At 64.2% G+C, this 55,895-nt stretch carries 54 protein-coding genes (1 of these 54 only partly in view); 37 read left to right on the top strand and 17 right to left on the bottom strand.

Annotated features, from left to right (window positions below; translation table 11 throughout):
- Window positions 1-569 carry the 5' portion of an FAD-dependent monooxygenase gene (locus GA0004734_RS12290; RefSeq protein WP_092934064.1) on the bottom strand. Its footprint begins 601 nt before the window's first position, so the window shows 569 of its 1,170 coding nt (coding positions 1-569); its start codon is at window positions 567-569; the stop codon falls past the left edge of the window.
- A gap of 75 nt (window positions 570-644) precedes the next feature.
- On the bottom strand, window positions 645-890 hold the full coding sequence (locus GA0004734_RS12285) for a zinc-finger domain-containing protein (RefSeq protein WP_062473826.1): 246 nt from the start codon (window positions 888-890) through the stop codon (window positions 645-647).
- Between the two features lie 213 nt (window positions 891-1,103).
- On the opposite strand from GA0004734_RS12285, the gene GA0004734_RS12280 reads away from it, so the two are divergent.
- The 6 genes from GA0004734_RS12280 (at window position 1,104) to clpA (ending at window position 6,982) form a co-directional block, all read left to right on the top strand.
- On the top strand, window positions 1,104-1,892 hold the full coding sequence (locus tag GA0004734_RS12280; RefSeq protein WP_092934062.1) for an alpha/beta fold hydrolase: 789 nt from the start codon (window positions 1,104-1,106) through the stop codon (window positions 1,890-1,892).
- Between the two features lie 172 nt (window positions 1,893-2,064).
- Window positions 2,065-2,904, top strand: coding sequence for a serine O-acetyltransferase (cysE, locus tag GA0004734_RS12275; RefSeq protein ID WP_092934060.1), 840 nt, complete (start codon window positions 2,065-2,067; stop codon window positions 2,902-2,904).
- A 139-nt stretch (window positions 2,905-3,043) separates the two neighbouring features.
- Window positions 3,044-3,247 carry a DUF3126 family protein gene (locus tag GA0004734_RS12270; protein ID WP_062473820.1) on the top strand — a complete coding sequence of 68 codons (204 nt, stop codon included), beginning with the start codon at window positions 3,044-3,046 and terminating at the stop codon, window positions 3,245-3,247.
- Between the two features lie 186 nt (window positions 3,248-3,433).
- Complete coding sequence (locus GA0004734_RS12265; RefSeq protein WP_092934058.1) at window positions 3,434-3,817, top strand: phasin family protein; 384 nt, start codon at window positions 3,434-3,436, stop codon at window positions 3,815-3,817.
- A gap of 291 nt (window positions 3,818-4,108) precedes the next feature.
- Window positions 4,109-4,459, top strand: coding sequence for an ATP-dependent Clp protease adapter ClpS (clpS, locus tag GA0004734_RS12260; protein WP_092934056.1), 351 nt, complete (start codon window positions 4,109-4,111; stop codon window positions 4,457-4,459).
- A gap of 9 nt (window positions 4,460-4,468) precedes the next feature.
- The gene (clpA, locus tag GA0004734_RS12255; protein WP_092934055.1) at window positions 4,469-6,982 is read left to right on the top strand and encodes an ATP-dependent Clp protease ATP-binding subunit ClpA; all 2,514 of its coding nucleotides are present in this window, start codon (window positions 4,469-4,471) and stop codon (window positions 6,980-6,982) included.
- A gap of 269 nt (window positions 6,983-7,251) precedes the next feature.
- Here the strand turns inward: clpA and GA0004734_RS12250 are convergent, their stop codons facing one another.
- On the bottom strand, window positions 7,252-8,457 hold the full coding sequence (locus tag GA0004734_RS12250; protein ID WP_092934053.1) for an MFS transporter: 1,206 nt from the start codon (window positions 8,455-8,457) through the stop codon (window positions 7,252-7,254).
- A 323-nt stretch (window positions 8,458-8,780) separates the two neighbouring features.
- Here GA0004734_RS12250 and GA0004734_RS12245 point away from each other — a divergent pair, with 323 nt between their 5' ends.
- The 3 genes from GA0004734_RS12245 to GA0004734_RS12235 are packed head-to-tail and all read left to right on the top strand — an operon-like array spanning window position 8,781 to window position 10,956.
- Window positions 8,781-9,527 (top strand): AzlC family ABC transporter permease, encoded by a 747-nt coding sequence (locus tag GA0004734_RS12245; protein ID WP_245292405.1) that lies wholly within the window; start codon window positions 8,781-8,783, stop codon window positions 9,525-9,527.
- A 43-nt stretch (window positions 9,528-9,570) separates the two neighbouring features.
- Window positions 9,571-9,915 (top strand): AzlD domain-containing protein, encoded by a 345-nt coding sequence (locus tag GA0004734_RS12240; RefSeq protein WP_092934049.1) that lies wholly within the window; start codon window positions 9,571-9,573, stop codon window positions 9,913-9,915.
- 36 nt (window positions 9,916-9,951) lie between these two features.
- Window positions 9,952-10,956 carry a hypothetical protein gene (locus GA0004734_RS12235; protein WP_092934048.1) on the top strand — a complete coding sequence of 335 codons (1,005 nt, stop codon included), beginning with the start codon at window positions 9,952-9,954 and terminating at the stop codon, window positions 10,954-10,956.
- 157 nt (window positions 10,957-11,113) lie between these two features.
- Here the strand turns inward: GA0004734_RS12235 and GA0004734_RS12230 are convergent, their stop codons facing one another.
- The 4 genes from GA0004734_RS12230 to GA0004734_RS12215 are packed head-to-tail and all read right to left on the bottom strand — an operon-like array spanning window position 11,114 to window position 13,990.
- Entirely contained in the window at window positions 11,114-11,536 is a 423-nt protein-coding gene (locus GA0004734_RS12230; RefSeq protein WP_092934046.1) for an HIT family protein, read from the bottom strand.
- Window positions 11,537-11,567: 31 nt separating this feature from the next.
- Complete coding sequence (locus tag GA0004734_RS12225) at window positions 11,568-12,776, bottom strand: GNAT family N-acetyltransferase (RefSeq protein WP_092934044.1); 1,209 nt, start codon at window positions 12,774-12,776, stop codon at window positions 11,568-11,570.
- 3 nt (window positions 12,777-12,779) lie between these two features.
- Entirely contained in the window at window positions 12,780-13,517 is a 738-nt protein-coding gene (locus tag GA0004734_RS12220) for a glycerophosphodiester phosphodiesterase (RefSeq protein WP_092936258.1), read from the bottom strand.
- Between the two features lie 5 nt (window positions 13,518-13,522).
- Window positions 13,523-13,990 carry a RidA family protein gene (locus GA0004734_RS12215; protein WP_092934042.1) on the bottom strand — a complete coding sequence of 156 codons (468 nt, stop codon included), beginning with the start codon at window positions 13,988-13,990 and terminating at the stop codon, window positions 13,523-13,525.
- 142 nt (window positions 13,991-14,132) lie between these two features.
- On the opposite strand from GA0004734_RS12215, the gene GA0004734_RS12210 reads away from it, so the two are divergent.
- From GA0004734_RS12210 to lpxB, 14 genes are all read left to right on the top strand, one after another.
- Complete coding sequence (locus tag GA0004734_RS12210; RefSeq protein ID WP_175386333.1) at window positions 14,133-14,975, top strand: cell envelope integrity EipB family protein; 843 nt, start codon at window positions 14,133-14,135, stop codon at window positions 14,973-14,975.
- 203 nt (window positions 14,976-15,178) lie between these two features.
- A complete protein-coding gene (gene rpsB, locus GA0004734_RS12205) occupies window positions 15,179-15,952 on the top strand; it encodes a 30S ribosomal protein S2 (protein WP_092934040.1) in 774 nt (257 codons plus the stop codon).
- Between the two features lie 249 nt (window positions 15,953-16,201).
- A complete protein-coding gene (gene tsf, locus GA0004734_RS12200; protein ID WP_092934038.1) occupies window positions 16,202-17,128 on the top strand; it encodes a translation elongation factor Ts in 927 nt (308 codons plus the stop codon).
- Between the two features lie 193 nt (window positions 17,129-17,321).
- The gene (gene pyrH, locus GA0004734_RS12195) at window positions 17,322-18,044 is read left to right on the top strand and encodes a UMP kinase (protein ID WP_092934037.1); all 723 of its coding nucleotides are present in this window, start codon (window positions 17,322-17,324) and stop codon (window positions 18,042-18,044) included.
- Between the two features lie 57 nt (window positions 18,045-18,101).
- Window positions 18,102-18,662, top strand: coding sequence for a ribosome recycling factor (gene frr, locus GA0004734_RS12190; protein ID WP_092934035.1), 561 nt, complete (start codon window positions 18,102-18,104; stop codon window positions 18,660-18,662).
- Between the two features lie 44 nt (window positions 18,663-18,706).
- Entirely contained in the window at window positions 18,707-19,474 is a 768-nt protein-coding gene (locus GA0004734_RS12185; RefSeq protein WP_092934033.1) for an isoprenyl transferase, read from the top strand.
- Window positions 19,474-20,313, top strand: coding sequence for a phosphatidate cytidylyltransferase (locus GA0004734_RS12180; protein ID WP_092934031.1), 840 nt, complete (start codon window positions 19,474-19,476; stop codon window positions 20,311-20,313). The genes GA0004734_RS12185 and GA0004734_RS12180 overlap by 1 nt, the downstream gene beginning before the upstream one ends.
- A 202-nt stretch (window positions 20,314-20,515) precedes the next feature.
- Window positions 20,516-21,670 carry an RIP metalloprotease RseP gene (gene rseP, locus GA0004734_RS12175; protein ID WP_092934029.1) on the top strand — a complete coding sequence of 385 codons (1,155 nt, stop codon included), beginning with the start codon at window positions 20,516-20,518 and terminating at the stop codon, window positions 21,668-21,670.
- 233 nt (window positions 21,671-21,903) lie between these two features.
- Window positions 21,904-24,246: an outer membrane protein assembly factor BamA gene (gene bamA, locus GA0004734_RS12170; RefSeq protein ID WP_092934027.1), complete on the top strand. Its 2,343-nt coding sequence runs from the start codon at window positions 21,904-21,906 to the stop codon at window positions 24,244-24,246.
- 47 nt (window positions 24,247-24,293) lie between these two features.
- Window positions 24,294-25,364 (top strand): UDP-3-O-(3-hydroxymyristoyl)glucosamine N-acyltransferase, encoded by a 1,071-nt coding sequence (gene lpxD / locus GA0004734_RS12165; protein WP_092934025.1) that lies wholly within the window; start codon window positions 24,294-24,296, stop codon window positions 25,362-25,364.
- A gap of 41 nt (window positions 25,365-25,405) precedes the next feature.
- Window positions 25,406-25,873 carry a 3-hydroxyacyl-ACP dehydratase FabZ gene (gene fabZ / locus GA0004734_RS12160; protein ID WP_092934023.1) on the top strand — a complete coding sequence of 156 codons (468 nt, stop codon included), beginning with the start codon at window positions 25,406-25,408 and terminating at the stop codon, window positions 25,871-25,873.
- Between the two features lies 1 nt (window position 25,874).
- Window positions 25,875-26,687, top strand: coding sequence for an acyl-ACP--UDP-N-acetylglucosamine O-acyltransferase (lpxA, locus tag GA0004734_RS12155; RefSeq protein ID WP_092934021.1), 813 nt, complete (start codon window positions 25,875-25,877; stop codon window positions 26,685-26,687).
- Window positions 26,688-26,692: 5 nt separating this feature from the next.
- Window positions 26,693-27,583 (top strand): LpxI family protein, encoded by an 891-nt coding sequence (locus tag GA0004734_RS12150; RefSeq protein ID WP_092934019.1) that lies wholly within the window; start codon window positions 26,693-26,695, stop codon window positions 27,581-27,583.
- Between the two features lie 93 nt (window positions 27,584-27,676).
- On the top strand, window positions 27,677-28,921 hold the full coding sequence (lpxB, locus tag GA0004734_RS12145; RefSeq protein WP_092934017.1) for a lipid-A-disaccharide synthase: 1,245 nt from the start codon (window positions 27,677-27,679) through the stop codon (window positions 28,919-28,921).
- A gap of 87 nt (window positions 28,922-29,008) precedes the next feature.
- Here the strand turns inward: lpxB and GA0004734_RS12140 are convergent, their stop codons facing one another.
- Window positions 29,009-29,722 (bottom strand): HAD family hydrolase, encoded by a 714-nt coding sequence (locus GA0004734_RS12140; protein ID WP_092934015.1) that lies wholly within the window; start codon window positions 29,720-29,722, stop codon window positions 29,009-29,011.
- A gap of 232 nt (window positions 29,723-29,954) precedes the next feature.
- On the opposite strand from GA0004734_RS12140, the gene rpiA reads away from it, so the two are divergent.
- The 3 genes from rpiA (at window position 29,955) to gor (ending at window position 32,891) form a co-directional block, all read left to right on the top strand.
- Entirely contained in the window at window positions 29,955-30,659 is a 705-nt protein-coding gene (gene rpiA / locus GA0004734_RS12135) for a ribose-5-phosphate isomerase RpiA (RefSeq protein ID WP_092936254.1), read from the top strand.
- A gap of 67 nt (window positions 30,660-30,726) precedes the next feature.
- Window positions 30,727-31,287: a DUF2059 domain-containing protein gene (locus tag GA0004734_RS12130; protein WP_092936252.1), complete on the top strand. Its 561-nt coding sequence runs from the start codon at window positions 30,727-30,729 to the stop codon at window positions 31,285-31,287.
- Between the two features lie 215 nt (window positions 31,288-31,502).
- On the top strand, window positions 31,503-32,891 hold the full coding sequence (gor, locus tag GA0004734_RS12125; RefSeq protein ID WP_092934013.1) for a glutathione-disulfide reductase: 1,389 nt from the start codon (window positions 31,503-31,505) through the stop codon (window positions 32,889-32,891).
- Here gor and GA0004734_RS12120 read toward each other — a convergent pair.
- Window positions 32,861-33,088 carry a hypothetical protein gene (locus GA0004734_RS12120; protein WP_092934011.1) on the bottom strand — a complete coding sequence of 76 codons (228 nt, stop codon included), beginning with the start codon at window positions 33,086-33,088 and terminating at the stop codon, window positions 32,861-32,863. The genes gor and GA0004734_RS12120 overlap by 31 nt on opposite strands.
- 182 nt (window positions 33,089-33,270) lie before the next feature.
- Between GA0004734_RS12120 and GA0004734_RS12115 the strand changes: the two genes are divergently transcribed.
- Both GA0004734_RS12115 and GA0004734_RS12110 read left to right on the top strand, forming a co-directional pair.
- Window positions 33,271-34,131: a LysR family transcriptional regulator gene (locus GA0004734_RS12115; RefSeq protein WP_092934009.1), complete on the top strand. Its 861-nt coding sequence runs from the start codon at window positions 33,271-33,273 to the stop codon at window positions 34,129-34,131.
- Between the two features lie 132 nt (window positions 34,132-34,263).
- A complete protein-coding gene (locus tag GA0004734_RS12110; protein ID WP_092934007.1) occupies window positions 34,264-35,643 on the top strand; it encodes a class II 3-deoxy-7-phosphoheptulonate synthase in 1,380 nt (459 codons plus the stop codon).
- 200 nt (window positions 35,644-35,843) lie between these two features.
- Here the strand turns inward: GA0004734_RS12110 and GA0004734_RS12105 are convergent, their stop codons facing one another.
- On the bottom strand, window positions 35,844-36,389 hold the full coding sequence (locus GA0004734_RS12105) for a DUF1003 domain-containing protein (protein WP_092934005.1): 546 nt from the start codon (window positions 36,387-36,389) through the stop codon (window positions 35,844-35,846).
- 251 nt (window positions 36,390-36,640) lie between these two features.
- Here GA0004734_RS12105 and GA0004734_RS12100 point away from each other — a divergent pair, with 251 nt between their 5' ends.
- Window positions 36,641-38,539 (top strand): methyl-accepting chemotaxis protein, encoded by a 1,899-nt coding sequence (locus GA0004734_RS12100; protein WP_092936250.1) that lies wholly within the window; start codon window positions 36,641-36,643, stop codon window positions 38,537-38,539.
- A gap of 285 nt (window positions 38,540-38,824) precedes the next feature.
- Here the strand turns inward: GA0004734_RS12100 and GA0004734_RS12095 are convergent, their stop codons facing one another.
- Entirely contained in the window at window positions 38,825-40,756 is a 1,932-nt protein-coding gene (locus GA0004734_RS12095; protein ID WP_092934003.1) for an LTA synthase family protein, read from the bottom strand.
- 142 nt (window positions 40,757-40,898) lie between these two features.
- On the opposite strand from GA0004734_RS12095, the gene GA0004734_RS12090 reads away from it, so the two are divergent.
- Entirely contained in the window at window positions 40,899-41,726 is an 828-nt protein-coding gene (locus tag GA0004734_RS12090) for a TolB family protein (protein WP_092934001.1), read from the top strand.
- Window positions 41,727-41,735: 9 nt separating this feature from the next.
- On the opposite strand, the gene GA0004734_RS12085 is transcribed toward GA0004734_RS12090, so the two are convergent.
- Together GA0004734_RS12085 and GA0004734_RS12080 are read right to left on the bottom strand one after the other, a co-directional pair.
- Window positions 41,736-42,956, bottom strand: coding sequence for a DUF2865 domain-containing protein (locus tag GA0004734_RS12085; protein ID WP_092933998.1), 1,221 nt, complete (start codon window positions 42,954-42,956; stop codon window positions 41,736-41,738).
- 166 nt (window positions 42,957-43,122) lie between these two features.
- Window positions 43,123-45,435, bottom strand: a complete 2,313-nt coding sequence (locus tag GA0004734_RS12080) for an NADP-dependent malic enzyme (protein ID WP_092933996.1) — start codon at window positions 45,433-45,435, stop codon at window positions 43,123-43,125.
- Between the two features lie 171 nt (window positions 45,436-45,606).
- Between GA0004734_RS12080 and GA0004734_RS12075 the strand changes: the two genes are divergently transcribed.
- A complete protein-coding gene (locus GA0004734_RS12075) occupies window positions 45,607-46,446 on the top strand; it encodes a UDP-2,3-diacylglucosamine diphosphatase (RefSeq protein WP_092933994.1) in 840 nt (279 codons plus the stop codon).
- 119 nt (window positions 46,447-46,565) lie between these two features.
- Complete coding sequence (locus tag GA0004734_RS12070) at window positions 46,566-47,789, top strand: MFS transporter (protein WP_092933992.1); 1,224 nt, start codon at window positions 46,566-46,568, stop codon at window positions 47,787-47,789.
- On the opposite strand, the gene dgcA is transcribed toward GA0004734_RS12070, so the two are convergent.
- Window positions 47,741-48,721 carry an N-acetyl-D-Glu racemase DgcA gene (gene dgcA / locus GA0004734_RS12065; RefSeq protein WP_092933990.1) on the bottom strand — a complete coding sequence of 327 codons (981 nt, stop codon included), beginning with the start codon at window positions 48,719-48,721 and terminating at the stop codon, window positions 47,741-47,743. The genes GA0004734_RS12070 and dgcA overlap by 49 nt on opposite strands.
- Before the next feature lie 301 nt (window positions 48,722-49,022).
- Here dgcA and GA0004734_RS12060 point away from each other — a divergent pair, with 301 nt between their 5' ends.
- The 4 genes from GA0004734_RS12060 to GA0004734_RS12045 all read left to right on the top strand — a co-directional run bounded on the left by GA0004734_RS12060 (window position 49,023) and on the right by GA0004734_RS12045 (window position 53,267).
- Entirely contained in the window at window positions 49,023-50,069 is a 1,047-nt protein-coding gene (locus tag GA0004734_RS12060; protein ID WP_245292512.1) for an MlaE family ABC transporter permease, read from the top strand.
- Window positions 50,070-50,083: 14 nt separating this feature from the next.
- Window positions 50,084-50,992 (top strand): ABC transporter ATP-binding protein, encoded by a 909-nt coding sequence (locus GA0004734_RS12055; RefSeq protein WP_092936246.1) that lies wholly within the window; start codon window positions 50,084-50,086, stop codon window positions 50,990-50,992.
- A 63-nt stretch (window positions 50,993-51,055) separates the two neighbouring features.
- On the top strand, window positions 51,056-52,426 hold the full coding sequence (locus GA0004734_RS12050) for an MlaD family protein (protein WP_092933988.1): 1,371 nt from the start codon (window positions 51,056-51,058) through the stop codon (window positions 52,424-52,426).
- A 229-nt stretch (window positions 52,427-52,655) separates the two neighbouring features.
- Entirely contained in the window at window positions 52,656-53,267 is a 612-nt protein-coding gene (locus tag GA0004734_RS12045; protein WP_092933986.1) for an ABC-type transport auxiliary lipoprotein family protein, read from the top strand.
- Window positions 53,268-53,467: 200 nt separating this feature from the next.
- Here the strand turns inward: GA0004734_RS12045 and GA0004734_RS12040 are convergent, their stop codons facing one another.
- Together GA0004734_RS12040 and hemF are read right to left on the bottom strand one after the other, a co-directional pair.
- Complete coding sequence (locus GA0004734_RS12040; protein ID WP_092933984.1) at window positions 53,468-53,743, bottom strand: BON domain-containing protein; 276 nt, start codon at window positions 53,741-53,743, stop codon at window positions 53,468-53,470.
- A 97-nt stretch (window positions 53,744-53,840) separates the two neighbouring features.
- The gene (gene hemF / locus GA0004734_RS12035; RefSeq protein WP_092933982.1) at window positions 53,841-54,752 is read right to left on the bottom strand and encodes an oxygen-dependent coproporphyrinogen oxidase; all 912 of its coding nucleotides are present in this window, start codon (window positions 54,750-54,752) and stop codon (window positions 53,841-53,843) included.
- Window positions 54,753-54,983: 231 nt separating this feature from the next.
- Between hemF and GA0004734_RS12030 the strand changes: the two genes are divergently transcribed.
- Window positions 54,984-55,244, top strand: coding sequence for a hypothetical protein (locus tag GA0004734_RS12030; protein ID WP_092933980.1), 261 nt, complete (start codon window positions 54,984-54,986; stop codon window positions 55,242-55,244).
- On the opposite strand, the gene GA0004734_RS12025 is transcribed toward GA0004734_RS12030, so the two are convergent.
- On the bottom strand, window positions 55,241-55,699 hold the full coding sequence (locus tag GA0004734_RS12025) for a tRNA (cytidine(34)-2'-O)-methyltransferase (RefSeq protein WP_092933978.1): 459 nt from the start codon (window positions 55,697-55,699) through the stop codon (window positions 55,241-55,243). The two genes, GA0004734_RS12030 and GA0004734_RS12025, sit on opposite strands and share 4 nt — an antisense overlap.
- Window positions 55,700-55,895: the final 196 nt, after the last annotated feature.

The following is a 55,895-nucleotide window of genomic DNA, read 5'->3' as shown; positions in this document are numbered from 1 at the left end:
GCGGCGTGGCGGGGCAGGGTGAGCCGCCAGGCGATGTTGCCGGAAAGGCGGGCCTTTCCGTGGCCTGCAATGGCGAGGCGGACTTTGGAGCCGATGCCGTCGGCGCCGACGACGAGGCCCGGCATGCGCCGCGTGATGGCGGAGAGAGACGCCGGCGTTGCATCGCAAATGGCCGTGTCCAGATACAGGCGGCAGCGCGGGTGGGCGCGCACCGCATCTGCCAATGCGCCCTGGAGAGCGGAACGCGCAATGACGGCGTATGGCGCCTGCCAGCGTGTGCGGGCGAAGGCGCCGGCCGGAACCTTCGCGATCGGCCGGAGGCTGCGGCCATCGACGAGGCGGATCTCCGATGGCTCCACCCAATGGAGCTGCAGCTTTGCGGTCAGGCCGAGAGCTTCGAGAATGCGCGTCGCGTTTGGCGAAAGCTGCAAGCCGGCGCCGACCTCCTCAAGGTTTGCCGCCCGCTCGACGATATCGACCTCGAAGCCCTTGGCTGCGAGCGACAGGGCTGCGGTGAGGCCGGCAATACCGGCTCCGACCACGGTGATGGGTGTGCGCGTGTCAGGCAAACGCTTTTCCGGCAGGTCCGCGATGGTGAGGCTAACGTCGGATCCGGGTGCCGGATTCGCCACGGTGCGAGGCCGTCAGGCCGCCTTGGTCTGGAACAGGCAGCCGGTCGGCCGTGTCTCATCCATCTTCAGCGCGCCGTTGAAGCGGAAGAGGGTCGAGCAGTAGGAACAGACCTTCTCGTTGTCGTCGCCCATGTCGAGATAGATATGCGGATGATCGTAGGGCACGGAAGCGCCGGTGCACATGAATTCCTTGACGCCGACCTCGATCACCGCGTGACCGCCATCGTTCTGGAAATGAGGAATACCGTGCCCGGCCATGTCGTTCTCCACTGTCTCGTCTGAATGTCGCGTCTGTCTGGCGCGCTGGCCCCGGAAAACCGGTCCGGGCGCTTTCGGAGCGGACATTAGGCCGGTTCGGTGGAAAAAGGTAGACGATTGCCGGCGCGCAACCGCGTTTTTTGCACCGCACGGGGTTTTTCCGCGCGGCGGCGGGCAGTAAAGGAGACGGATGACATCAGGGGACCCGCTGAGATGGATCTGTCGCCGCCACCATTTTCGAGCTTCCGCCATGAGGGGCTCGATATCGCTTTCTTCGATGCGGGAGATCCGGCCGGCGTGCCGGTGCTGCTGATCCATGGCTTCGCCTCGTCGGCAAGCGTCAACTGGGTGTTTCCCGGCTGGCTGAAGACGCTGGGCGACGCCGGCTACCGGGTGATCGCGCTCGACAATCGCGGCCACGGCGCCAGCAGCAAGCCGACCGATCCCGCCCTCTACCATCCCGACGCCATGGCGGGCGATGCGGTCGCGCTGTTGACCCATCTCGGGCTCGGCTCCGCACATGTGATGGGCTATTCGATGGGTGCGCGGGTGTCGGCGTTTCTAGCATTGTCCCATCCCGACCGGGTGCGCACACTGGTGCTGGGCGGCCTCGGGATCGGCATGGTGACGGGGGTAGGCGACTGGGACCCGATCGCGGACGCGCTGCTGGCGCCGTCGCTCGACGATGTCACCCATGAGCGCGGGCGGATGTTCCGCATGTTCGCCGACCAGACGAAGAGCGACAGGAAAGCCCTTGCCGCCTGCATCGCGACGTCGCGCGAGCTTCTGACAGAGGCCGAGATGGGCCGGATCGACGTGCCGACGCTGATCGGCGTGGGGACGAAGGACGACATTGCCGGCTCGGGGCAGGCGCTGGCCGCGCTGATGCCGCGCGCCACCGCGATCGATATTCCCAACCGCGACCATATGCTCGCCGTCGGCGACCGGGTGTTCAAGGCGGCGGTTCTGGTGTTTCTGGCGGAGAACGAGCCGCACGACTAGGACGGGGGATCATGGCTGGACCGAAGAAGGCCCGCGCCCCCCATTTAAAATCGCGCGGAACTGCCCTATTGTGAAGATGGCCTGTCTGGAAAACCGGAGAGGTCGTTCCGGTTTCCAAACGGACCCTGAGAACCCCATCCGCAGGCAATATGCGGCCGCGAAGGAGTGCGACATGGTCGCCAGGACTGACATGATCACGGACATGCGTGCGAACGATACCGTCAAGACGATGGACCCGATCTGGGACAGCCTGCAGGACGAGGCGCGGCATGCCGCGCTTCAAGAGCCGATGCTCGCTGCATTCTTCTATTCCACGATCATCAACCAGCGCTCGCTGGAGGAAAGCGTCATTCACCGGATCGGGCAGCGGCTCGACCATGCGGATCTCGATGCGAGCCTGATTCGGCAGGCCTTTCTGGACATGGCGGAAGACTGGCCGGACTGGGCGGGTATCCTGCGCGTCGATATCCAGGCCGTCTACGACCGCGACCCCGCCTGCACCCGCTTCATGGAGGTCATCCTCTACTTCAAGGGTTTCCACGCCATCCAGACCCATCGGCTGGCCCATTGGCTGCTCCTGCGCGGACGGCGCGATCTGGCGCTCTACCTGCAAAGCCGCTCGTCCTCGGTCTTCCAGACCGACATCAACCCCGGCGCGCGGATCGGCAAGGGGATCTTCCTCGATCATGCCACCGGCCTCGTCGTCGGTGAAACCGCCGTGATTGGCGACAATGTCTCGATCCTGCACGGGGTGACGTTGGGCGGCACCGGCAAGGAGGGCAGCGACCGGCATCCGAAGATCGGCAATGGCGTGCTGATCGGCGCGGGCGCAAAGATCCTCGGCAATATCCATGTCGGCCAGTGTTCGCGTGTCGCGGCAGGTTCCGTGGTATTGAAGCCGGTTCCGCCGAAGGTAACCGTTGCCGGCGTTCCCGCGCGGGTCGTGGGAGAGGCGGGCTGCTCGGAGCCGTCGCGCTCGATGGACCAGGTGCTGCAAAGCTTCGAGATCTGAAGCCTGACGCTTTTCTAGGGAACCTGCGCTCCCTGCACCACTTATGTGTAGCGGCTGCAATCGCTGTTGATGCAGGGTTTACACCCGCTGCGGCTTCATGAGAGAAGCGCCGCACTCGAAAACTGCTAGGAGACACGACTTGAAGCCTGAAGACATCAAGAAACTCGAAGCCTACTTCAAGCGCATTTTCAACCCGCAGATCGTCGTCAAGGCCCGTCCCAAGAAGGACGAGTCGGCCGAGGTCTATCTCGGAGACGAGTTCCTGGGTGTGGTGTTTCGCGACGAGGAAGACGGAGAACTGTCGTTCAGCTTCTCCATGGCGATCCTCGATATAGATCTCTGAGGTTCTCGCCTCAACCGACGGATGCGAATGACATTTCAGCCCGGCGGGCCGATGCCCGCCGGGCTTTTTCGTGCCCGCCCAACGAGGTTCTGTGAATCACGAAATGGTGCGATGCAGTGCCAAAACTTGACTTTATTGTGCACTGCACCTAAACTTTAGGGACCAAAGACATCAGGAGGAATGCGCATGTTCAACTTCTCGAATGCCGGTTTTGCCGGCAAAGACGCCATGGAAACCATGACCAACAGCTATGCGACGATCACCAATGGTTTCCAGGCGATTGCCATGGAAGCGGCGGAATATTCCAAGAAGAGCTTCGAGGACAGTGTGGCGCATATGCAGAAGCTGACCGGCGTGCGCAGCATCGAGGCCGCCGTCGAGTTGCAGACCTCCTTCCTGAAATCGTCCTACGAGGGATACGTCTCCGAAGCCACCAAGCTCGGCGGCATGTATACGGATCTCGCCAAGGACAGCTACAAGCCTTACGAAGCGCCGATGGCGCAGGCCGCGAATGCCATGCAGACGGCGACGAAAGCTGCTGCTTCGGCCGCAAAGTCCGCCGCCGTCTGATCGGCGCCACACAGGGCTCGTACCCCTTCGAGATGACGAAAGCCGGCTGCGGGGTGCCGCGGCCGGCTTTTTTGTGTCCGGATCGTCCCCATATGTGCCTGGACCCGCTTTTGCCGTTCTGCTTTCTCGCGGACGACGACAAAAGCGATCAAACTTAAAGGCGCGGTTCGAATATCGTTGCAGTGGAACGGAACGGGCTTAAAATCGCTGCGAGACACACTATCTGGATGTGTCATGGAATGGTCGCAATGGGCTCCCAAGCTTTGTGACCCCACGAGGGAATGAAGACGAATGATCGCTCTGCCGATCCGGATGGCCAAGAGTGGCGATGGGAATGGTGATTCCAATCGCGGCACCTCGGTCATCACCCGGACGAAGACACAGACCAAGAAGCCGAGCCTGTACCGCGTCCTGCTTCTGAACGACGACTATACGCCGATGGAGTTCGTGATCCACGTGCTGGAGCGTTTCTTCCAGAAGGATACCGAGGCGGCGACACTGATCATGCTGAGTGTCCACAATCACGGCGTCGGGGAATGCGGCGTCTTTACCTACGAAGTCGCCGAAACCAAAGTGACGCAGGTGATGGATTTCGCCCGCCAGCATCAGCACCCGCTGCAATGCGTCATGGAAAAGAAATGAGGATCCGACGTGCCAACATTTTCAACAAGCCTTGAAAAGGCGCTGCACCAGGCTCTCACGCTGGCCAACGAGCGCCACCACGAATATGCGACACTCGAACACCTGCTGCTGGCGCTGATCGACGACGGCGATGCGGCTGCCGTGATGGGCGCCTGCAACGTCAATCTCGACGCCCTGCGCAAGACGGTGTCCGACTATGTCGACAACGAACTCGGCAACCTGATCACCGGGTATGACGAGGATAGCAAGCCGACGGCCGGCTTCCAGCGCGTCATCCAGCGCGCGGTCATCCACGTGCAGTCTTCCGGCCGCGAGGAAGTGACGGGCGCGAACGTGCTCGTTGCCATTTTCGCCGAGCGAGAAAGCCATGCGGCCTATTTCCTGCAGGAGCAGGAAATGACGCGCTACGATGCGGTCAACTTCATCAGCCACGGCATCGGCAAGCGGCCGGGCGCTTCGGAAGCGCGCACGCCGCGCGGCGTCGAGGATACCGACGAGGCGCCGAAGTCTGCGCGGGACCAGGAAGAGGGCGGGCAGAAGAAGCCGCAGGACGCGCTGACCGCCTACTGCGTCAACCTCAACGAGAAGGCGAAGGTCGGCAAGATCGACCCGCTGATCGGCCGTCATACCGAGGTCAACCGCACGATTCAGGTCCTGTGCCGCCGCTCCAAGAACAACCCGCTCTATGTGGGCGATCCGGGCGTCGGCAAGACGGCGATCGCCGAGGGCCTCGCCAAGCGCATTGTCGAGAAGAAGGTGCCGGAAGCGTTGCAGGACGCGACGATCTTCTCGCTCGACATGGGTACGCTGCTGGCCGGCACCCGCTATCGCGGCGATTTCGAAGAGCGTCTGAAGCAGGTCGTCAAGGAGCTTGAGCAGTATCCGGGCGCCGTGCTGTTCATCGACGAAATCCATACCGTCATCGGTGCGGGTGCGACGTCGGGTGGCGCCATGGATGCGTCGAACCTCCTGAAGCCGGCTCTGTCCTCCGGGGCGATCCGCTGCATCGGCTCGACCACGTACAAGGAGTACCGCCAGTTCTTCGAGAAGGACCGGGCGCTGGTGCGCCGCTTCCAGAAGATCGACGTGGTGGAGCCGACCATCGACGACACGATCGAGATCATGAAGGGCCTGAAGCCCTACTTCGAGGACTATCACAAGCTGAAATACTCGAACGAGGCCATCAAGTCCGCCGTCGAGCTTTCGGCCCGCTACATCAACGACCGCAAGCTGCCGGACAAGGCGATCGACGTGATCGACGAGACCGGTGCGGCCCAGATGCTGCTGCCGCTGAACAAGCGCCGCAAGCTGATCACCGAGAAGGAAATCGAGGCCACCATCGCGACGATGGCCCGCATTCCGCCCAAGACCGTTTCGAAGGACGACGAGACCGTTCTCGCCAACCTCGAAAAGGAACTGCGCTCGGTCGTCTACGGTCAGGACCTCGCCATCGAGGCGCTGTCGTCGGCCATCAAGCTGGCGCGGGCGGGTCTTCGCGAGCCGAACAAGCCGATCGGTTCCTACGTCTTCTCCGGGCCGACGGGCGTGGGCAAGACGGAGGTGGCGAAGCAGCTCGCGGCCTCGCTCGGCGTGGAACTGCTGCGCTTCGACATGTCGGAATATATGGAACGCCACACGGTTTCTCGACTGCTCGGCGCACCTCCCGGCTATGTCGGCTTCGACCAGGGCGGCCTCCTGACGGATGGCATCGACCAGCATCCGCATTCGGTTCTGCTGCTCGATGAAATCGAGAAGGCGCATCCGGACCTGTTCAACATCCTGTTGCAGGTCATGGATCATGGCCAGCTGACGGACCATAACGGCAAGAAGATCGACTTCCGCAACGTCATCCTGATCATGACGACCAATGCGGGCGCGTCCGACATGGCCAAGGCCGCTTTCGGCTTCGGCTCGTCCAAGCGCGAGGGCGAGGATGTGGAGGCGCTGAACCGCCTGTTCACGCCCGAGTTCCGCAACCGTCTGGATGCGGTGATCCCGTTCGGCTCGCTGCCGACGCCGGTCATCCATCAGGTCGTGCAGAAGTTCGTCATGCAGCTGGAAACCCAGCTGTCGGAACGCAACGTCACGTTCGACCTGCACGAGGACGCGATCGCCTGGCTGTCCGACAAGGGCTACGACGAGAAGATGGGCGCCCGTCCGCTGTCTCGCGTGATCCAGGAGCACATCAAGAAGCCGCTCGCCGAGGAGATCCTGTTCGGCAAGCTTAAGAAGGGTGGCGTCGTCAAGGTTACCGTCGGTCTGAAGCCGGATGGCAAGAAGGGGCTTATCCTCGAGACGATCTCGGAGACGGCGCGCATCAAGCCGAAGGCCGAGGTGGAGCAGAAGCCCCGCAAGCCGACCAAGGCCGCCAAGGCTGCCGAAATGGAAACCGTGGGTGCCGACACCGGGCCGAAGCCGAAGAAGGCGAAGTCCGACGACGCGGACGCGACGGCGGCCAAGGACAGCGGCGCTGACGCCTCGCCCCGCAAGGGCCGGACGGTTCCGAAGGTGCCGCGGAAGTAAACGCGGGTTAGAGAACGAAAATTGCCGGGCCTTGTGCCCGGCATTTTTGTTTGTGGATGGCGTGCTGCTCGGGCTTTTTGATGGCATCTGTCACGTTCGTTGACGTCACAGATCGTCCGCACAAGATTCAGGATGACGCCTTACGGGCGGAGATGATGAGCATCATGGGGCGTTCCAGCTCGTCTGCAAGGTCCGGTGTGGCCGCGATCTGGTCTTGGGTGCGACAATGACATGCGTCGAGGCAAGAACGTCAGGCGTCAGCCGTGTCCCTACCGGACAGCCTCAATCACGGTGTCATTACCCTTTCGTGCCCACTCGGTCAGCACGAAGGCGCTGATTCCTGCTGTTGCGAAGGCTGCGGCGAGGGTGACGAGGGTTCCGTCGTAGAACCGGCCGAGGAGCGTGGCGAAGAGGGTGGAGACGAGGCTGGAGCCGGAGGCGATGAGGGAAGCGCCAAGGCCGGCCATGTTGCCGAGCGAGCGCATGGCCATGGCATTGAGATTGCCGAACAGGATGCCGATGGCAAAGAAGGCGGGGAAGGCGGACAGCAGGAAGTGGGCGAGCGGTGGCCTGCCGGACCAGAGGGTGGATGCCGCAAGCATCGCCAGTCCGGCTGCGATGAGGCCGGCATAGCCGGCGCGTGCCATGGCCTCCATGCCATAGCGTGAGACGCATCGCGCATTGACGAAGGAGGCGAGGCCGACGCCCAAAGCAAGGAGCGCGACGTAGAGCGGCAAGGTTTCGGCGATACCGTAAATGTCGAAGAAGAGATCCGCGGCGGTCGCGAGATAGAGGAGCTGCGCGCCGAAGACGAGGCCGGTCGCGAGGATGAGGAGCACCACGCGACGGGATGCGAGGATGCGTCCGGCGTTTGCGAGGAGGCTTTTCGGGCAGAGGGGAATGCGGCGGGCCGGAGGCAGGGTTTCGGGTTGGCGGCGGAAGAACCAGATGCCGAGGAGGGCCGCGATGGCGAGGTAGGCTGCGAAGATGGCGCGCCAGCCAGCCAGCATCATCAGGCCTTGCGCGAGAAGTGGCGCCAGCATGGGTACGAGGATGAAGAGCGTGAACATGAAGGACAGGATGCGGGCCATGGCATCGCCCTCGAACTGGTCGCGGATCATGGCGCGCGTGGCGACCTTCGGGCCGGCCACGCCGATGCCCTGAAGGATGCGGCCGAGCACCAGCATGGGAAGCGATGTCGACTGGAGCGCGACGAGCGTACCCATGGCGTAGAGGCCGAGACCGAGCAGCAGCGCCCTGCGTCGACCGATGGCGTCCGACAGGGGGCCGAGGAAAAGTTCGCCGATGGCCATGCCGAGGATGAACAGCGCGATGATGGACTGGGTGGAGAGCGGCGGCGCGGCAGCCATCTCGGTACCGATGTCGCGAAGAGCAGGCAGGAGGCCATCGATGCTGAGCGCGGTGAGGGATGTCAGGCAGGCGTAAAGAACGATCCGCTCGCGCAGGCTGGTCATGGGTGTCCTCTCGGGCGGGATGGCGGTTGCAGGTCGGGTGACCTGTGCGGGCTGGGTCTGACGGCTGTCAAGGTCATCCGGGATTCCGCAGGGACCTTGTCGCAATGTGCTGCATCGACTCGCGAGGGAGATGCCGTCCCGTTTTCCTGTTGGATGCAACGCTGTGTCGGTCGCGCCTTTCGGGAGTGGCTTACGTGATCATCGACCGGCGCTGCGTGACAGGAATGGCTTGACGGGGGATGGTCGTCGCGCCATCTGGTCCAGCATACAGGTTCAGGCACCGTTTGCAGCCGAGAAGGCGGAGCGGGTGCGGGAAGGGCGGCGTGGCTTACTTCAGGGACGATGGTCGCGAGGGAACGGCGGGGTTCTGGTTCCTCAAGGGCGTGAAGGGCATTTTCAGCCTGCCGGCGGCGATCCTGTTGATATCCTTCGTCGGATTCACGGCCTTCGTGCAGCAGTCGGGCGTGCCTGTCGATCAGGCGGTGTTCATGACGGGGATCGTCTGGGCGCTGCCGGCCAAGCTTATTCTTGTCGGTTCGATCCAGTCCGGTACCAATCTTTTCGCGGCCTTCGTGGCGGTGACGCTGTCGTCGATCCGGCTGATGCCGATGGTGGCGGCGCTGATCCCGGAGATCCGGGCAGAAAAGACCCGCACCTGGGTGCTGCTGATCGTCTCCCACCTGATTGCGGTGACGGCCTGGGTCATGGCGATGGAGCGCGTGCAGCATGTGCCGCGGGTGCACCGGGTTTCCTATGTGCTGGGCCTCGGCTTGACCCTCGTGCTCGCCAATATGCTTGTTGTCGGCGTGCTCTACCAGTATGTGGCGGAGTTTCCGCCGATCGTCGCCGGTTGCCTGTTCTTCCTGACGCCGGTCTATTTCCTCGCCTCCATCTGGAGTTCCGGGCGGCATCCGGTCATCCATATCGCGTTGGTCGTCGGCCTGCTGCTCGGGCCGTTTGCCACGCTGTTTGCGCCGGATTTCGATCTGCTCCTCTCCGGCATCGTCGGGGGGACGCTCGCCTGGGGGCTCGACGTGCTGCGGCGTCGGCGGCTGGAGGCACGGGTTTGAGAGGCCCGGGTTTGATGGGGCCGGGTTTGATGGGGAAATGGGCATGAACTGGCAACCGGATGCCTGGGGCTATGTCTTCATCGCGATTGCCGGGTTTCTGGCGACCGACATCTGGCGGTGGCTCGGCGTCGTCGCCGGGCGGCGGCTGCGGGAGGATTCCGAGGTTCTCAACTGGGTGCGGGCGGTGGCGACCGCGCTGGTGGCGGGCGTCGTCTCCAAGCTCATCGTGTTTCCCACCGGCGTTCTGGAAAGCTCGCCGCTCTGGCTGCGCGTCGGATCGATCGCGGTCGGCGCGCTCGCTTTCTTTCTGGGCCGGCAGGTGCCGGCCATCGGCATCGCCTCGGCCATCGCCTTTCTGGGGGCGGGGCTCTATCTTCTCGGGTTCTGACACGAAATGACCTGATACGAGACGAGCGGAGGCCCTATGGCCAGAAATACCTCAGCGATGATCGACGGGCGAATGCCGCGTCGGGATGCGGGCGATAGCAGCCTGCTTCAGCGTCGGGCGTCAGGGCCTGGGCCGGCGATGCGGTGCCTTCGCTGGCTGGCGCTGGCAGCACTCGGCGTGCTGCTCGTCGTCGTCAATCCGCTGGCGGACCGGGCGGCGCAGTATAATCGCGACGTCACCATCGGCAGCACGGCGCTCTACGGCACGTTGCGGGTGATGAACTCGGTGATGAGCGTGGCGAAGGATGCGGATGTGACCGGCGGGGTCGGGGTGGCCTCCGTCACCGCGAGCCCGGGGCAGCTGCTGCAGCCGGTGACGAACACCATCGACCGGATGGCCGACCTGCTCTTCTGGCTCGCCATCGTCTCGGGCGTGCTCTCGACGCTGTTCCTGCCGGTCGCCAAGGTCGCGGCCATCGGGCTCGCCGGCGTGTCGCTGCTGCGGGCCTGTGTCAGCCTCACGCGCCGTCGTTTGCCGCGCTCTGTGGAGCGGCTGGTGCATGCGGTGCTGACTCTCTGCCTGCTGGGTGCGGTCGTGCTGCCGCTGTCCTATGCCGTCGCCTTCCATGCCGGCGCGCGCATGACGGACGATGCCTGGCAGGGTGCGACCGTCGTGTTCGACCGGATCAATGCGGATTACGATGCGGAGGCCGTCGGGCAGATCGATGCTCTCCGGGAGACGCAGGTACCCGCCGTTCCGCAAGCCGCACCGGACACGAGTTTCCTCGGCCGGCTCGGATCGGCGGTGGATCAGTCGCAATCGGCGATCTCGGGCACGGTCTCGGCGGCATCCGGGTTGGTGACCTCGCTGACGGAGGGCGTGGCGTCGAAGACCAAGGTCATCACCGACGGCATCGCGATCTCCTCCGACCTCTTCACCGCCTCGATCGCGATCGCGGTTTCCTACCTCGTGAAGATTCTGGTCTTGCCGCTGCTAATTCTCGGCGCGGCGCTGTTTTTGATGCGGGCGGCGTTTCGGTAGGGGCGTACGCGTACACCTTGCGAGACGTCATCCCCAGGCCTTGTGTCGGGGATCTGCTGTCGTCCCCGCGAACACCATGGTCCTTCAGGTCTCGGGCAGTGCAGCAGATGCTCGGGACAGGCCAGAGCATGCCGAAAGAAAGCGTGGCGCGGCTTCCTCAGCCGAGTGCTGCGCGGAGTTTTTCGGCGTTGGCCTTGAGGATGTCGCCGTCTTCCATGGTGCCGGAATGGGCGCGCATGGGGTGGCCTTCGTGGCGGGGGATGATGTGAAAGTGGAGGTGGAAGACGGACTGGCCGGCGGGGGCTTCGTTGAACTGCATGATGGTGATGCCGTCGGCCGCGAAGGCCTGCTTGGAGGCGACGGCGAGTTTTTGGACGGCGGCGATCAGGGCGGGCAGGGTGGCGGGGTCGGCGTCGAGCAGGTTGCGCGAGGGAGATTTCGGCACGACGAGCGCGTGGCCGTCCGCCTGCGGCATGACATCCATGAAGGCGATGACGGCGTCGTCTTCGTAGACGGTGTGGGAGGGGATCTCGCCGCGCAGGATCTTTGCGAAGATGTTGTTGGTGTCGTACTGGGTCATGAGAGGTCCCTTCTGGTCTGAAATGTCGTCTTCAGGTGTCGGATTCCACATCCTGCCGCTCGCCCTTTCGGAAAGGGCTGTGCTCCGTCAGAATGTCGCCCATGGCTTCCACGTCGAGGCGTTCGCGTTCGAGATAGTCGGCGACGGCGCGTTTCAGGCCGGGATGCGTGAAATAATGGGCGGAGTGGGTGGTGACGGGGAGGTAGCCGCGGGCGAGTTTGTGTTCGCCCTGCGCGCCCGCTTCGACGCGCTTCAGGCCGCGCGAGATCGCGAAATCAATGGCCTGATGGTAGCAGACCTCGAAATGCAGAAAAGGGTGATCCTCGATCGCGCCCCAGTGGCGACCATAGAGGGCATCGCCGCCGATGAAGTTGATGGCGCCGGCGATGTAGCGGCCCTCGCGTCTGGCCATGACGAGGAGGATATCGTCGGCCATGCGCTCTGATATTAGCGAGTAGAAAGCGCGGGTGAGGTAGGGGCGGCCCCATTTGCGGCTGCCGGTGTCCATGTAGAAGCGGAAGAACTGATCCCAGATCTCTTCGGTCAAGTCCGCGCCGGTCAGCCAGTCCACGGTGATGCCGTTTTCGAGCGCCGCCCGGCGCTCCTTCTTCAGGGCCTTGCGCTTGCGGGAGGCGAGCGTCTCCAGAAAGTCGTCGTGGCTGGCATAGCCGTTATTGGTGAAGTGGAACTGCTGGTCGGTGCGATGGAGGAAGTCGGCGTCCTCGAAGGTCGGGATTTCCGCTTCGGGCACGAAGGTGACGTGGGCGGAGGAGACCTTGTGGCGCTTGGCAAGCTCCGTCAGGCCCGCCGCCAGCGCCATGTGCACGGCTTCCGGCGCGAAGGGCTCCGACGTTGCCAGCAGGCGCGGGCCGGTTGCCGGCGTGAAGGGCACGGAGCTCTGAAGCTTCGGGTAATAGCGCCCGCCTGCCCGCTCCAGCGCATCGGCCCAGCCGTGGTCGAAGACGTATTCGCCCTGGCTGTGGTTCTTCAGGTAGCAGACGAGCGCGCCGGCCAGCGCGCCGTTGCCGTCCTCCATCAGCAGATGCTGGCCGAGCCAGCCGGTCTCCGCGATCGCCGAGCCGGAATCCTCCAGCGCGGAGAGATAGGCATGGGAGACGAAAGGATTGTAAGGCACTTCGGCGGTGCTTGAGCCCTTCGATGCGCCGATGAGGCGATCCCACGCGGCCTTGTCGATGTCCCTGAACGACGTCTCGATGCGGATGCTGACTTCATCTGCCATGCGTCAGGCCACCATGTCCCCGGTCGCGCGCACGCGCGGCTCGAAGCCTTCGAAGGTCATCTGGTCGGCATGGAGGAAGGTGTGGTCCGCCGCCGCCTCGTCCCGCACCGTCCAGGTGATGATCGTCCGGCCGCGGTCGCGCTGTGCCGAAATGAAGGGGTTCGGCAAGTGGCCGTAGTGGTAGGAGATGAAATCGAGACCGAGCGCCATGGCTTCCTCGTGGAGGGCGAAGTCCTCCGGTCGCGCGCCTTCGGCGGTGAGGCCGAGAGGGAAGCGCGATTCGAGCGCCTTCAGGTCCTTCAGCAGCCAGTGGTCGAAGCTCATCAGGGCGACGGGGCCGTCGTAATGTTCGAGGATATCGACCACGGAATCGGCAAAGCCTTCATCGTCGCCCTGACGGCCCTTCAGCTCCAGCACCAGGGGGACGCGGCCCTTGACGAGACGCAGGAGCTGGGAGAGCGAGGGGATGCGGTCGGACGTGTTGCCGATGGAGAACAGGCCGAGCTCGCCGACGGTCTTCACGCGGATGTCGCCCTCGACGCCGCAGAGGCGCTGCATGTCGTCATCGTGGAAGACGACGGGCACGCCGTCGGCCGTGTATTGCAGGTCGCACTCGATGGCGTAGCCGTGCTCGATGGCGCGCTGGAAGGCGGAAATGGTGTTTTCCCAGATCGCATTGTTCATGTCGTGGTAGCCGCGATGGGCGACCGGCTGGGCTTTCAGAAAAGAAGCACGGGGCATGCCGATCACGCGATTTCGATGACGGCGTCGATCTCGACGGCGGCGTTGAAGGGAAGGCCGGCCATGCCGACGGCGGCGCGGGCGTGGACGCCGGCTTCGCCGAGGATGGTGACGATGAGGTTCGACGCGCCGTTCATGACGAGGTGCTGGTCGGTGAAGCCGGGGGCGGAGGCGATGAAGCCGTTCAGCTTGACGATGCGGCGGATGCGGCCGAGATCGCCGTCAAGCGCCGCCTTGGCCTGGGCCAGCACGTTGATGGCGCAGAGTTCGGCGGCGCGCTGCGCGGCGGTCACATCGACGTCAGCGCCGACGAGGCCGAGCACGGCGACCTTGCCGTTTTCCATCGGCAGCTGTCCGGAAATGTAGAGGTGCTGGCCGCTGATGACGAAGGGGACGTAGTTTGCGGCCGGGGCGGCAGCAACCGGCAGGGTGATGCCGAGCTGTTCGATGCGGGCTTCGATTTCTGCGGACATGGATGTCTCCGGACAATATTGTATTCTCATGGGGAATGCGTCATGCACGTGTTTGTGCGTTGCAACGGAAACAGATCCGGGGCTTCGCTTTCGACGCATGCTTCCATATAGCATCGCGCGTCGATCCAACAGGAGCAGTTGAATGTTTCGTTCAGGCATGACCCGATCCGTCGTCGTATCCGCAGCACTTCTGGGGACGACGGTGGTCGGGACGGGGAACGCCACGGCGAACATCCTGGTTCCGCATCGTGCCGTCTATGATCTGGAGCTGAAGGATTCCTCCGAGCGCTCGGGCATTTCCAGCATGTATGGCCGCATGGTCTACGAGTTCAACGGCTCGGCCTGCGATGGCTATACGGTGAGCTTCCGCTTCGTGACCAAGGTGGATACCGGCGAGGACGTGCGGCTGACGGACCAGCAGACGACGACCTTCGAGGACCTGAAGACCGGCAATTTCCGTTTCCTTACGCGATCTTTCACCGACGAAAAGCTCGACAAGGAAGTGCGCGGGCTCGCCCATGACGTGAAAGACGGCGTGACGGTGGACCTGACGGCGCCGGACAAGCGGGAGGTGGCGCTGGCCCACAGCCTGTTTCCGACCGAACACATGCTCGAAGTGATCGACCGCGCCAAGCGCGGCGACAAGATCTTCGAATCGCGGATCTTCGACGGCTCCGACAGCGGCGACAAGACGCTGGTGACGACGACGCTGGTCGGCGCGCAGCACAAGCCGAAGGCCGGCGATGAGGATGCGGATGTCGGCAAGGCCGGCGTGATGGCGCAAAAGCCGTTCTGGCCCGTGACGATCTCCTATTTCAACGACGAGGCGACCGGGGACGCGGTGCCGATCTACCGCATGGCCTTCAAGCTCTATGAAAACGGCATCACGCGCGATCTAACGATGGATTACGGAGACTTCGTGCTCAGCGGCAAGCTGGCCAATCTCGAAATGTTCAAGCAGGGCGGCGAGGGCACCTGCAAGTAGGCGGCATCGGCAGTTGAGGGCATAAAACCTCGAACTTCACGCCTTTTTCCTTGATATTCACGGCGTCCCGCTGTATGGCGGCCGCATTCCACACGTGGGGTCTGGGACGTTTCGGGAGACATCCGTTGCGTTCCGCCCGGTGGCAGGTTCATCCGAACCTGCTGTTTTCCCCACGGAGGTTCAACCGGAAAAGGATAAACGGCATGGCATTGCCCGATTTCAGCATGCGCCAGCTTCTTGAAGCTGGTGTTCACTTCGGCCACCAGACTCACCGCTGGAACCCGAAGATGAAGCCCTACATCTTCGGCGAGCGTTCCAACGTTCACATCATCGACCTTGCACAGACCGTGCCCATGCTGTCGCGCGCCCTTCAGGCCGTCAGCGACACGGTTGCCAAGGGCGGCCGCGTTCTCTTCGTCGGCACCAAGCGCCAGGCGTCGGAAATCATCGCCGACAGCGCCAAGCGTTCGGCCCAGTACTACGTCAACGCCCGCTGGCTCGGCGGCATGATGACCAACTGGAAGACGATCTCCAACTCGATCCAGCGCCTGCGCAAGCTCGACGAAATTCTCGCTTCCGACGCTTCGGGCTTCACCAAGAAGGAACGCCTGAACCTCGAGCGCGAGCGCGAAAAGCTCAACCGCGCTCTCGGCGGTATCCGCGACATGGGCGGCGTTCCCGACCTGATGTTCATCATCGACACCAACAAGGAGTCGATCGCGATCGAAGAAGCCAAGCGTCTCGGCATCCCGGTCGTCGCCGTCATCGACTCGAACTGCGACCCGGACCAGATCGACTATGCGATCCCCGGCAATGACGACGCTTCGCGCGCCATCTCGCTCTACTGCGACCTGATCGCCCGTGCCGCTCTCGACGGCATCGCCCGTCAGCAGGGTTCGTCCGGCCGCGACCTCGGCGCGTCTGCCGACCTGCCGCTCGAGCCGGCTCTGGAAGAAGTCGTCGCGACCGACGCCTGATATCAAGCACGATCACGGCAAGGCACCCGGAGCGGTGCCGGCCACGATTGACCGAACGGGGCCGTTTGCGACTGATGAAGTGGGCGGCCCCGCTTCTTTTCGAGGATACCGCCACGGCGCGGGTCCACATCGGATGAGACTGTTCATCACGATGTCATCCTGAGGGGGCACACCCTCACACACTTTCCGGCAAACGCCGCTCGACCGTATCCGAGCGCACCGGACGAGACACAGAAAGAGGCCAAGACGATGACGACCATTACTGCAGCAATGGTGAAGGAACTGCGCGAGAAGTCCGGCGCAGGCATGATGGATTGCAAGAAGGCGCTGGGCGAAACCAACGGCGACATGGAAGCCGCGATCGACTGGCTGCGCGCCAAGGGCATCGCCAAGGCCGACAAGAAGTCCGGCCGCACGGCCGCCGAAGGCCTGATCGGCATCACCAGCGCCGGCACCAAGGCGGTCGTCATCGAAGTCAACTCCGAGACCGACTTCGTCGCCCGGAACGACGCCTTCCAGGAACTGGTCCGCGGCTTCGCCAAGGTCGCCGTGGAAACGGACGGCACGGTCGATGCGATCAACGCCGCGACCTATCCCGCGACCGGCAAGTCGGTTTCCGACAGCATCAAGGACGCGATCGGCACGATCGGCGAGAACATGACGCTGCGCCGTGCAGCCCTGCTCTCCGTCGAGGACGGCGTCGTCTCGACCTACATCCACAATGCGGTTGCCGACGGTCTCGGCAAGCTCGGCGTGCTCGTGGCTCTGAAGTCCACCGGCGACAAGGAAGCCCTGAACGCCATCGGCCGCCAGGTCGCCATGCACATCGCTGCGACCAACCCGCTCGCTATCCGCTCGACGGAAGTCGATGCAGCGGTTGCCGAACGCGAACGCAACGTGTTCATCGAGCAGTCGCGCGCGTCGGGCAAGCCGGACAACATCATCGAAAAGATGGTCGATGGTCGCATGCGCAAGTTCTTCGAGGAAGTCGCTCTGCTGAGCCAGTCCTTCGTGATGAACCCCGACCTGACGGTCGAGGCTGCCATCAAGGAAGCCGAAAAGACGGTCGGCGCGCCGATCGAAGTCACGGGCATGGCCCGCCTCCTGCTCGGCGAAGGCGTCGAGAAGGAAGAGAGCGACTTCGCAGCTGAAGTGGCTGCCGTCGCCAAGGGCTGATTCTTCTTCGGCTTTGCGCAAATCGGAAGGGCATCGCGTGGACAACGCGGTGCCCTTCGTGTATCCGGCTGGACGCAATCGATGTCCATCCGGCGGCTCGGTCTTCCGTATGCGATGCAGCCTCTGCGGGTGCCGTATGCTTGACCCAAACAGCGCGCCGGATGACCGGGCGCGCGCCACGACAGGAGTGACGATGTCGGCCGAACCGCTGTATAAACGCGTACTTTTGAAAGCCTCCGGCGAAGCGCTGATGGGCGATCAGGGGTTTGGCATCGACGTTACCGTTGTCGACCGGATCGCCTCCGACATTGCCGCTGCACGCGCCATGGGCGTCGAAGTGGGCGTGGTCGTGGGGGGCGGCAACATCTTCCGCGGTGTCGCCGTGGCGTCCAAGGGTGGCGACCGCGTGACGGGCGACCATATGGGCATGCTGGCGACCGTCATCAACGCGCTGGCGCTGGCGACCTCGCTGCGCAAGCTCGATATCGACACGGTGGTCCTGTCGGCCATCGCCATGCCGGAGATCTGCGAGAGCTTCTCCCAGCGCGCGACGCTCTACCACCTGTCGCTCGGCCGCGTCGTGATCTTTGCCGGCGGCACGGGCAACCCGTTCTTCACGACCGATTCGGCTGCCGCCCTTCGCGCAGCGGAAATGGGCGCCCAGGCGATCTTCAAGGGCACGCAGGTGGACGGCATCTACTCGGCCGACCCCAAGAAGGAGCCGAACGCGACCCGCTTCGAGCGGCTCACGCATAGCGAAGTCCTCGACAAGGGTCTTGCCGTCATGGACGTCTCGGCGGTGGCGCTCGCCCGTGAAAACAGCATTCCGATTATCGTCTTCTCGATCCATGAGAAGGGCGGGTTCACAGACATCCTGACGGGCGGCGGCCGCGCCACCATCGTCACCGACAACTGAAACGGCAGGGGTCTCGCAGAAAGCGGGATCGCACGGGCCGAGCACGGAGCAGAGAACATGAGTGAAGGTATCGACCTCAACGACCTGAAGCGCCGCATGGAGGGCGCGATCGCTGCGTTCAAGAACGACATCGCCTCGCTGCGGACGGGACGGGCTTCGGCCAATGTTCTCGATCCGGTGATGGTCGAGGCCTATGGCTCGCGCGTCCCCCTGAACCAGGTCGCCAACATCACGGTGCCCGAGCCGCGCATGCTCGGCGTCTCCGTCTGGGACCGCTCCATGGTGAACGCCGTGGACCGGGCGATTCGCGAATCGAATCTTGGCCTCAACCCGATCATGGACGGCCAGACGCTGCGGATCCCGCTGCCAGAGCTCAACGAGGAGCGTCGCCGGTCGCTGGTGAAGGTGGCGCATGATTATGCCGAAAAGAGCAAGGTTGCGATCCGTCACGTGCGCCGCGACGGCATGGACAACCTGAAAAAGGCGGAAAAGGATGGCACGATCGGCCAGGACATCAGCCGCATCCAGTCGGAAAAAGTCCAGAAAATGACCGACGACATGATTTCCGACGTGGACCGCTTGCTCGTCGATAAGGAAAAGGAAATCATGCAGGTCTAGTCTGCATACTGCATTTTCTCCTCCTCTGCGAAGTCAGGCCGTCCATGTCCGATCCGTCCGCCAGAATGCTTCCCGCGCACGTTGCCATCATCATGGACGGCAATGGCCGCTGGGCCGCCCGGCGCGGCCTGCCGCGGACCATGGGACACCGCAAGGGCGTCGAGGCCGTTCGCGAGACGGTGCGCGCGGCTGGCGAACTCGGCATCCGCTATCTCACGCTCTACGCCTTCTCCTCGGAGAACTGGAGCCGGCCGGAGCCGGAGGTCAACGACCTCATGGGCCTGTTGAAGGTCTTCATCCGCCGGGATCTGGCGGAACTGCACCGCCAGAACGTGCGGGTCCGCATCATCGGTGACCGCTGGAACCTGCGCAGCGATGTGTTGCCGCTGCTGCTGGAGGCCGAGGAGACGACGCGCAACAATACGGCGATCACCGTCTGCATCGCCTTCAACTACGGTTCGCGCGACGAGATCGCCCGGGCCATGCAGTCGCTGGCCGTGGATGTCGCCGAGGGACGGCTGAGCCCCGAGCAGATCACGCCGCCGCTGATCGCCAGCCGGCTCGATACGGCCGGCATGCCGGATCCCGACCTCGTGATCCGCACCAGCGGCGAGGAGCGGCTGTCCAACTTCCTGCTCTGGCAATCGGCCTATTCGGAATTCGTCTTCATGCCGGAATACTGGCCGGACTTCGACAGGGCACTGCTGATGCGCGCCATCGACGTCTATCGTCAGCGCGAGCGGCGTTTCGGCAATGTCGCTCCGGCGTCCGCCACCCCCCAGCCTCCGGCCAGCCTTGCGGTCGGTTCCTGATGAGCCGCGAGCTCCAGCTCCGGATCGTCTCCGGCATCGTGCTTGCGGCCGTTGCGCTCGGCGACACCTGGATCGGCGGTCCCGCCTTCGCGATTCTCTCGGCCGTTATCGGGCTTGCCGTCTGGCATGAGTGGACGAGCATGACGCGGATCGCCGAAGGCGATCGTGGCGCCTATTTCGCCGGCTGGGGTGTGCAGGCGGTCGTGGCCGTTCTCATCATCGGCGGTGGCGACGAATATGCCTTGCCGGTGCTCATTCTCGCCTCCATCGCCGCCATCGTCTGGTCGCGGTTCGAGGGGCGGAACGGGGGGCGCGGCTGGTGGCTGCCGGGGGGCGTCGCCTATGCCGGGATGACGACGATCTCGCTCGCGACCATCCGCGACGACACGCAGGTCGGCTTCGTCGCCATGCTCTTCGTCTTCGCGGTGGTCTGGGCGACCGATATCCTCGCCTTCTTCTTCGGCCGGGCCATCGGCGGCCCGAAGCTTGCGCCCAGCATCTCGCCCGGCAAGACGTGGTCCGGCGCCATTGGCGGCGCGGTCTCGGGCGTCGTTGCGGGAACGGCCGTCTACGCCGCGTACTTCTCGCTCGAAGATGCACGCATCCCGCTGGTCGCGCTCGTGCTGTCGATCGCCAGCCAGTGCGGCGATCTGTTCGAATCCTATGTGAAGCGCCGCTGCGGCGTGAAGGACAGCGGCCGCATCATTCCGGGGCATGGCGGCGTGTGGGACCGGGTGGACGGGCTGGTGGTTGCCTGTTTCGCGGCTCTGATCATCGCGCTCGGGGAGGCCATGACGGGCGCCGGCGGCAAGATCGGCTCGTTGCTTCTGGGGCTCTGAGGTCATAATGACCACCAAGCGGACCGGGGCGGTGACAGGTCCGCAAAAACGTGATTTCGATGCCCATATCGCATTGCATGCGGCACCTCTATAAGACGGAGCCGCCGGGCTTGCTTCCAAGGGCGCGCGTGGCGCCAGCTTTCGACGACCTCGCTCGCTTTCATCGACCTAGCCCGCCTCCGGCGACCTGACAAGGACGACAATGACCTACCTGGCCGATCTCCTCCATCTTTTCGTGGGCTATATCGTCCCGTTTCTTCTGGTCCTGACGCTGCTCGTCTTCGTGCATGAAATGGGCCACTACCTCGTCGGTCGCTGGTCGGGTATCAAGATCGTCGCCTTCTCCATCGGCTTCGGGCCGGAGCTCGTCGGCTTCAACGACCGGCGCGGGACGCGCTGGAAGTTCTGTGCCATTCCGCTCGGCGGCTACGTCAAGTTCTATGGCGATGAGGATGCGGCGAGCACGCCGGACTACCAGGCGCTCGAGGGTCTTTCGGCCGAGGAGCGCGGGCGGACCTTTCTGGGTGCGGCGCTCTGGAAACGCGCGGCGACGGTTGCCGCCGGCCCGATCGCCAATTTCATCCTCGCCATCGTCATCTATGCGCTGCTGTTTTCGGCGTACGGCAAGCCGATCGCCGATCCCGTCGTGTCCGAGGTGAAGGCGGGCAGTGCGGCGGCCGAATCGGGCATTCGGCCGGGCGACCTGCTCGTCTCCATCGACGGCTCCACCGTCACGACCTTCGATGACGTGCGCCGCTATGTGGGCGTGCGCCCGGAAATGCCGATCGTCGTGGAAATCCGCCGCGATGGGCAGCTGCTGGAGGTGCCGATGGTGCCGAAACGCACCGAGATCACCGACCAGTTCGGCAACAAGATGGAAATGGGCATCATCGGCATCGTGACGAACCAGGAGAGCGGCAATTTCCGCCTGCAGAGTTTCGGTCCGCTGGAAGCGATCGGGCAGGGCGCCGTGGAAAGCTGGCATATCGTCACCGGCACCTTCGCCTATATCGGCAATCTCGTAACCGGCCATATGAAGGCCGACCAGCTCGGCGGGCCGATCCGCGTGGCGCAGGCGTCCGGGCAGATGGCGACGCTCGGTGTTGCCGCCGTGCTGCAGCTTGCCGCCGTTCTCTCGGTCTCCATCGGTCTTCTCAACCTGATGCCGGTGCCGGTGCTCGATGGCGGGCACCTGATGTTCTATGCGATCGAGGCCATCCGCGGCCGTCCGCTCGGCCCCTCCGCCCAGGACATCGCCTTCCGCATCGGCTTTGCCATGGTCCTGATGCTGATGGTTTTCGCCACCTGGAACGATATTTCGTCCCTTGTCGGACGAATGAGCGGCGCGGTTGGCTAAAGGTTAAGGAAGAGGCGCTAAACAGGAGCAAGGCTTCTCTTCAACGGTTTGATTAGAAACGATTTGTTTACGATAATTCTTGTCAGTAGTGGCCGTTCAGCCACGGTGGGAATTGAAGTAAACGGAAATTAACGTGCTACCTTGCTTGTATGAGAAAAGCGGGTAAAACGGCAGGCATGACCGGAGTCGGCACGAGTTCGCCGCGGGACATTGGAAGAAGGTAAGATCAGAACATGAAGGCTGGTTCAAAGTTTTTGAACGCGGTGTCGGCGGTTGCGCTGTCTGCAGGGATTGTCGCGTCTGGAACTGGCGTCGTCGTTCTTGCCAGTGCGTCTGTCGCTGAAGCTGCGACGATCCGTCGTATCGACGTTCGCGGCGCAACGCGCGTCAGCGCCGAGACGGTTCGCTCCAACATCACCATCGTTCCCGGCCGGGAGTTCACCAATAGCGACATCGACGCTTCGGTGAAGCGCCTGTATGCGACGGGTTACTTCTCCAATGTCAGCATCAACGTTTCCGGTGGTGCGCTGGTCGTGTCCGTCAGCGAGAACAACCTGATCAATCAGGTGGTCTTCAACGGCAACCGCAAGATCACCGACGAGAAGCTGGCCGCGGTCGTCAAGACCCGCTCGCTGGGCGCCTATAGCGAGGCGACCGCGCAGGCCGACATTCAGTCGATCAAGGATGCCTATGCCGGCATCGGCCGCAACGATGTGACCGTGACCGTTCAGACGGCGCCGATCGCGGAAGGGCGCATCAACGTGGCCTTCGTCGTCAACGAAGGCGACCGGACGAAGATCCGCTCGATCAACTTCGTCGGCAACAATGCTTACAGCGATGGGCGTCTGCAGGGCGTCATCTCCACCAAGAAGTCCGGCATCCTGTCCTTCCTGAACCGCAAGGACGTCTACAATGCCGACAAGCTGCGTGCCGACGAGGAGCAGCTTCGCCAGTTCTATTACAACCGTGGCTATGCCGACTTCCGTGTCGTCAGCTCCGATGCCGTTCTCGACGAGACGTCGAACGAGTACACGGTGACGATAACGATCGAAGAAGGTGAGCGCTACGATTTCGGCGCCGTCAATGTCGAATCGACGGTCGAAGGCATCAATGCCGAGGAACTGAAGGGTCTGGTCCAGAGCCGTCAGGGCACGATCTACAAGGCCAAGGACGTTCAGGAAACGATGTCGGAGATCTCCAAGCGCGTCGCCGCGCAGGGATATCCCTTCGCCCGCGTCACGCCGCGCGGCAACCGCGACTTTGCGGGCCGCACGATCGCCGTCGATTATCTCGTCGATCAGGGTGAGCGCGCCTATATCGAGCGCATCGAAATCCGCGGCAATACCCGCACGCGCGACTACGTCATCCGTCGCGAATTCGACATGAGCGAAGGCGACGCCTTCAACCAGGAAATGATCGCGACGGCCAAGCGCCGCCTCGAAGCGCTGGGCTACTTCTCGACTGTCAACATCTCGACACAGGCCGGCACCGCGTCCGACCGCGTGGTCGTCATCGTCGACGTGCAGGATCAGTCGACCGGTTCGTTCGGCATCGGCGCCGGCTACTCGGCCGGCAATGGCGGCGGCTTCCTCGTGGAAGCCTCGATCGAGGAGAAGAACTTCCTCGGCCGTGGCCAGTACATCCGCGTTGCAGCCGGTCGTGGCGAAGACAGCAAGACCTACAATGTCTCGTTCACCGAGCCCTACTTCCTCGGCTATCGCCTGGCAGCCGGCTTCGACGTTTTCAAGAACGAGAACGACTTCAACGACGACAACTACAGCTACGAGGATCAGGGCTTCAGCCTGCGCGTCACTGCGCCGATCACCGAGCGCCTGTCCTCGACGCTCCGCTACAACTACACGGAACTCGACTATCACGCATCCGATGACGAGCTGGCCGACCTGTCGTCGCCGTATCGTCGCGTCGTGAATTTCTCGCCGTGGACGCGTTCGTCGATCTCCAACTCGTTCACCTACAACTCGCTCGACGACGCCCAGTTGCCGCATGAAGGCATCCTGGCGACGGCAACGCAGGAATTTGCCGGGCTCGGCGGTACGTCCGACTTCTACAAGCTGACGGCCAAGGCCAAGTGGTACTACACGCTGAACGACGATGCCGACGTGATCGGATCGCTGTCGGCCGGTGCTGGCCATGTCGTCGGTACGGGCGGCGAGATGGAAGTGTTCGACCAGTTCCAGATCGGCAGCAACGAAATCCGCGGCTTCGAGCGGAACGGTATCGGTCCGCGCAGCCGCGAGTATGGCGATGCGATCGGCGGCACGACGTACTTCACGGCTTCGGCCGAGGCAACGTTCCCGCTGCCGGGCGTTCCGCGCGATGCGGGCTTCCGTGGCGCCGTCTTCGCAGATGCCGGCACGCTGTACGGCAACGACGTCAGCACCCGCGCCAGTGACCGCATCGTCGGTACGGATGCGTCGCTGCGTGCATCGCTCGGTGTCGGCCTGCTGTGGGCTTCGCCCTTCGGACCGCTGCGCGTCGATTACGCCGTTCCGATCGCCAAGGAAGATTACGACAAGGTGCAGAACATCAAGTTCGGTATTTCGTCGAATTTCTGATATCGGCAGTCCAGAACTGCATGCCAAACTGTTCTGGAGTCTGGCCCATGGATGCTAACTGGTTTTTCCCGCCGCATGACGGGCTCCGCCTGAGTGATCTGGCGGAGCGCGTTGGCGCTTCGCTGCAGGACGAGACGGTCGGTGACCGGATCGTTTCATCCGTCGCGCCGACCTATCGTGCGCGCCCGAACGAGATCTGCTATATGTTGCAGCGGCGATATCGTGACGAGTTCACGACATCGCAGGCAGCTGCCGTGATCTGTGACGAAAGCGTCGCGTCGATCGTGCCGCCGCATATTCCGGTGCTGCTCGCCAAATATCCCCACACCGCCTTTGCGCTTGCCGGCGCCATCTTCCATCCCGAAGCGCTGCGTCCGATCCAGAATCTCGGCGGACAAGGCGGTATCTCGCCGGCGGCCTTCGTCGATCCCACGGCGCGGCTGGAGGACGGCATCGACATCGAGGCAACGGCCGTGATCGGGGCAGGGGTCGAGATCGGCTCCGGCACGCGCATCGCCGCCGGCGTCGTCATCGGTCCGGGCGTCCGGATCGGTCGTGACTGCACGATTGCGGCCGGTGCGACGATCCTCTGCTCGCTCGTTGGCAACAACGTCATCATTCATCCGGGCGCCCGTATCGGGCAGGACGGTTTCGGCAATGCGCCGGGTCCGCGCGGCGGCATGATCAAGATCGTGCAGATTGGCCGCGTCATCCTTCAGGATCATGTCGAGATCGGCGCCAACACGACGATCGACCGGGGTGCGATGGACGACACGGTCATCGGCGAAGGCACCAAGATCGATAATCTCGTGCAGGTCGGGCATAATGTCCGCATCGGGCGCCATTGCGGCATCGCAGCGAAGGTCGGCATTGCCGGCAGCACGCGCATCGGCGACGGCGTCATGATCGGCGGCGCGGCTGCGATCAACGGGCATATCACGATTGGCGACCGCAGCCAGATCGGCGCGATGAGCGGTGTTGCCGCGGACGTGCCGGCCGGCGAGCGGTATGGCGGCATTCCCGCGCGCCCCATGCGCGACTTCCTGCGGGAAGCGGCCGAGATCGCGGCGCGGGCCAACTTGAGAAAGCGCAAGACGACGACGGGAGACAAGCAATGAACGACACCCCAATGGGCGACGCCCCCATGGTCGACACCCCAATGGGCGATAAGGGGGCAACCGTTCTCGGCACGGCCGACATCCGCGAGATCATGAAGCTCTTGCCCCATCGCTACCCGTTTCTGCTGGTCGACAAGATCATCGAGATCGACAGCGACAATTCGGCCATCGGCATCAAGAATGTGACGGCGAACGAGCCCCATTTCACGGGGCATTTTCCCGATCAGCCGATCATGCCCGGCGTTCTGCTGATCGAGGGCATGGCCCAGACGGCTGGCGCGATCTGTGCGCGCAAGACGGCCACCGGCAGCAATCTCGTCTACTTCATGACCATCGACAATGCGCGCTTCCGCAAGCCCGTCGTGCCGGGTGACCGTGTCGAGTATCACGTGGTCAAGCAGAAACAGCGCGGCAGTATCTGGAAGTTTCATTGCGACGCCAAAGTTGACGGGCATCTCGTCGCGGAAGCTGATATCGGCGCGATGATCATCAGCAAGGACGAAGCCTGACATGATTGCCGAGAGCGCCAAGGTTCATCCGTCCGCCGTTATCGAGGACGGGGCCGTCATCGGCGAGAACGTCACCATCGGCCCGTTCTGCCATGTCGGCGGCCAGGTGGCGCTTGCCGACGATGTCGTGCTGATGAGCCATGTGGTGGTCATCGGCCGCACGAGCGTCGGCCGGGGAACGCGGATCTTCCCGTCGGCCGTGATCGGCGGCGATTCGCAGAGCGTGCATCACAGCGCGGTCGATACCCGGCTCTTGATCGGCGAGAACTGCACGATCCGCGAGGGCGTGACCATGAACACAGGCACCGTGGAGCATGGCGGCCTGACGTCCGTCGGCGACAACAACCTGTTTCTCGCTTATGCGCATGTAGCGCATGACTGCCGGCTCGGCAGCAACATCATCCTGTCGAACAATGTTATGCTGGCGGGTCATGTCGTGGTCGAGGACCGTGCGATTCTCGGTGGCGGCTCGGCCGTGCACCAGTTTACGCGCGTCGGCCGTCAGGCCTTCGTCGGCGGCCTCTCGGCCGTCAGCTACGATGTCATTCCCTATGGCATGCTGAACGGCAATCCCGGTATTCTCTCCGGCCTGAACGTCGTCGGCATGTCGCGTGCCGGCCATGACAAGGCGGTCATCCATCAGGTGCGCCGCGCCTACAAGGCGATCTTCGAAGGCGAGGGCTCGGTTCGCGCCAATGCGGCGGCGATCCGCGAGGATTATCTGGACTGCGCGCCCGTGATGGAAATCCTCGACTTCATCGGCGCGGAAAGCGACCGCGCACTCTCGTCCCCCACACGGGGAAAGAAGGGCTGAGCGCCGTGCCGGGCCAGAGCCCGGAATCGGCTGGAAACCGCGAGGGTCGGGGCCGTCTGGCGATCATCGCCGGCGGCGGGCGCCTGCCGCATCACGTTGCGGATGCGGCGCGGGCGCATGGCGAAAATCCCTTTATCATCACGCTGACTGGCGAGGCCGGAGATGGGTGGGGCGGTTATGACAGCCGCACGCTGGGGATCGGAAATTTCCGCGATATCAGCGCGACATTCCGAAACGAAGGCATCGACCGCGTCGTGCTGTCCGGCGGCGTGCAGCGGCGGCCGGAATGGCGGGATATCCGGCCGACGCTCAAGACGCTGTCGCGCGTGCCGGCGGTGTTGAAGACGCTGATTTCGGGCGGCGACGACGCTGTTCTGAAAATGGCGATTGCGTTGATCGAGGCGAGCGGCGCCCGCGTCATCGGCGTCCAGGACATCGTGCCGGAGCTCCTGGCCGAGATCGGGCCGATCGGGCGGATTTCGCCGGATGACGACGATCAGCGGGATATCGCTGTGGCGACGGCTGCAGCCAATGCGCTGGGCACGCTCGATGTCGGGCAGGGTGCCATCGCGGTCGGGGGACGGGTCGTGGCGCTTGAAGGCCCCGAGGGCACCGATGCGATGATCGCGCGCGTGGCGGGCCTGCGTCGCGACGGACGGATTTCGCAGCGTCGCCGCGGCGTGCTGGTCAAGCTCTGCAAGCCGCAACAGGACCTGCGCGCCGATCTGCCCTCCATCGGACCTTCGACCGTCGAGAGCGCGCTGGCGACGGGCCTTGCGGGCATTGCCGTGGAGGCCGGCCGGGCGCTGGTTCTGGAGCGGGCGGCCACCATCGAGCTGGCTGATCGTTCGGGCCTGTTCGTGACCGGGCTCGACCGCGCTCTGCCGGTTTCGTGAACCTTCGGACGAAGAGGCCGGTTTCCCGGCGGATAGTGACACTGTGACGGAAGCGGACGCGCGGTTGTTCCGCGACATCTTCGAGGAGCACGCATGCCGAGAGAAAACGAGCACGGTCCCATCAAGGTTGCGGTCATTGCTGGTGAGGTCTCCGGGGATCTTCTGGGTGGGGATCTGATCCGGGCGCTGAAGGACCGTGTCGGGTCCGTTTCACTGGTCGGCGTGGGGGGCGAGGCGCTGGAGGAGCAGGGGCTCCTCTCGCTGTTCGATTATTCCGAGCTCTCGATCATGGGCATCTCGCAGGTACTGGTCCGTCTGCCGAAGCTCTTGCTCCGTATCCGCCAGACGGCGCAGGCCATCGTCGCCGCAAAGCCGGATGTGCTCGTCATCATCGACAGTCCCGACTTCACCCACCGCGTGGCCAAACTGGTGCGGACCTCGCTGCCCGACCTGCCGATCGTCGATTACGTCTGCCCCAGCGTCTGGGCGTGGAAGCCGGAGCGGGCGCTGCGGATGCGGCCTTACGTCGACCATGTCCTCGCCGTCCTGCCGTTCGAGCCGGAGGCGATGGAAATGCTGGGCGGGCCGCCGACGACCTATGTCGGACACCGGCTGGCCTCGGACGCGGATGTGCTCGCGGTGCGCGCGGCGCAGTGGGCGCGGGGCGAGGCGCGCAGTCAGGCGCCTGGGGGTCGTGAGGTGGAGGCTGGAGGCGAAGAGGCGCTGCGGACGTGCCTGATCCTTCCGGGTTCGCGCGGCTCCGAGATCACGCGGCTGCTGCCGGTGTTCCGGGAGGCTGTGGAGATCCTGGCGCGGCGAGCGCCCGCGTTCCGTTTCGTCTTGCCGACCGTGCCGCGGCAGGCCGAGCATGTACGGGAGATGGTGCGCGACTGGCCGGTCAACGTCGAGGTGCTGGTGGGGACGCCGGCGAAGTGGCAGGCTTTCGCGCAGGCCGATGTCGCCATGGCGGCCTCCGGCACCGTTATTCTGGAGCTCGGCCTTTGCAGCATTCCCGTCGTATCGAACTACAAGGCGGACTGGCTGATCCGGATGATGCACAAGCGCATCCGCATCTGGACGGCCAACCTGCCGAACCTGATCGCGGACTATGTGATCGTGCCGGAATACTTCAACGAATCGATCCGCCCCGGCGCGCTCGCCCGCTGGATGGAGCGGCTTGCGCTCGACACGCCGGAGCGTCGTGCGATGATCGGCGGTTTCGATACGGTATGGGACATTATGCGCACCGACGTGCCGCCGGGCGAGAGAGCGGCCGAGGTTGTGCTGGAGACGATGGAAAAGAAGGCTGTGGCTGCGAAGGCCGGTGGTCGGGCGTAGAGATCGCCAAGCTCCCCGCTTGCGGGAAGCCAACGAGACGTGCTCTTCGCGACCGATGCGGCGCCGGAGCACCGCATCGGCGCAGGCTTAGGTCCTGTCGGTCAGAAGGCGCTCGATCAGATCGGGCGTTAGCTCGTTGAAATGGGTGATGACGATGGTGGGATCGAGGGTTTCCACCGCGACGTCGGAATAGCCGAAGGGGACGGCGATAGAGGGGATGGCGGCGTTCTGGGCGACGAGGATGTCGTTGCGGCTGTCGCCGATCATCACCGCGCGCCCGGGCGTGCCGCCGGCAAGGCGGACGGTGGCGAGCAGATGCTCGGCATGGGGCTTGCGCACGTCGAACGTGTCGCCGCCTGTGATTGCGGCGAAGCGGGCGGTGAGGCCGAGGGTTTCGAGCAGCGTGCGTGCGAGCATTTCCAGCTTGTTGGTGCAGACGGCCAGCAGGTAGCCGGCGTCCGACAGCCGGTCCATCGCGTCGAGCACGCCGGGATAGGGCATGGAGGCGCCGGGCATCATGGCGTGGTAATGGGCGACGAATTCCTTCATCTGCCAGGCGAGATCGTCTTCGCTCAGCGGCTTTTCGCGCATCTTGAAGGTCCGCTCGATCATGGCCTGCGCGCCGTGACCGACGAGATGGGTGAGATCGTCATAGCCGACCGGTGCAAGGCCCGCCTGTGTGACCGCGTGATTGAGGCTGGCGACGAGATCCGGCGCGGTATCGACCAGCGTGCCGTCGAGATCGAAGACGATGGTGGCGGGAAGCAGGGAGCTGGATGAGGAGGACGATCTTGAGGGCATGGGCGCGGCCTTTGCGGGTCTGGAATCCGGGTCTGATGTTTGCCTGCCGGGGTATGCGACCGTGGGCCGAAATGCAATCTGTCTCGGTTCGACGGCGATCGGCCGGGCACGCGATGGGGCACGTTCGGCGGAGGTGTTCGCGCCGGGGGCTTTCCTCTGTCGCATGGGCCGTGTAAACCTCCGGGCGGCCGGGCATGCCCGGACCACGGGTTTCAACGGGAGACAGCGGCGCATGGATGCCCGCCAGATGAAGATCAAGGCCGCCGAGGCGGCGCTCGCGCATGTCGAGGACGGCATGCGGCTCGGGATCGGCACCGGCTCGACGGCCGAAGAGTTCATTCGCCTGCTGGCCGAGAAGGTCGCGGATGGGTTTCGCATCGAGGGCGTTCCGACATCCGAGCGTACGGCGCGGCTGTGCCTCGACCTCGGCATTCCCCTGCGCTCGCTGGACGAGCTGCCGGAACTGGATCTGACGATCGACGGCGCGGACGAGGTCGATCCTAACCTCAACCTGATCAAGGGCGGCGGCGGCGCGCTTCTGCGCGAGAAGATCGTCGCATCGTCCTCGGCACGCATGATTGTGATTGCCGACGAGAGCAAGGTCGTGAACACGCTCGGCGCCTTCAAGCTGCCAATCGAGATCAACCCTTTCGGGCAGAAGGCGACGCTGATCGCCATAGAGAAAGCAGCCGCGCGGCTGGGGCTTACGGGCGATCTCACCTTGCGCAGTTCCGGCGACGGGCTGTTCGAGACGGACGGCGGACATCTGATCGTGGATGCATCTTTTGGCCGCATTCCTGATGCAGATGCGCTGGCGCGCGAGCTGAACGGACTTCCGGGCGTGGTCGAGCACGGCCTCTTCATCGGCATGGCTTCTCTGGCGATCATCGCCGGCGAGGCGGGTGCAAGGGTGATGACGAGCGCACGATCGACCTGATCCCTATTGCATGTATCGGACGCGTCGAACCGGCGCGACGCCCAAGAACACACAGGAGCTTTTTCGCATGAACAGATTTGCAGGCCGGGTCCGCGTCTTGACCGCCTTCGTCCTTCTCGCCACCACGGCACCGGCAGCCTTTGCGCAGGACGTGACGGAAGACCACCTGAAGGCCGCACGCGCCGCCATCTCCGCCATCGGAGCCACCGACAATTTCGACAATATCCTGCCGAACCTTGCCGAGCGCCTGAAGGCCAACCTGATCCAGTCCTCGCCGAACTATCAGGACCTGATCTCCTCGACCATCGACGCCAAGGCGCTGGAACTCGCCGGCCGCCGCGCCGATCTGGAGCGGGAAGCCGCGACGATCTATGCCAAGACGTTCACCGTGGAACAGCTGAACGCCATCAGCGCCTTCTACCAATCGGAAGCCGGCAAGAAGCTGCTGAACGACGGCCCGATCGCGTCCAGGGAAATGCTCAAGGCAGCCGACATCTGGGCGGCCGGCGTTTCGCGCGACCTGAACGCGGAAGCCACCAAGGCGCTGCAGGCAACGCTCGCCCCACCGGCCGACGCCGCCGGCCAGGCTCCGGCCGCACCGGCACCCGCAGCGACGCCGGCGCCCTGAGGCGATCGCCCGATCTTCCTGACAACGTCTTTGCGCCCTCCGGACCTTCCGGGGGGCTTTTCTTTTGTCGGCCCGGCATTCTTTCATTTTGTTTGTCTTTTCGGGATAACCGGTTTCCACTTATCGCTGACAAACTCTATATCAACGTCATGCCAACGGGCAGCGCCGGACGTGACCGCGCCGCGCCCGCGTCTTCTCGGTCCCCGGAGCTTTCCATGACATCTTACGATTATGATCTCTTCGTCATCGGCGGCGGGTCCGGCGGGGTGCGCAGCGGGCGCGTTGCGGCATCGCTCGGCAAGAAGGTCGGGATCGCCGAGGAGTTCCGCTATGGCGGCACCTGCGTCATTCGCGGCTGCGTACCGAAGAAGCTCTACGTCTATGCTTCGGCGTTCTCGACAGATTTCAAGGATGCCGAAGGCTTTGGCTGGACGGTCGGAGAGACATCCTTCGACTGGCACAAACTGGTGGCGGCCAAGGAAGCCGAGATCACCCGGCTGGAAGGGCTCTACCAGAAGGGGCTCGCCAATGCCGGCGCGGAGATTTTTCACACGCGGGCGGAGCTGGTCGGGCCGAACAGCATCAAGCTGCTGTCGACCGGCCGGATCGTGACCGCAGAGCGGATCGTGATCGCCGTCGGCGGACGCCCAGCCCCGCATGAGGCGCTGCCGGGCCATGCGCTGACGATCACCTCCAACGAGGTGTTCGACCTGCCCGAACTGCCGAAATCCATCCTGATTGCCGGCGGCGGCTACATCGCCGTCGAATTCGCGAACATCCTGCACGGGCTGGGCGTCGAGACCACGCTGATCTATCGCGGCAAGGAAATTCTCTCGCGGTTCGACAAGGACATGCGGCAGGGCCTGCACAGCGCCATGGCGGAGAAAGGTATCCGCATTCTCTGCGAGGACATCATCGAAACCATATCGGACGCCGAGGGCGGCGGGCGGCTGGTGACGACGCTGAAAGGCGAGATCCTGACGGTGGATCAGGTGATGCTGGCGCTCGGCCGCGTGCCCAACACGGAAGGCCTCGGGCTGGAGGCTGCTGGCGTGAAGACCGACCACCAGGGCGCGATCGTCGTGGATGCGTTCTCGCGCACCAGCGCGCCGGGCGTCTATGCGCTGGGGGACGTGACCAACCGCGTGCAGCTGACGCCGGTCGCCATCCATGAGGCCATGTGCTTCATCGAGACGGAGTACAAGGGCAACCCGACCTCGCCCGACCATGATCTGATCGCCACCGCCGTGTTCTCCCAGCCGGAGATCGGCACCGTGGGCCTGTCGGAAGACGAGGCGGCGCGTACGCTGCCGGACGTCGAGATTTACCGGACGGAGTTCCGGCCGATGCGTGCGACGCTGTCGGGCCGCTCCGAGAAGACGATCATGAAGCTGGTCGTGAACGCAGAAAACCGCAAGGTGGTCGGCGCGCATATTCTCGGGCCGAGTGCCGGCGAGATGGCGCAGCTTCTGGGCATTTCGCTGAAGGCCGGCGTCACCAAGGACGATTTCGACCGGACGATGGCGGTGCATCCCACGGCATCCGAAGAGTTGGTGACGATGTATGCGCCGAGCTACCGCATCCGCAACGGCGAGCGGGTGTAGAGCCGGTTCCGTTTAGGTGGACGCGCCGGCTTGGTTTTCCGTGAGCTGGGCCGCGTTGACTGGAAGAGGACTGCGAGAAGCGGCACCATCCAGCGCAGGCCATCCCACGAGGGGTGGTCGAGCGGATCGGCGAGGGGGTCGGTCTTCACTCGTGCGCCACGATTCTTGAGCGTGTGGATCAGAAGCTGGTCGCGCATTACGATCTCCTTCGGGATGCATGCTGCTGACATATGCGCCTGTGTCGCGCGCTCGTAGACGCAGGAATGAAAGGGGCGTTTCATTCCTGCACGGAGGGCGGCGCCGGACGGGATGCTATAAGGGCGCGTGAGGGTATGGCGCGGGCGACGGTCCCCGAGCCGGCGAAATGGCGGGGCGGGCGATGGATGAGACGGCTTGGGACGAACTGCAACTCTTCCTGCATGTTGCCATGGCGGGTGGCCTGAGTGCGGCGGCGGCCCGCACGGGCCTCTCCGCGCCGACGATCGGGCGGCGGATTCTGGCGCTGGAAAAGTCGCTCGGCCGATCGCTGTTCGAGCGCAGCCAGCAAGGCTATCGGCTTGCGCATGACGGCGAGATCCTGCTCGACCACGTCCGCGCCATGCAGGCGGCTGCCGATGGCATTTCGGGATGGCGGTTCGAATTTCCGATCGTGACGCTGGCCGCCGACAGCTGGATGGCAGGGTTTATGGCAGACCATATCGATGTGCTGCGGGGGCCGTCGGATCGCTTCCGGCTCTGCTGCCGGGACACGACCGAGGAACTTGCCTTTCGCGGCGTGGATGTCAGCCTGCTGCCCAAGGCCCCCGCGGGAGGCAATGTCGCGGCGTTGCGATCGATCGGCATGCGATATGCCGTCTATGCCGCGCGGCAGGCGCCGGCGGAGACGCGGGGGCGATGGATCTCGATGTCCACGGATTCGGCGCGACGGGCGCCCGAGCGCTGGGTTTTCGAGAACCACGAGGCCGACATCCATACCTGGACGACAAGCTTCGACCTCCTTCACCGGCTGGTGCGCAACGGAGCCGGGCGCAGCCTGATGCCGGTTTTCGTGGGGGATGCCGATCCGGAGCTAGAGCGGATCGGCGAACCCGTCGCAGCGCTCGATCATGCGCTCCATATCGTCAGCCATGACGACGAGCGGCATCGCCCCGAGGTGCGGCTGGTGATCGAGCGTCTGGTGGCGCTGCTGAAAGCCAAGGCAGGCCTGTTTTCCGGGCAGTCCGCGATGGCGCCCGCCTGAGGCGGCAGGCATGCCGACGGGCTTTGCAAGCGGCATCTTAACGTCTATAAGCCCGCATCGAAGAGAGCGCCGGAGGAGGCGCCGGTGCGACGAGGCCCGCCGATTGAGCGGGACCGTGAAAGGCGAAACGAGATGGCACAGAACTGGACACCGACCAGCTGGAGGCAGAAGCCTGTCAGCCAGGTTCCCGATTTTCCGGATGCAGCCGCCCTGGCGGCGACCGAGGCGCAGCTTGCGACCTATCCGCCGCTGGTCTTTGCCGGTGAAGCGCGCAACCTGAAGAAGGCGCTCGCCAATGTGTCCGAGGGCCGCGGCTTCCTGTTGCAGGGCGGTGACTGCGCCGAGAGCTTCGCCGAACATGGCGCGGACACGATCCGCGACTTCTTCCGCGCGTTCCTCCAGATGGCCGTCGTGCTGACGTTCGGCGCGCAGCAGCCGGTCGTCAAGGTGGGCCGTATCGCCGGTCAGTTCGCCAAGCCCCGCTCGTCCAATATCGAGCGTCAGGGCGACACCGAGCTTGCCAGCTATCGCGGCGACATCATCAACGGAATCGACTTCACGCCCGAGTCGCGCGTCCCGAACCCGGAACGCCAGATCATGGCCTACCGCCAGTCGGCCGCGACCCTGAACCTTCTGCGCGCCTTCGCGATGGGTGGCTATGCCAATCTCGACAATGTGCACCAGTGGATGCTGGGCTTTGTCAAGGACAGCCCACAGGCCGAGCGCTACCGCAAGCTCGCCGACCGGATTTCCGAAACGATGGACTTCATGAAGGCCATCGGCATCACGCCGGAGACGAACCCGTCGCTGCGCGAGACAGATTTCTTCACCAGCCACGAGGCGCTGCTGCTCGGCTACGAACAGGCGCTGACCCGCGTCGATTCGACCTCGGGCGACTGGTATGCGACGTCGGGCCATATGATCTGGATCGGCGACCGCACACGCCAGCCGGACCATGCCCACGTCGAATATTGCCGCGGCATCAGGAACCCGATCGGCCTGAAATGCGGTCCGTCGATGACGGCCGACGGGCTGATCGAGCTGATCGATATCCTCAACCCGGCCAACGAGGCAGGCCGGTTGACGCTGATCTGCCGCTTCGGCCACGACAAGGTCGCCGAGCACCTGCCGCGCCTGATCCGAGCCGTTCAGCGCGAAGGCAAGAAGGTCGTGTGGTCCTGCGACCCGATGCATGGCAACACGATCACGCTCAACAGCTACAAGACCCGGCCGTTCGAGCGAATCCTGAGCGAAGTGGAAAGCTTCTTCCAGATCCACCGCGCCGAAGGCACGCATCCGGGCGGCATCCACATCGAGATGACCGGCAACGACGTGACGGAATGCACCGGCGGCGCTCGCGCGCTCTCCGGCGCCGACCTCGGCGACCGCTACCACACGCATTGCGACCCGCGCCTCAACGCCGATCAGGCGCTGGAACTGGCCTTCCTGCTCGCCGAGCGGATGAAGGGCGGGCGCGACGAAAAGCGGATGCTGGTCAACGGCTGGGCATAAGCTGGAGCAAGGCTCCTTTTCGTCATGCTCGGGCTTGTCTTTGGTATCTGCAACCGATTGATTTGGTTGACGTCAGCAGATCCTCGGCACAAGGCCGAGGATGGCGGTTCACTCAACAAGCTGTGTGTCAGCGTCAGGGGGCCAGAGAGCGATCTCTGGCCCTTTTGTTTGTGTTGCAGCGTCGGTTCGATGGACGAGCCTCAGTTCCGCTTGTTCTCGTAGGCTTCGAGACGGTCGTGGAGGCGGGCGATGTTGGCCTGGAGGGTGGCGATTTCCTTGAGGAGGACATCGTCGATCTTGTGGTGCAGCGAGATCAGCTCGATCTCCGACTTGAGGTTCACTTCATAGTCCTTCGAGGCATTCAGCCGGTCCTTTGCGGCCTCGCGGTTCTGCGACATCATGATGACCGGCGCCTGCAGGGCGGCGACCATGGAGAGGACGAGATTGAGGAAGATGAAGGGGTAGGGATCGAAGGCCTCGCTCTGGGTGAGGAGGAGGGTATTCACCAGCGCCCAGGCGGCGAGGAAGACGAGAAAGCTGATGATGAAGGCCCAGGAGCCGCCGACGCGGGCGATCTGGTCGGCGAGGCGGTCGCCAAAACTCTGGCTTGCGACGAAGCTAGCATTGACGTCTTCCGACAGCGTCTGGCGCGCATGCGCTCTCCCGAGCACGCGGCGCTCGACCGCGCCGAGGGCTGCCGCCGGTTTGTTGAAGAGGCGGTGCGAGATATCTTCGATGGTGGACATGCGGGCTCCGGGGTCCTGAAACGCTCTGTGAGAGCGATACCGCTCTGTTTTCGGCAAAACTGTGTCGTTTCGCGGCAGGGTGCAAACGGGGGCAAATGCGGAAGGTAAGTTAAGCCTTGGTTATTCGTTTCCGCGCTAAAAATGAAACCGCGCGATGTGCGAAACTCCCCCTTATGCGCCTTGCCGGACATCATGTCCTCCCGCTCTTCAGCTGTCCTTGCGCGGTGATGCGCTTCACCGGAGTTTTCCGCATGTCGTTTCAAAATCTTTCCATCCTGAAAAAGGTCGGGCTGGTCGTCCTCGTGATGGGACTGTCCTCCGCCGCCATCGCCGCCGTGGGCATACGGGGCATCGGCGCGCTGGAGGAGACGATGGTTTCCGTCGGTGCGCGCGAGGAGGTCGCCCGCGAGGCGATGGATCTGCGGGTCGACGTGATCTCCATCAGCCGCATGACCTATCAGCTGGCTGCGGAACCTGCCAAGGCTGCGGACGTCCGCACCGAGGCCGCGCGGCGGCAGAGCGAGATGCTGGCCCGCCTGCCGAAGATCGAGGCGGCCGCCGACGCGATGCAACAGGCCCAGATCAAGACGGTGGAAGAGAAACTCACGTCTTATTTCACCACGATCGATGCGATGGTAGACGCGGCAGCCGCACCCGGCGCCGACACCGCCTCCATGACCGGGCCGCTCGGCGTGGCGCTCGATGCGCAGAAGGCAGTGACGGCCGCGGTCAAGGCTTACAGCACCTATTCCGGCGATGCGCTGGCAACCGCCCGTGCCGAGGCCCTCCAAAGTTCGACCACGACCACGTTCGTCGCGCTGGGTGCGGCGATTGCCGCCATCGCGCTTGGCGGCTTCGTCAGTCTGCTCGTGGCACGCCGCGGCATCGTCGCCCCGGTTCGCGAGATGACCGGCGTCATGCGCGCGCTTTCCGAGGGACGGCTCGACGTCGGCACGATGGACACCGCGCGCCGCGACGAGATCGGTGAGATGGCGCGGGCGCTCGACGTCTTCCGCCGCAACGCTATCGCCATGCGGGACATGAAGGCGCAGGAGGCGGCCCTGCAGGCAAGCAGCAGCGACCTCCAGTCGAGCATCGCCTCTGTCGTTGCCGCGGCTGTCGCCGGCGACTTCACGGCGCGTATCGACCGCGATTACGGATCGCCCGACCTCAACCGTTTTGCCGCCAGCGTCAATGAACTGGTCGGCAGCGTGGACCAGGCGATCGCCGAGCTTCGCCGCGTCATCGAGGCTCTGTCGCAGGCGGACCTGACGCAGAGCATGAACGGCCGGTTCCAGGGCGCGTTCGGCGAACTGCAGGCCAATGTCAACGCGACGATGGTGACGCTGCGCTCCACCATGGAAAGCGTGCGCGGCGCGGGCTCCACGATTTCGGAAAGCTCGGCGGAACTGAGCGGTGCGGCAAACGATCTGTCGAAGCGCACCGAGCAGCAGGCTGCGGCGCTGGAAGAGACTGCGGCGGCCCTCGACGAGATCACCGCCACGGTTCGCACGGCCTCCATGCGGGCGAACGAAGCGCAGGACATGGTGCGCGAGACCAAGGCCAGCGCCGAACGGTCCGGCGCCATCGTGCGCAGCGCCGTCGATGCCATGGGACGGATCGAGGACTCCTCCAGCCGGATCGGGCAGATCATCGGCGTGATCGACGAGATCGCCTTCCAGACCAACCTGCTCGCGCTGAATGCCGGTGTGGAAGCGGCGCGCGCCGGGGAAGCCGGTCGCGGCTTTGCCGTCGTCGCGCAGGAAGTCCGCGAGCTTGCGCAGCGTTCGGCCAATGCCGCCAAGGAGATCAAGACGCTGATCAGCGCCTCGGCTTCGGAAGTCGAGGGCGGCGTGACGCTGGTGCGCTCCACCGGCACGGCGCTGCTGGAGATCGAGACGCTGGTCAACCAGGTCAATGGTCATGTGGAGAGCATCGCCACGGCCTCGCGCGAGCAGGCCACGGCGCTGGGCGAGATCAACACCTCCGTCAACCACATGGACCAGATGACGCAGAAGAACGCCGCCATGGTGGAAGAGACGACGGCCGCCAGCGAGACCCTCGCCGACCAAAGCCGCCAGTTGCAACAGCTCCTCGCCCGCTTCCGTCTGGAGCAGGGGTATGAGGCCGGAGCCCGCCGCGCGGCGTGAGGTCTGGCGAGAGCCGACGGGATGAGAGGGGTGGGGCGTGATGTCCGCACCCCTTTTGCTTTTCGGGAAGGTCCCGCCGCGCGCAGCCGGCCAACCATCTGACGGAGGGCCTATCCATCCTCCGTCATTCCGGGCTTGACCCGGAATCCAGCCAGCACACGTCTGCGGGCTGAAAAGACTCTTCCGACCTGACGGACGTCAGGTCGCTGGATCCCGGATCAAGTCCGGGATGACGGCAAGGAGGAGAGGCTTCGCGAAAACAGCGCCCGACGCCGGTCCCGCCGATCACATCACCGGCTGCGGGAACAGCTCAGCGTGGGTTTCGAAGAAGCGGTCGGTACCATAGCGTTTGCCGAACATCATGTCGTGCTGGAGGAAGCGGTAGTCGCGCAGCACGGACGGGATCTTCTTGTTGCGGGACCAGGCTTCGGTGTCCCGGCCGGCGGCGTCGACGAGCATGTAGCGGTCGACGACGTGGTAGCGGTTGAAGACATCGCCGAGGAAGGCGGTGTAGTAGGGGTGCTCGAAGCCGCCGGTCTTCAGGATCTGGTAGGAGAGGAAGGCCGGGCTGATGGTGCCGACGTTCTTGACCGGGCCGGTCTTGTTCGACCAGATGACCAGCGGCGTCTCGTGGCTCGCCGCCATCTGCTCGGCCGTGCCTTTGCGCGACGCGGTGACGTCGGGCATGTAGCCGGTGGAGGTGTAGACCGTGTTCAGCGGCGGCAGGTGGTCGCCGAAGAGCACGATGATCGTTTCGCGGTCGCGCTCCTTCGCCCAATCCATCAGCATCTTCAGGCTGTCATCGGCTTCCTTCACGCCCTGCGCATAGGTTTCCAGCACCTGCCGGTCGTTCTCCGGCAGGTTGCCTTCGACCTTGATGGTGTTGTGCGCATAGCGGTTGGCTTCGTAGGGGCCGTGGCCCTGGAGCGTCACCGTGAAGAAGAAGAAGGGATCGCGCAACTCGTCGGCCTGGCGCATGATTTCTTTGGTCAGGGATTCGTCGGAGGTGAAAATGCCACGCTTTTCCATGGGCGGCAGGTTTTCCTCCGAGCGGAACTGCTCGAAGCCGAAGGACTTGTAGACGGCGCTGCGGTTCCAGAACCAGCCCTGGAACGGGTGGACGGCGCGCGCGACATAGCCTTCGCCGCGGAAGAAGGTGGCGAGCGAGGGGATCGGGTTGCGGATGTACTGCTGATACGGAATGCTGCCATAGGGCAAAAACGCGTTCGAGAAACCGGTCAGCGCCTCGAACTCGACATTGGCTGTCATGCCGCCGAACTCGGGAGAGAAGATGTCGCCGGACTGCATTTCGCGGATCGTCGGCATGGGGTCCGGCGTGAGCTTCACGTTCGGCAGGCGTGTCGGATCCCAGAAGGACTCGCTCATGAGGACGATGACGTCGGGCTTGCCGCGATGCGAGGTGCCGGCGGGAACCGGCTCGTTCGAGATCGCGTCGATGGCGTTGGCCATATAGCCGGGAGGGGCCGCAACATTCGCCATCGGCAGGTTCAGCACGAAGGCGAGCGTGAAACCGTTGTGGCGGTAGTTCTCGGTCTGGTCCCACATGATGGGGATGATCTGTAGCCGGTCGCGCACCCAGGAAAACTGGTTGTAATCCATCAGATGATAGAAGCCGCCGAGGAGCGGCAGGGCGACCGCGAGGCGCGCAATGCGCTGGCGGCGGGTGAGGCGGGGGAACCGGCGCCAGGCGTGGCGGATGAGCCAGGTGAGGCCGGCCAGCGACAGGACGAGGCCGACGGCGATACCGCTTGCCGTTCCCGGGCGATCACGCACCAGAACGGGCATCAACTCCATGATCTGGCGGCCGAACAGGAAGTCCGTGGGATAGAGCGGATCGGAGAGGAAGATCTGCTTCTGGCGCGTGACGAGTGCCGGGACCAGCGCAAGAGGAGCGATCAGGACCAGACCGTATTCCGCGCGGCCGGCGATGGCATCGACGGCGAGAAAGAGCAGGAAGAACACGAAGGCCGTGACGAAGGCCGGGCGGGCGGGATCGAGGAAGAAGGCGGAGGCTTCGGCTGCCGAATTGCGGGCGATCCACTCGACGATGAAGATCAGCGAGACCGCGAGCAGGAACGAGACGACGATGCTGCGGATGTTGGACAGGATCTTCGACGGGCGTGCATCATCTGCCGCTGTCGGTCCATAGACGTCCGCGGAGGGTCTGACGTTCACGGCAGACTCAAAACTCGCCATGGCCGGCTCCCTTCACAAATTCTTCGCATGACTGTCATACCGATGTCATGTTGAACAGGGGATGAATGTGCTTTCCCACGCACAAGGCCCGTGATTCCATGGTTTTCGGCGGGGTGTTGCATTCCCGCGCGGAGGAGACGGCATGCGCAGTTCGGTTGAGATATTCACTGTGGAAACAGGCGAGACGCGGGTGGTCTGGCAGACGGACCGGCTGGTGGAGGCGCCGAATTTCGCGCCCGGCGGCGACGGCCTGATCGTCAACGGCGATGGCCGGCTCTGGCGTCTCGGTCTCGATGGCGGAGAGCCGGAGATGATCGATACGGGCTTTGCCAGCAGACTGAACAACGACCATGGCGTTTCGCCGGATGGATTGCTGCTTGCGATCAGCGACAAGACGGAATTCGGGAAATCGGCGATCTACACGCTGCCGATCGGTGGCGGCACGCCGACGCTCGTGACACGGAACCTGCCCTCCTACTGGCATGGCTGGTCGCCGGAGGGCAAGCGACTGACCTATTGCGGCATTCGCGACCAGGTGTTCGATATCTACACGATTGCCGTCGATGGCGGCGAGGAGACGCGCCTGACGCAGGGCGAAGGGCGCAATGACGGGCCGGACTATTCCGCCGACGGGCGCTGGATCTATTTCAACTCCAGCCGCTCGGGCCGCATGCAGATCTGGCGTGTGCCAGCGGCGGGCGGGCCGGCGGAACGCATCACCGACAGCCCCTATGGCGACTGGTTTCCGCATCCCTCGCCGGATGGCCGCAGCGTTCTCGTCATTTCCTATGACGGCGACGTGTTCGATCATCCGCGCGACCTGACGGTGCGGCTGCGGCTGATGGACCCCGATGGCGGCAACGCCCGGGAATTGTTCGAGCTCTTCGGCGGACAGGGTACGATGAACGTGCCGAACTGGTCTGCGGACGGGAGGAGCTTCGCCTTCGTCCGCTATACGCCGGTGTCGTAAGCGACCGCCTCAGTTCGTCTGCTGCTGCTGATAGCCGGGGCCTGCGGGGTGGTGCAGGTCGATGGAGGATTCTTCGGCCGGCAGGAAGGAGGGGCCGACCTGGCGGACGCGATTTGCCTTGGGGTCATAGGGCCGCTCGTTGACGGCGGGCGAGGGTGTCTCGACAGGTGCCGTGGACGGTAGGAACACTTTCGGAGCGGCAGGCTCCGGGGCCGTGGGTGCGGCCGTGGCGGATTGCGGCTTCGTGGTGATGGTGACCACGGCTTTGTCGGATGGGGTGCTCATACGGGGAGCGGGTGCATCGGCGGGCAGGGTCGAGAAGCCGGAGCCCGGATTCGTGGCGGCCGATTGCGACGGAATGCGGCAGCCGCACTGGCTGCGGGCGGCGGGGCTTCCGCTCTTGTAGGCGAACGCCGTGGGCAGATCGGTATAGGGGGTGCCGGTGCTGGCCGAGATCATGTCCTGCGTCTCGCCGGTCAGCGGATGATAGTAGAGTTCGGTCGTGGCGCCCGGGCAGCGGGCGCTGCAGGTTTGCGCATCGCGTTCGAAATCGTCCGGCGTGGCGTTGGCGGAGATCGGGAAGAACGAGCCGTCGCAGGTGCGCACGCACATGGTGCGCAGCGGGCCATCCTGCGTCAGGAGATGAAGGTTGGGGGCGGACAGGTCCGTTATCGGCGGCTCGGACACAGGGCCATCGGAAGGCCCCCTCAGGCTCGTCTCTTCGCTGCCGATCGGCGGAAGGTCGGCGATGATGTTGCGGAAGCGGCGGGGTTCGGATGCATCCGGGCCGGAGACCGAAGCGCTGACGAGATCGCTGTCGACCGCCTCGCAACGATTGGCCTGCAGGGCCACGAGCACGCGGCGGCGGGCGGCGTCATCGTCCGAGCCTGCAATCTCTTCCGCGCGGTGCGCTTTCAGCTCCGCGAGATCTTCGCTGATGGCGGCGATGCGGTTGTCGAGGTCGGCGCAGGCCTCTTCGTTGTCGCCATTGATGACGGTGACGCTGTCCGTGCTGCAGCCGAGCGCCCGCTGCTGGCTGCGCGCGCTGCGAAGCTCCAGATTCTGCCGCGTGATGGCGCCGGTGACATTGCGCTGGCGGGTGTCGTCATAGCCGGTGTCGTTCGACATCGTCTCGGGCAGGTCGGCGAGGCGCGCAAACAGCCTGTCGCAGAGCGGAGAGGCTTCGGCACCCGCGGACAGGCACAGGAGCGGCGCGAGCAATACGGCCATGGACACTTTGCGGATACTCAAACGTCGCCTGCCTCGGTGGGAATGTCCGGTTCTCGCTGGAAACCGATACGTCCGCACCCTCCGGGGCGCGGACAAGACCAGATCATAGTCGCTTTGTCGTCGGCTGCAACGCGCCGCGCGATCACATTCGCGCGGCCCACATGGTTCAGGCCGGGTGTGACGCTTCTACCACGGCCAGCGCCGCCATGTTCACGACGCCGCGCGAGGTAACCGAGGGCGACAGGATGTGGGCGGGCAGAGCGGCGCCGAGCAGGATCGGGCCGACATGCAGGCCGTCGATCATGCTCTTCACCACGCCGAAGGTGATGTTGGCGGCATCCAGATTGGGGAAAACCAGAAGATTGGCATCCTCGTGCAGCGTCGTGCTCGGCATCACGCGCTTGCGCAGCACCTGCGAGATCGCCGATTCGCCGTGCATTTCACCGTCCGCTTCCAGATCGGGCGCAAGCTCGCGCACGAACTCCATCGCCCGGCGCATCTTGCTGGCGCTTTCCGATTCGCGCGAGCCGAAATTGGAGTGCGAGACGAGGGCGGCGCGGGGCGTGATGCCGAAGCGCTTGATCTCCTCCGCCGCCATGATGGTCTTCTGCGCGATCTCTTCCGAGGTCGGGTTGAACGTCACAAAAGTGTCGGTGAAGAAGGTCGCGCCGTGCTGGGAGATCAACAGGCTCATGGCTGAGAAATCGAGTGCGCCCGGCCGTTTGCCGATGATCTGCGAGATATCGCGCAGGTGGCGGCTGTAGCGGCCTTCGAGGCCGCAGATCAGCGCATCGGCCTCGCCGCGCTTCAGCGCGATTGCGCCGATGACGGTGTAGTTGGTGCGCACGATGGTGCGGGCGGCTTCCGGGATGACGCCGAGGCGACCGACCAGCGAGAGATACTGGTCGACGTAATCCTTGAAGCGACGGTCGCTTTCCGGATTGATCACCTCGAAATCGGTTTCCGGGCGGATGCGCAGGCCGAAGCGCTTGAGGCGCGATTCGATGATCTGCGGGCGACCGATGAGGATCGGCAGAGCCGTGCCTTCCTCCAGCAGCACCTGCGCGGCGCGCAACACGCGCTCGTCCTCGCCTTCCGAGAAGATGACCCGCTTCTTCTCGGCGGCCTTCGCCAGCGTGAAGATCGGCTTCATGATAAAGCCGGAGCGGAACACGAAGCGGTTCAGCTGGTCGAGATAGGCATCGAAATCAGTGATCGGCCGCGCGGCGACGCCGCTCTCGGCCGCAGCTTTGGCGACGGCCGGGGCGATGCGCAGGATCAGGCGCTGGTCGAAGGGCGAGGGGATGAGATAGTCCGGGCCGAAGATCGGCGTTTCCTCGGAATAGGCGCGGGCGGCGACATCCGACGGTTCCTCGCGGGCGAGACCGGCGATGGCGCGGACGGCGGCCATCTTCATTTCCTCGTTGATCGTCCGCGCGCCGCAATCGAGTGCGCCACGGAAGATGTAGGGGAAGCAGAGGACGTTGTTGACCTGGTTGGGGAAATCCGACCGGCCTGTGCAGATCATCGCGTCCGGCCGCGCCGCGCGGGCGAGATCGGGCATGATCTCCGGGTTCGGGTTGGCGAGCGCCATGATGAGCGGGCGCTCGGCCATCTGCACCAGCAGGTCCGGCTTCAGCACGCCGGCCGCCGACAGGCCGAGGAAGACATCGGCATGGGCGATGCTGTCGGCCAGAACCCGGTTGTCGCTCTTCTGGGCGTAGATCGATTTCCATTCGTCCATCAGGACTTCGCGGCCCTCGTAGACGAGGCCTTCGAGATCGTGGACCCAGATGTTTTCGCGCCTTGCGCCGAGTTCGACCAAAAGATTGAGGCAGGCAAGGGCAGCGGCACCGGCGCCGGAGGTGACGATCTTCGCCTTGGCGATGTCCTTGCCGGCGAGCTCGAGACCGTTGAGAATGGCGGCGGCGACGATGATGGCGGTGCCGTGCTGGTCGTCGTGGAAGACGGGAATGTCCATCTTCGCGCGCAGCTGGCGCTCGACCTCGAAACATTCGGGCGCCTTGATGTCCTCAAGGTTGATGCCGCCGAAGGTCGGTTCCAGCGCCGAGACGACGTCGACCATGCGGGAGATTTCCGGCGCATCGATCTCGATGTCGAACACATCGATGCCGGCGAATTTCTTGAAGAGGACGGCTTTGCCCTCCATCACGGGCTTGGAAGCGAGCGGGCCGATATTGCCGAGGCCGAGCACGGCCGAGCCGTTGGAGACGACGGCGACGAGGTTGGCGCGCGCCGTGTATTCGGCAGCCATCGACGGGTCGTCGCGGATGGCGAGACAGGGTGCGGCCACGCCCGGGGAATAGGCGAGCGCGAGGTCCCGCTGGTTGCCGAGCGGCTTCGTCGCCTGGATCTCCAGCTTGCCGGGACGCGGATATCGGTGGAAGAACAGCGCCTGTTCGTCAAGGTCGCCGCCGGCCGGTGTCTTCGGTGTCTTGGTGTCTTCGCCGCTGCTCATCGCGTCAGTACCCTCTTTCAGAACGGGGTTCTTCTGGCACGAATTCGCCGGTGCGTACAGTTCGCGGCTCAGGTTTTGGCAGGCTTCTCACATTCACGTGTTGTGTTGTCATGCTCCTGAAACAGGAGTCTGTTTTCAGGAACAGCAGGATCTGAAACCCGGAGAGGACCGATGGACCAGAGAGTGAGCGAGCCCGCCGTCCGGCATTTCCGGACCCTGTTCATTTCCGACGTGCATCTGGGCTCCAAGGCCGCGAAGACGGATTACCTTCTGGATTTCCTGCGCCTGCACGATGCCGATACCATCATCCTCGTCGGCGACATCGTCGATGGCTGGCGGCTGAAGCGGTCGTGGTACTGGCCGCAATCCTGCAACGACGTGGTGCAGAAGCTGCTGCGCAAGGCGCGCAAGGGTACGCGCATCATCTATATCCCCGGCAATCACGATGAGTTCCTGCGGGCCTTCCCCGGCATGCATTTCGGCGGCATCGAGGTGGCTTCGCGCCATATCCACGAGAGCGCCGACGGGTTGCGTTATCTCGTGCTGCACGGGGACGAGTTCGACGTGGTCGTGCGCAATGCGCGTCTGCTCGCCTATCTCGGCGACTGGGCCTACGACATGGCGATCGTCATCAATATCGGCCTTGCCGCCGTGCGCCGGCGGCTCGGCATGCCCTACTGGTCGTTTTCAGCCTGGGCGAAGCAGCAGGTCAAGCACGCCGTCAACTTCATCGGCGAGTTCCAGACGGTCGTGGCCGCGGAAGCGCGCAAGGCCGAAGCCGACGGCGTCGTCTGCGGGCATATCCATCATGCTGTCATCGAGGATATCGACGGCATCCGCTACATGAATTCCGGCGACTGGGTGGAGAGCTGCACGGCGATCGCCGAGCATGCCGACGGGCGGATGGAGCTGATCACCTGGAACGTGCTGGCCGGCGCACCGCAGCCCGCAGAGGACAGCAGCGAGGCACAGGCTTTGGTCGGGTCGTTTCTGGCGCGGCAGGCTGCCTGAGACGGGGCGCTGCCGGAAACAGCCGGTGACGGTCATCTCCCCGTTTCCGGGAGAGGTTCGCACTGGCGCGGTCTACCCGGGCCATGATAACCGGCTGGATCGACATCAGGTCATCCCCAATGGATTCTCCCTCTTCGCCACGGCTCAACGAGCCGGCGCCGCCTTCGCGATTCGTGGCGCGGATCGCGCTGCTCTTCAGCGCGCCGCTGTTCATCAACGGGTTTGCGCTGCCCTTCTTCCCGGTCTGGCTGGCGTCGCTGTCCTTCGATGCCGCGCAGATTTCGGTGATTCTGGCCGTTCCCATGTTCGTGCGGGTGTTCTCAGCGCCGGTCGCGGGCATGATTGCGGATGCGCTGGGGGAACGGACGCGGCTGCTGTTCTGGTCGGCCGGCCTGTCGCTGCTGACGGCGCTCGGGCTGTTCGTGTCCCATGCGTTCTGGGCGGTGCTCGTCATCTACACGCTGCAGGGCGTGGTCTATTCGCCCTATGTGCCGATCGTCGAGGCGGTGGCGCTGACGGGCGTGCGGCGCTGGGGTTTCGATTATGCGCGGATGCGGCTCTGGGGCTCCATCGCCTTCATCTGCGCGACAATGATCGGCGGCGCGCTGATCGGCCGTTTCGGCGCGATGATGGTGCTGCCCGGGATGACGGTGGGCTTCGTCGCCATGGTGGCGGTTACGTTCCTTGCACCGCGCGTCGGCGCGCCGCGGCGTCCCTCAACGCTGACGACGCTGGCCGAGCCGCCGCCGAAGGCGCTGCGCGCGCCCGACATCCAGATGCTGCTGATGGGCGTCGGGCTGGTCAACGGCAGCCACGGCATGCTGTTTGCGTTTTCGGCGCTTTACTGGACGAGCATCGGGTTCTCGGGAACGGACGTGGGGCTTCTCTGGAGCGCCGGCGTCGCGGCTGAGATCGCGATGTTCGTGGCCGCGAAGGTCATCCTCGTGCGGGTCAGTCTCTGGGCGATGATCTTCTCGGGCGCGGGGCTTGCCATTCTGCGCTGGCTCGTCTTTCCGCTCGATCTCGGCTTCTGGGGCTATTTCGCGCTGCAATGTTCCCACGCCTTCACCTATGCGATCATGCATACGGGGCTGCAGACCATGCTAGTGCGGCGCGTGGCCGAGCGGCAGGAAACGGCGGCGCAGGGCATGTACTTCTTCTATACCGGTATTTTCACGGCGCTTTGCACCTTCGTCTCCGGCATCTTCTACGGCTGGTTTGGCGTGCACGGCTTCCTGTCCATGGCGGTCGCCGCCTTCATCGGCTTTGCGCTTCTCATCGCCGCCTGGACGCTTCAGCCCCAGAGTTCCGGCTCCAGCGGCATCAGCAGCGAGCCTTCGTAGCGCAGGCCGGGCTCGCGGTCGCGTGCAAGGAGCAGCGGGCCGTCAAGGTCGACGAAGGCGGCGCCCTGCGCGACGAGAGCCGCCGGCGCCATGGCAAGCGAGGTGCCGACCATGCAGCCGACCATGACGTCGAGGCCGAGGGCGCGCGCTTGGTTGCGCATGTCGAAGGCGTGGGTGAGGCCGCCGGTCTTGTCGAGCTTGATGTTGACGGCGTCGTACCTGCCGGCGAGGTGATCGAGATCCGCGATGGTGTGGACGCTCTCGTCCGCGCAGACGGGGACGGGGCGGGGTACACGGGCGAGGATGTCGTCATGGCCCGACGGCAGCGGCTGCTCGATGAGCGCGATGCCGGCTTCCTCGCAGACAGCGAAATGCGCCGCCAGATTGTCCTCCGTCCAGCCTTCGTTCGCATCGAGGATGATGATCGATTCGGGCGCGGACCTGCGGACCGCGCGGATGCCGGCGGCGTCGTCCGCGGTGCCCACCTTGACCTTGAGGACCGGACGGAAGGCGGCTTCCGCCGCGCGGGCCGCCATCGTCTCGGCGTCGGCGAGCGAGATCGTGTAGGCGGTGACGAGCGGCTGCGGCAGAGGCAGGCCGGCGAGCTGCCACACGGGCAGGGCGCTCCTCTTCGCCTCGAGGTCCCACAGCGCGCAATCCACCGCATTGCGGGCTGCACCCGGCGGCATGACGCGCGCGAGTTCCGTCCGGCTGATGCCGCGCTCGATCGCGTGGCGGCAGGCCTCGATGGCTGCGACGACGCTTTCGATCGTCTCGCCGTAGCGGGCATAGGGGACGCATTCGCCGATGCCGCTCGTCACGCCCTCCCGCAGTCGACAGGTGACGACGGAGGCTGCGGTCTTCGAGCCGCGCGAAATGGTAAATTGTCCGGCGATGGGAAAATGCTCGACGGTGATCTCAAGCGTGGTCATCTGCGTATAGCCTTTCCGAAACGATGCACATGAGGGAACGTGGCATCGACATCACGGTCGTCAACTGCCTGTCGTCACGATTGTCTCCGGCGTCTTTTCCGTCGGTGACATCGTTAACGCCAGTCGCTATGAGTGTTGGCTGATCGATACCGATGCAACCTTTGCCCAGAGAATTTAGAAGCGCGTGACCAAAACCCTCGTCAAGACTGAAGCGACCGTCGAGCGCGACGATTCCGGCGAGAAGGGGGATACGGTCTATCGTTTCGGCGGTAACTGGCGCGCCTCCGGCCTGCCCTCCGTGGTGAAGCGCCTGGATGAAATGGCCAAGCCCGCCGGGGGGCCGCACGGCTCGCACGTGCGCTTCGACCTTTCCGACATCATGGCGATGGACACGGCGGGCGCCTGGATCATCCGCCGCTTCATGACGAAGCTCGGCGGAGACGAGGCCGTGACGCTGGACGGCGGCAATGCCGGCTATCTCGAACTCGTAAAGGCGCTGCCGGCCGAACTGCGCGAGCCGCAGGCCGATAACGGCCCGCCGCGCACGCTCGCCGACCGCGCGTTCCAGCCGATCGGCAAGGCCGTGCTGGCCATGTGGGACGATACGGTCGCGGCCATGTACATCGTCGGCTCTGCCGTTCGCGGCGCGCAGCTGAAGGTCGGCCGTCACAGCGGGCTATCGCCGGCCGCCATTGTCAACCAGATCGACCGCATGGGTGTGCAGGCCGTGCCGATCGTCGCCCTGATGTCGTTCCTGATCGGCGCGATCATCGCGCAGCAGGGCGCCTTCCAGTTGCGGTATTTCGGCGCCGAACTCTTCGTGGTCGATCTTGTCGGCATTCTGCAGCTGCGTGAAATCGGCGTGCTCCTGACCGCCATCATGATCGCCGGCCGCTCCGGCAGCGCGATCACGGCCGAGGTCGGGTCGATGAAGATGCGCGAGGAGATCGATGCGCTGAAGGTGATGGGCTTGAGCCCCATCGGCATCCTCGTGTTCCCGCGCCTCGTCGCTCTCACCATCGCCTTGCCGCTGCTGACGATCATCGCCAATTTCGCAGCACTTTCGGGTGCTGCTCTGGTGGTCAACATCTATTCCGGCATCACGCTCGATACCTTCCTCGCCCGTTTGCAAGAGGCTGTCGATTTCTCCTCCGTGCTCGCGGGCATGATCAAGGCGCCGTTCATGGCGCTGATCATCGGCATCGTTGCCTCCGTCGAGGGCATGAAGGTCGGCGGCAGTGCAGAGTCGCTCGGCAAGCATGTGACGCAATCGGTGGTGAAATCGATCTTCGTGGTCATCCTCATCGACGCCCTCTTCGCCATTTTCTACTCGGCGATCAATTTCTGATGGAGGCGACAGAGATGCAGACCGCCGACGACATACAGGACACCACGCCCGGCGCAGCGAAGGGCGAGGGCGATCGCGAGATCATCCTGTCGGTCAAGGACCTGACGGTCGCCTTCGGCTCGAACGTCGTGCTGGATGCGCTGAACCTCGATATCTACCGGGGCGAGATCCTCGGCTTCGTGGGACCTTCCGGTACCGGCAAGTCGGTGTTGATGCGCACCGTCCTGCGGCTGCTGCCGCGCCGCTCCGGCAAGATCGAGATTCTGGGTGCCGAATACGATGCGGTGAGCGACGAGGAGCGCGTGGAACTCGACACACGCCTCGGTGTGCTGTTCCAGCATGGCGCGCTGTTCTCCTCGCTGACGGTGAAGGAGAACATCCAGGTTCCGATGCGGGAATATCTCGACCTTTCGCAGGAGATCATGGACGATCTGGCGCGGCTGAAGATCGAGCTCGTGGGCCTTGCGCCTGAAGCGGCTGACAAGTTTCCCTCGGAGCTTTCCGGCGGCATGATCAAGCGCGCGGCGCTGGCGCGGGCGCTGGCGCTCGATCCCGACCTGGTCTTCCTCGACGAGCCGACATCGGGCCTCGACCCGATCGGTGCTGCCGAGTTCGATGAATTGATCGCGCGGTTGCGGGACACTCTCGGGCTCACCGTGTATATGGTGACTCACGACCTCGACAGCCTGTTCTCCGTCTGCGATCGCATCGCCGTTCTCGGAAACAAGAAGGTCATGGTGGAAGGGACGATCGAGGACATGCTCGCCTCCGACGATGACTGGGTGCAGTCCTATTTCCGCGGCAAGCGGGCGCGCTCGATCGTGCGGGACGAGGGGCAGGACCTGCGTCATCACGATCCGAATACGCGCCGGCGCGACGAAAACGTCCGACAGGGCAACCAGCAGAGCGGGCGCGCAAGCTGACCGGTTTTAAAAATTTCAGACAGTTCTAATTAGGCCCGTGGGGCCACAGGGTAGACGCCAAAGATGGAAACCAAAGCCAATTACACGATCGTCGGGTTCTTCACCATCGCTGTGATCGTTGCCGCCTTCGGGTTCGTCTACTGGATGTCCCAGTTCGGACGCGGCGGCGAGATGGTCGAACTCGTCGTGAGCATTCCCGGCTCCGCCAATGGCCTGAGCGTCGGTTCGCCGGTGCGCTTCAACGGTATTCCCGTCGGCAGCGTCCGCAGCCTTGCGATCAACGCCAACGATCCGCGCTACTCGGTCGCCGTGACGGAAGTTTCGGCCGATGCGCCGGTGCTGACCTCGACCAAGGCCACGCTCGAAGTGCAGGGCCTGACGGGTGCGGCCTATATCGAGCTCAGCGGCGGCAACAAGGGCGAGCCGAGCATCCTGCGCAAGGCGATTGACGAGGGCACCTCGGCGCAGATCCAGGCCGACCAGTCGAGTGTGACCAGCCTGCTGGCCACTGCCGACAAGATCATGGACCGCGCCAATGACGCGATCGGCGATATCCAAGGCTTCGTCTCCGACGTTCGCGGGCCGCTGACCGGCACGATCACCAATGCCGAACGCTTCTCGAAGTCGCTTGCCGACAATTCGGAAGGTATCGACCAGTTTCTTGAAAGCGTGAGCGCGCTTTCGACCTCCATCAACAGCGCCGCCGAGAAGCTCGATTCGACGCTGACCTCTGCTGACGCGCTGGTGAAGTCGGTCAATCCGCAGGACGTGAACCGTATCGTATCCAACGTCGCGCGGATGAGCGACGAGCTGTCGGCCGCCTCGGCCGGCGTGTCCGATACGATTGCGACGATCCGCAAGACCGCCGAGACCTATGAGCGCTTCGGCGCAAATGCGACGACGACGCTCGCCAAGGTCGATTCGCTGCTGGGCGCCGTCGATTCGCAGAAGGTGGGCAACGTCATCAACGACGCCTCTGTCGCCAGTGCCGACGCCCGCCGCGCGATCTCGACCTTCGCGTCGCTGGCCGACAGCGTGCGCGAGCGCCAGCCGGAGATCGACCAGACGATTACCGACGTGACGCAGATGGCCAACAAGCTGAACGCGGCGTCCAGCCGTGTCGATGGCATCCTCGTCAAGCTCGACGGCTTTCTGGGCGATGCGGATGCGCCCGGCATCTCGCAGGATGCGCGCCAGACGCTGGCCTCGTTTCGCAGCGTGGCCGACAATATCAATGCCCAGATCGGTCCGATCGCGAACAATCTGAAGCGCTTCACCAGTTCCGGCCTGCGGGACATCGAGGCGTTGGTGGACGATACCCGACGCACCGTGCAGTCGCTCGACAGCACCATCTCGACCTTCGACAAGAACCCGCAGCGGCTTCTTTTCGGTGGCGAGACGGTGAAGCAGTATGACGGGCGCACGCGTCGCTGAGGCTCGATAAAGGCTACATGCGATTCGCATATAGGCGGGACCGGCCAGGGTTTATGGCCGATCCCACGCCCTGCGAGACATGTCTCTCAGGGGTATTGGACGAGAAACGTGACATGACTGCACAGCTTGTCGTTTTTCCGCGCTGCACGTGATGCGACGAAGGCGTTTCGCCCTTGTCTTGTTCAAGTCGCCGCTTAGATTGCTCCCCATCAATAAGGGTCATGGCTGAATGTTTCCGGACGTCAACGGTACTGGTAAATCGCGTTTCCTCCGGGCTCTGGCTCTTCTTCTCGTGGCAGCCCCGCTTGGCGCCTGCGCGGGGAAGCCCAATAACGACACCTACAGCCTGTCGTCCGTCCCGTCCGTCGAGGGACCGGCCGCGACATCCAAGCAGATTTTGGTGCCCGAGCCGACGGCGCTGAAGGCGCTCGACAGTGACCAGGTCGTCATCCGGCTGTCCGGCTCCGAACTGCAATATCTCGCCCGATCGCAGTGGAGCGACCGCTTGCCGCGTATGGTGCAGTCGAAGCTGGTACAGGCGTTCGAAAACAGCGGCAAGGTCGGCGGCGTCGGCAAGCCGGGCGAGGGCCTGGCGATCGACTATCAGGTCGTGACCGAAATCCGCTCTTTCGAGGTGGATACGACAGGTTCGCGTACCGCGGTGGTCGAGATCTTCGCCAAGATCGTCAACGATCGCAACGGCACAGTCCGCGCCCAGAAGGCTTTCCGCGCCACGGTTCCCGTGTCGGGCACCGGCGCACCGGCCTATATCAAGGGCCTCGACGGAGCTGGCGCCAAGGTGGTCGCTGATATCGTTCGCTGGACGCTGACGGCGATCTGAGGCGTTTCGTCGCTGTCATCGCTCATGAAGCGAACGACCGCGCATTTCCGCGGCGAGGCTGGCAATTTCATGCCGGTGAGTTCAGACAAGAAAATCATTTAGCCACACCCTCCCGCCATCGCGACGTGGAGGGTGTTTGCGTGTCTCTTCCTCGGATGCGCCAGCTTGCTGCTGAAATGCCATGAGCCAGATATCTGGCGTCAGTTCCGCATCTCGGGGATCGTGAGCTGGTTGACGACCTCGTTGACACCCTCGACGGATTTCGCAGCTTCGACGGCGCGGTCGGCTTCGTCCGGTGAGCCGATGAAGCCGGAAAGCACGATGGTGTTGCCGCGCGAGACGACGCTGACGTCGCTGGCCTCGATATCCCGCATGGCGGCGAGCGTATCGGCCACGCGCGCCTCGAGATCAGCCGGCTGGTCCGCCGCGACATCGCCGGGGTCCGTACCGAAGAACGTCCGTTCCTTGAACACCATTGTCGTCTCTCCTTTTATTCGTGCGCTATGATGCACGGATAACGTCGAGGGCGAAGTTTGGTTGCGATCGGGCTCCGGCGGGTGAAAGGTCCTCCCGTCAGGGGTAGCGAACGACCGGCGGGAGCGAGGAGAGGATCGAGTCGACATTGCCCCCGGTCTTCAGACCGAAGATGGTGCCGCGGTCGTAGAGCAGGTTGAACTCGACATAGCGCCCGCGCCGGACCAGTTGCTCGTCGCGATCCTCTTCCGTCCAGGGATTGTTGAAGTTCGTGCGGACGATCTTGGGGTAGAGCATGGCGAAGGCGCGGCCGATATCCTGGGTGAAGGCGAAGTCCGCTTCCCAGCCGCCCTGTTCGTCCGACGAGTGCAGCCAGTCATAGAAAATGCCACCCGTGCCGCGCGGCTCGTTGCGGTGCTTCAGGAAGAAGTATTCGTCGCACCACGCCTTGTAGCGGGCATGGTCGGCTACCGCATGACGGCCGCAGGCGATCTCGAGGCCCTTGTGGAAGAGGATCGTATCCGGATCGGTCATGACGCGGCGCCGGTCGAGCACGGGGGTAAGGTCAGCGCCGCCGCCGAACCACTGGCTGGTGGTCACGACCATGCGCGTGTTCATATGCACGGCGGGCACGTTGGGGTTTACGGGGTGAGCGATCAGCGAGATGCCGGACGCCCAGAAGCGCGGGTCCTCGGTCGCTCCCGGGATCTGCGCGCGAAACTCCGGCGAGAACTCGCCATGGACGGTAGAGGTGTGCACGCCGACCTTTTCGAAGACCCGCCCCGCCATCATCGACATGACGCCGCCGCCGCCTTCGCCGCCATCACGCTGCCAGGGTTTCTGCTCGAAGCGTCCCGGAGGCTCGTCGGCGAGCGGACCCGTGAGATCGTTCTCGATGGTCTCCAGGGATGCGCAGATGGTATCGCGCAGGCTTTCGAACCAGGCGCGGGCGCGCAGCTTCTTGTCCTCGATGTCGTCGGGCAGGCCGGGTGGCAGGTCGGGTCGTTCCATCGCGGCAGTCCTTGGTGCGTGGCGTTCGGTCATACCTAGACCATTTCGGTGACGAGCGGAATTACAGGGTCGGCCTATCCTGTTGTTTTACCGGATTTGCCTCGGTGTCTGCACCCGCTGAGGGAAGATGCTCGTCTTCCCCGAACGCGCGCGATTCGACTCGCAAAAATGCGGTGCGGTGCTTATCTTACGTACCGCACCGTATCTCTCCGGATGACGAAAGGGCGTGGCATGGCAAGACCTCCGGCACCTCCATCGCTCGATGGGCTGAAGCGCCAGATCGCGCGGCATCGCGAGCGGCGTGCCGGGACCGGTGGCAGTCTGTTCGTTCGCGAGACCTTCCTGCTCGACCGCCCCGCCGCCCGGAAGAAGGCGCAGGAATGGTTCGAGCATTTCCCCAAGGCCGCCTATTGGACCGAGGTCGAGAGCTGGCGTCAGCTCGATGGCGATCGGATCGAATTCACCATGCGCCGGCTGCCGACGGCGGATTAAAGGTCTGGTGACGTCTGGCGTAAGGCTTCTCCCGCGATCATCGCTACGGACATGGCCAGATTGAGCGAGCGCCGGCCCTCGACCATGGGAATGATGATGCGCGCATCCGATGCTGCGTGAACGGTGTCCGGCACGCCAGCGCTTTCACGGCCGAACAGCAGCGTGTCTCCGGGCGCGAACATGAACCGCGTATAGGGCTGGGCCGCCTTGGTGCTCGCCAGCACCAGCCGCCGGCCTTCACCTTGGCGCGCTTCCTCGAAGGATGTCCAGTTGACGTGCCGTGCCAGCGTGACGGAGGCGATATAGTCGAGGCCGGCGCGCTTCAGGTTCCTGTCCGACAGATCGAAGCCGGCGGGCTCGATGATATCGACACCGAGGCCGAGGCAGGCGGCGAGGCGCAGGATGGTGCCGGTGTTGCCGGCGATATCGGGCTGGTAAAGGGCGATGCGCAGCATGCCTGCCGGTTAATTCATCCGTGCCGAATTGGCAACAGCGGCGACCGGTCTTCGAGCCCGGCGAAAAAACACCCGGCGCGATCTGGTATGTGAAGGAAAATTTCGTTAAGAGGTTGCCAGCGCCCACACGAACCTTACGGAGGATTGCATGGATATCTCAGTGACCGTCAACCTCCCGGTGATCTGGCTCCGACGT

The organism is Rhizobium sp. 9140 (assembly GCF_900067135.1).
GTDB lineage: Bacteria > Pseudomonadota > Alphaproteobacteria > Rhizobiales > Rhizobiaceae > Ferranicluibacter.
This window is presented reverse-complemented; position numbering and strand designations above follow the sequence as displayed.

What these genes read in the sequence shown, in the direction of transcription:
- GA0004734_RS12285 (WP_062473826.1), bottom strand. Translation starts at nt 890, where the DNA reads ATGGCCGGGCACGGTATTCCTCATTTCCAGAACGATGGCGGTCACGCG.
- GA0004734_RS12280 (WP_092934062.1), top strand. Translation starts at nt 1,104, where the DNA reads ATGGATCTGTCGCCGCCACCATTTTCGAGCTTCCGCCATGAGGGGCTC.
- cysE (WP_092934060.1), top strand. Translation starts at nt 2,065, where the DNA reads ATGGTCGCCAGGACTGACATGATCACGGACATGCGTGCGAACGATACC.
- GA0004734_RS12265 (WP_092934058.1), top strand. Translation starts at nt 3,434, where the DNA reads ATGTTCAACTTCTCGAATGCCGGTTTTGCCGGCAAAGACGCCATGGAA.
- clpS (WP_092934056.1), top strand. Translation starts at nt 4,109, where the DNA reads ATGATCGCTCTGCCGATCCGGATGGCCAAGAGTGGCGATGGGAATGGT.
- GA0004734_RS12250 (WP_092934053.1), bottom strand. Translation starts at nt 8,457, where the DNA reads ATGACCAGCCTGCGCGAGCGGATCGTTCTTTACGCCTGCCTGACATCC.
- GA0004734_RS12240 (WP_092934049.1), top strand. Translation starts at nt 9,571, where the DNA reads ATGAACTGGCAACCGGATGCCTGGGGCTATGTCTTCATCGCGATTGCC.
- GA0004734_RS12235 (WP_092934048.1), top strand. Translation starts at nt 9,952, where the DNA reads ATGGCCAGAAATACCTCAGCGATGATCGACGGGCGAATGCCGCGTCGG.
- GA0004734_RS12230 (WP_092934046.1), bottom strand. Translation starts at nt 11,536, where the DNA reads ATGACCCAGTACGACACCAACAACATCTTCGCAAAGATCCTGCGCGGC.
- GA0004734_RS12225 (WP_092934044.1), bottom strand. Translation starts at nt 12,776, where the DNA reads ATGGCAGATGAAGTCAGCATCCGCATCGAGACGTCGTTCAGGGACATC.
- GA0004734_RS12220 (WP_092936258.1), bottom strand. Translation starts at nt 13,517, where the DNA reads ATGCCCCGTGCTTCTTTTCTGAAAGCCCAGCCGGTCGCCCATCGCGGC.
- GA0004734_RS12215 (WP_092934042.1), bottom strand. Translation starts at nt 13,990, where the DNA reads ATGTCCGCAGAAATCGAAGCCCGCATCGAACAGCTCGGCATCACCCTG.
- GA0004734_RS12210 (WP_175386333.1), top strand. Translation starts at nt 14,133, where the DNA reads ATGTTTCGTTCAGGCATGACCCGATCCGTCGTCGTATCCGCAGCACTT.
- rpsB (WP_092934040.1), top strand. Translation starts at nt 15,179, where the DNA reads ATGGCATTGCCCGATTTCAGCATGCGCCAGCTTCTTGAAGCTGGTGTT.
- tsf (WP_092934038.1), top strand. Translation starts at nt 16,202, where the DNA reads ATGACGACCATTACTGCAGCAATGGTGAAGGAACTGCGCGAGAAGTCC.
- pyrH (WP_092934037.1), top strand. Translation starts at nt 17,322, where the DNA reads ATGTCGGCCGAACCGCTGTATAAACGCGTACTTTTGAAAGCCTCCGGC.
- frr (WP_092934035.1), top strand. Translation starts at nt 18,102, where the DNA reads ATGAGTGAAGGTATCGACCTCAACGACCTGAAGCGCCGCATGGAGGGC.
- GA0004734_RS12185 (WP_092934033.1), top strand. Translation starts at nt 18,707, where the DNA reads ATGTCCGATCCGTCCGCCAGAATGCTTCCCGCGCACGTTGCCATCATC.
- GA0004734_RS12180 (WP_092934031.1), top strand. Translation starts at nt 19,474, where the DNA reads ATGAGCCGCGAGCTCCAGCTCCGGATCGTCTCCGGCATCGTGCTTGCG.
- rseP (WP_092934029.1), top strand. Translation starts at nt 20,516, where the DNA reads ATGACCTACCTGGCCGATCTCCTCCATCTTTTCGTGGGCTATATCGTC.
- bamA (WP_092934027.1), top strand. Translation starts at nt 21,904, where the DNA reads ATGAAGGCTGGTTCAAAGTTTTTGAACGCGGTGTCGGCGGTTGCGCTG.
- lpxD (WP_092934025.1), top strand. Translation starts at nt 24,294, where the DNA reads ATGGATGCTAACTGGTTTTTCCCGCCGCATGACGGGCTCCGCCTGAGT.
- fabZ (WP_092934023.1), top strand. Translation starts at nt 25,406, where the DNA reads ATGGGCGATAAGGGGGCAACCGTTCTCGGCACGGCCGACATCCGCGAG.
- lpxA (WP_092934021.1), top strand. Translation starts at nt 25,875, where the DNA reads ATGATTGCCGAGAGCGCCAAGGTTCATCCGTCCGCCGTTATCGAGGAC.
- lpxB (WP_092934017.1), top strand. Translation starts at nt 27,677, where the DNA reads ATGCCGAGAGAAAACGAGCACGGTCCCATCAAGGTTGCGGTCATTGCT.
- GA0004734_RS12140 (WP_092934015.1), bottom strand. Translation starts at nt 29,722, where the DNA reads ATGCCCTCAAGATCGTCCTCCTCATCCAGCTCCCTGCTTCCCGCCACC.
- rpiA (WP_092936254.1), top strand. Translation starts at nt 29,955, where the DNA reads ATGGATGCCCGCCAGATGAAGATCAAGGCCGCCGAGGCGGCGCTCGCG.
- GA0004734_RS12130 (WP_092936252.1), top strand. Translation starts at nt 30,727, where the DNA reads ATGAACAGATTTGCAGGCCGGGTCCGCGTCTTGACCGCCTTCGTCCTT.
- gor (WP_092934013.1), top strand. Translation starts at nt 31,503, where the DNA reads ATGACATCTTACGATTATGATCTCTTCGTCATCGGCGGCGGGTCCGGC.
- GA0004734_RS12120 (WP_092934011.1), bottom strand. Translation starts at nt 33,088, where the DNA reads ATGCGCGACCAGCTTCTGATCCACACGCTCAAGAATCGTGGCGCACGA.
- GA0004734_RS12115 (WP_092934009.1), top strand. Translation starts at nt 33,271, where the DNA reads ATGGATGAGACGGCTTGGGACGAACTGCAACTCTTCCTGCATGTTGCC.
- GA0004734_RS12110 (WP_092934007.1), top strand. Translation starts at nt 34,264, where the DNA reads ATGGCACAGAACTGGACACCGACCAGCTGGAGGCAGAAGCCTGTCAGC.
- GA0004734_RS12105 (WP_092934005.1), bottom strand. Translation starts at nt 36,389, where the DNA reads ATGTCCACCATCGAAGATATCTCGCACCGCCTCTTCAACAAACCGGCG.
- GA0004734_RS12100 (WP_092936250.1), top strand. Translation starts at nt 36,641, where the DNA reads ATGTCGTTTCAAAATCTTTCCATCCTGAAAAAGGTCGGGCTGGTCGTC.
- GA0004734_RS12095 (WP_092934003.1), bottom strand. Translation starts at nt 40,756, where the DNA reads ATGGCGAGTTTTGAGTCTGCCGTGAACGTCAGACCCTCCGCGGACGTC.
- GA0004734_RS12090 (WP_092934001.1), top strand. Translation starts at nt 40,899, where the DNA reads ATGCGCAGTTCGGTTGAGATATTCACTGTGGAAACAGGCGAGACGCGG.
- GA0004734_RS12085 (WP_092933998.1), bottom strand. Translation starts at nt 42,956, where the DNA reads ATGGCCGTATTGCTCGCGCCGCTCCTGTGCCTGTCCGCGGGTGCCGAA.
- GA0004734_RS12080 (WP_092933996.1), bottom strand. Translation starts at nt 45,435, where the DNA reads ATGAGCAGCGGCGAAGACACCAAGACACCGAAGACACCGGCCGGCGGC.
- GA0004734_RS12075 (WP_092933994.1), top strand. Translation starts at nt 45,607, where the DNA reads ATGGACCAGAGAGTGAGCGAGCCCGCCGTCCGGCATTTCCGGACCCTG.
- GA0004734_RS12070 (WP_092933992.1), top strand. Translation starts at nt 46,566, where the DNA reads ATGGATTCTCCCTCTTCGCCACGGCTCAACGAGCCGGCGCCGCCTTCG.
- dgcA (WP_092933990.1), bottom strand. Translation starts at nt 48,721, where the DNA reads ATGACCACGCTTGAGATCACCGTCGAGCATTTTCCCATCGCCGGACAA.
- GA0004734_RS12055 (WP_092936246.1), top strand. Translation starts at nt 50,084, where the DNA reads ATGCAGACCGCCGACGACATACAGGACACCACGCCCGGCGCAGCGAAG.
- GA0004734_RS12050 (WP_092933988.1), top strand. Translation starts at nt 51,056, where the DNA reads ATGGAAACCAAAGCCAATTACACGATCGTCGGGTTCTTCACCATCGCT.
- GA0004734_RS12045 (WP_092933986.1), top strand. Translation starts at nt 52,656, where the DNA reads ATGTTTCCGGACGTCAACGGTACTGGTAAATCGCGTTTCCTCCGGGCT.
- GA0004734_RS12040 (WP_092933984.1), bottom strand. Translation starts at nt 53,743, where the DNA reads ATGGTGTTCAAGGAACGGACGTTCTTCGGTACGGACCCCGGCGATGTC.
- hemF (WP_092933982.1), bottom strand. Translation starts at nt 54,752, where the DNA reads ATGGAACGACCCGACCTGCCACCCGGCCTGCCCGACGACATCGAGGAC.
- GA0004734_RS12030 (WP_092933980.1), top strand. Translation starts at nt 54,984, where the DNA reads ATGGCAAGACCTCCGGCACCTCCATCGCTCGATGGGCTGAAGCGCCAG.
- GA0004734_RS12025 (WP_092933978.1), bottom strand. Translation starts at nt 55,699, where the DNA reads ATGCTGCGCATCGCCCTTTACCAGCCCGATATCGCCGGCAACACCGGC.